Below are 57,671 nucleotides of genomic sequence, written 5' to 3'. Positions count from 1 at the left end.
ACCAAGCTTTTTCAGAAATCAAACATTAGTCCTATATTTAATATTAAAACTCTATAAGAATCGTATTTGATGTTTGAAATTATTTACGGGGGCAGGGAGTGGGAAGTAGGGAATAAGGAATTAGGCTTCTCGATCTGTACCGAGCTTTTTCATAAATCAAATATTAGTCTTATATTCCTTCAACTTTTAAAGCAATATTTATTACCCAGGCGTACAGAATTAATAGTAAATGGGGATCTGAGCATTTCATACTGCTAGCGTGAAACAAAAAATGATAATTAACTGTCTAGTATATACAAAGGTATGAATGGGTAAATCCACAAATAAGCTGGAAGTTAGTGTTATCCCTATTCCTGAACCTTTGTATAACTCAATACAGTTCAGTTAAGCATTTCTTTCTTCTCTCTGCGTCCTTGGCGTCCTTGGCGGTAGCCTGCGGCAAGCCGTTCGCGTAGCGTCTCGTAGAGAAGCGTCTACGTTAAAAAAATTGAGTTTGACAAAGAGTTTTAGCCTTAACTGAACCGTATTTTTGTATAACTAACTCTCAGTTAATTAGCTTAAATATTATATATTATGAAAATTTCTGCTACTGCAATTTTGACTTTAGCGACTTTGGCTGCTGCCAATGTTACTCAGCAAGCAACGGCTGCACCGACTAAAGCCGTCACTCCAACTACAAAAACCGATGACTTAGTAGTGCCAGTAATTGAAGATGCTCCCACCCGCATAGAAACAATTGCTTCGCCAGAAACTATAGTTGCACAACAATTTTCCCAAAATACTGCCCCAGTGCCAACAACTGTTAACAACAACTCCACAGTAGTTTTAAAACCAGTAGACAAGGCAACACTAAAACAATCAGTAATAATCCCCCTTATTTCCTCTGCTTCTCGTCCCCAAACCCCTGCTACAGATAACTATTTAGTAGTTACGGCTACAGATGTACAGGTAGTAGGAGCCAATCAGGAATTGCAGCAAATCATTCGCAAAGTAATTAAAACCCAGGTGGGTGGAGAAACCAGTCAAAGCCAGCTACAAAAAGATGTAACCGCAATTTTAGATACAGGTTTATTTAGCAATGTGAATGTGAATAGCTTTAGCACACAGGCTGGATTGAATGTAGTTTATCAAGTGCAACCAGTGATTGTGCGCTCGCTGCAATTATCTGGTGCTAAAGTACTCACCTACCAAGTAGCCCAACAACAGTTACAATCTCAAATTGGAACCACCATCAGTCCTGCTGGACTCCGGCAAGGAGTAGCACAAATTAACAAATGGTACGCCGACAATGGTTATAATTTGGCACGGGTGTTATCAATTAAACCCAGTTCTCAAGGTATTCTCACTGTAAATGTTGCTGAAGGTTTGGTGAGTAATATTAAATTCCGCTTTGTCAACGACGAGGGTAAAACTATTGATAGCAAGGGTAATCCCGTGGGAGGACGCACCAAAACAGATTTCCTGCAACAGCAACTCAAGCTAAAACCTGGTCAAATCTTCCAAGAAAATATAGTTAAACAAGACATACAACAGCTATATCGGACTGGTTTATTTGAGACTGTAAATGTTGCCTTAGAAGGAGATGCGACAAAACTAGATTTAGTCTACCAACTCAAAGAAACTGGGGCGCGTGGTGTTAACTTGGGTGGTAGTTACAATGCCGATCAGGGGTTAATAGGTACAATCAGCTATCAAGATCAGAATGTTGGTGGTGTTAATGATACTTTAGGTGTGAATATTGGTGTAAGTAGCCGAGACTTGCAGTTTAATAGCAAATTTATCAGTCCCTATCGGATAACTAACCCCGATCGCTTAGGGTACACTGTGAATGCTTTTCGTAGTCAAGAACTTTCGGAAACCTTTGACGACAAGATTAAGCTTGCTAACGGCGACAAAGTTCGAGAAGGTCAAATTGGTGGTGGTGTCAGCTTACAGCGACCAATTGATGACTGGAATACCTCATTAGGATTAAACTATACCCGAACTAGTATTCGCGATCGCCAAGGTAATATTACCCCAACCGATGCTCAAGGCAATCCCCTATCTGCGAGTGGAACTGGTGTTGACGACCTAACTACCGTATCCTTCACCGCCACCAAAGACCAACGAGATAATCCCCTCAATCCCACTAAAGGTTCCGTTCTGAGTTTGAGTACAGAACAATCTGTCCCCATCGGTCAAGGAAATATTTCCTTAAATCGCCTCAAAGCCAATTACAGCCAATATTTGCCAGTGCAGTTATTTAACACCAAACAACCACAAGTATTTGCTGTGAATCTGCAAGCTGGTACTGTCCTTGGTAATTTACCGCCCTACGAAAGCTTTAATTTGGGTGGTTCCAACTCAGTACGCGGTTACGATTCTGGAGATGTCGGGAGTGGTCGCAGTTATGTGTTAGCTTCTGCAGAATATCGCTTCCCCGTCTTACCAATCGTAGGGGGTGTATTATTTGCCGATTTTGCCTCAGACTTAGGCTCCGGTGATACTGTATTAGGAGATCCAGCAGGTGTGCGAGGCAAAGCAGGCTATGGTTTTGGTTATGGGGCTGGAGTGCGCTTAAATTCACCACTAGGCTTAATTCGGGCTGACTATGGCATTAATGACCAAGGAGAAAGCAAAGTGCATTTAGGTATAGGTCAGCGATTTTAAGAAAGTGAGCATTCAGCACATTATGCGGATTTCTTCCAAAAACCGCAAAAATAGGAGTCAAGTAGATGAAAGTTTCTCTAGCTTTAAGCGAAATTCTCGTTTTGACACGATAACTCTTTGGAAATTGAAGTCGTCAGTTGACTACTGCATGCAGTTGCAACGCACTACATCCAGCCGTGCATTAAATTTCGCTGCTAAACTGCTAACGACCTTGCTGTAAATAGTAGCTAGACACTAAGCACAATCAAGGTTTAAATAGAAAGGGTTATTTCTTGTTAGGGAAGTGATAAATATAGAATCAATAACACCCATTAGAAGTAACATTTTTCTGCAAGATATTTAAAGGTACTATTATGGCACAGGATTTGACCGGTCTAGGAGAAGCTTCAAAAGCAATTGTAGAGTTATATAAAGAATCGGGAATAAAAGAATTAATGAAAACGTTGTTTGGCCCAGCAGCTAAAGAATTAGGTTCAACTTTAGGAGATATTGTAAAAAGCTGGCGAGAAGAGAATGTTTATAGAGCTTTACAAAAAGCACAAAAACGGATGGAAGAAAAAAAAATTTCAGGAAGTAATGTTGACAAAAAATTTCTTCTCAAGTGGACAGAGGAAGCATCGTTTGAATCAAACGAAAGTATGCAGGAAAAATGGGCTAACCTATTGATGTCATCGCTTGCAGGAATTTCAATACATCCTAAATATGTAGAAACCCTAAGATTATTGGATGTTACAGATGCTAATGTGCTAGAGATTATACGTAATGAGCGTAGAAATAATAATAAAATAACAAATGATGAAATAATAACACAACTAAAACAAAAAGGAATAGATGTTACAGACGAAATATTACGGGATACTTTATCTAACTTAGTTACAAGAGATTTATGTGATGTAAGTAACCTACAAGGTAAACCAACATACAACGAAATGAATGTTGAAAATGTTCGTATTAGCTATTTTGGGAATAAATTTTTAAATATAGTCAACGGCGAAAGCTGATATGAGAACTTCAAAATAGCAGAGAAGGAAACTAAAATATTGATTAAAAAAGTAACAAAAATTACTAGCTAAAATTTCAGGTGCAACTATAAACAAAATTAAAAGTAGTGTATCTCCTAAATTTCTATATAATTTTAAAGATTACTGAATTGGTGTTTTTAAGTCGAGTCAGTGAATTAGTCTTTGGTATTGCAGCAACTAGCGGTGTCTAGTCATGCTTTCTCCCTGATATCACGGATATAGGAGACAGCTTTATCCTGTCTCCTACTTCAGGATTTCTTGACTCTCGCGTTATCCTATAAAGATAAAACTGTTGTGTTTATAGGGAGGTCTTTCTTACTTGGATTCCAACAACTAAATCATCCCGTAAGATAGACAGGCAAAAACCCTGCCCCATATCAAAAAATATGGGAAAATCTTTTAGGAATCCCTTAATACTCAGGACTCGCTACTTATCTGCTCACTCAGGACTCAGGATTTATGTTAGCAGGCACAATTTTGCAAGATGGAAAATATACCCTAATTCAAGAAATAGGGCGGGGTGGCTTTGGCATTACGTTTAAAGCTACGCATCACTACTTGGGCCAGGAGGTGGTGATGAAAACCATCAATGAACGGCTGCGACAACATCCTGATTTTGCAAAATTTGAGCGCCAATTCCAAGATGAAGCCAGACGATTAGCTACGTGTATTCACCCAAATATAGTCAGAGTTAGTGATTTTTTTGTCGAGGCTGGACTGCCTTACATGGTGATGGAATACATTCCTGGCGAAACCTTAGGAGACGCATTTGTATTACCAGGGATACCTTTACCAGAAGCCACAGCAATTCATTACATCCGGCAAATTGGTGCAGCCTTGCAGGTAGTACATAACAACGGTTTGTTACATCGAGATGTCAAACCAGATAATATTATCCTTCGTGAAGGAACCCAGGAAGTAGTACTGATTGATTTTGGCATTGCTAGGGAATTTAATGGCAGTGTCAGGCAGACTCACACAGGTATGGTTTCTGAAGGTTATTCTCCTATTGAGCAGTATTTAACGCAAGCGCCGCGCACACCCGCCACAGATGTTTATGGTTTAGCGGCAACCTTGTATGCACTGCTGACAGCTCAGGTTCCTATGCCAGCATTGTTGCGCGATCGCGAGCAAATGCCTTCCCCCCGCGAATTGCAACCACACTTAAGTGCTTCTGTCAACCAGACCGTAATGCGCGGTATGGCGGTGGAATCTCGTTTTCGGCCAGCGACAGTTGCTGAGTGGTTACAACTGCTACCTGGAAATGGGGCTAATATGACACCGCAAGCCTTAGCCACTTATGCAGTGCCAACTGTCAATTTATCTGCCCAGCAGGCAGTAACTTTAATTGGGAATGGGAAAACTTCTCAGAATGGCATTCATAAACCATCTGGTTTGGCGCAGCCCAACCCAGGCATGGCTAAAAAAAATGTACTGGCAAAAAAACTGGGATCATCTCAAATATTCATTGGTATAGGTGTAGCCCTGGTTGCTGCTACGGCGGGTTTTGGCATCACTAGCATCTTACCCAAATCTCAGCCACAGCCAACCGCAAAACCACTTTTTGAACAGCCAACTCAAGAACCACCTGCAAAAGTTCCTAGCTTAGAGAGTCGTGAAGAGACTAACACCACCTCAAGAAGCGAATCAGCACCTGTTTATAATTCCAAGCAGCGTCGGCGTAATCGTCGTTCTTTCCCACAAGAAACTCCTAACATTCCTACAAAATCACAACGCGGCGATTCTGAGCAATCCGCACCTTCACCTAAAGTTTCGCCTACCCCCTCGTTAGTCGAAAAACTACGGGCTATTCGTTCATCTCGTAGTGCTTCTCCTGCACCACTACCAAAAAATAACTCACCCGCTTCTAATCAGAATTCTGCTTCTCCTCAACCGATAGTTCCGTCAAATCCTGTGGTTATACCAACAGCGCCAGCGACAGAATCTAAACAGTCAGAATCCAAACAGTCAGATCCTTCTGCTGTAGTAGTACCGACACTGGACAAGCAAAATTCACCGACTGATAGTCAACCCCAGAACGATCAGAAATCTCAGGAAAAGCTACAAGATGACAATAATTAGTCAATTTTAAATTTTTATTCAATCTAAAATTTAAAATTCACAATCTAAAATTGAACGCCTCTTGCTAATACAAAAACATCTTTTTGTTTATTATTTTATCTTTAGGTAAATTTATTATTTACTCTTTTGACTATTCTCGTCATCTAAAAAACTTCTCTCTAAATCAATACTTTAGCCAAAATAAGAGGATGAAGAGAGGGCCGATGTAATAGAGTTATTGTCTTCGCATAAATTTCCCAGCTTGCGTGCGATCGTAAACTTTGAAGAGATAGGGCTGCGGTAGTAGAGTTATTGTCTCTGACAACGACAACTCAAAACCACGGCTTAAAACAACGCTAAATCAATGGTTTTAACTCTTTTATTTTACAAAACTCACAACTTGTTCCAATTTGTACGTATCTCGGCTGTACCCCATGTTGAGGGCGTTTTGACGGTGGACAAAAAAATGGCGCGATCGCCCCAACAATTAAGTTGATGAGACATCGCGCTTTGCAATTGCATTTTTTAACTTAGATAGTGACAAAATCGGCAGAGGTAATCAGATTGGAGTTAATTCCTGTCAGGGTGGCTAACGTTTCACTGCCTAACTGGATCGAGGTATTGCTGCCACTGGCACTGATGGTCAACTGCCCAAAGCTCAATCCGCCTGTCAAACCGATGAAGTCAGCCCCGTCTGTGTAGTCAGTGATGGTGTCGCCTCCAGCATTTTTTGCCAGCACAAACGTATCCCGTCCTGCACCTCCTGTGAGCACGTCTGGTCCATTGCCGCCGTTGAGCAAATCATCCCCAGCCCCGCCACTCAGCGTATCGGCTCCATTGAAACCGCTGATAATGTCATCACCTGCGGTGCCAGTCAGCGTTTGTTTGCCATTGCCGCCATTGATGGTTCTGCCCACTGCTAGTGTCACCGTTGCGTTATCCGTCAGGTTGCCATCGCTGAGAGTGTAGACAAACGATGCGCTGCCGCTGGTGTTGTTGGCATTGGCAGTAAAGACAATATTGCTGCCGTTGATGGCAACTGTGCCTGAGGAACTGGTGACATTGGTAATGCTCAAGTTGGAGTTGGCATCGGGGTCAGTGTCGTTGCCCAGCAAGCTGGCAATGGCGATCGATTTAGCAATGCCTGCACCGGCCGTAAAGCCACTATCATCATTGGCTATGGGCGCTTCGTTAACGTTGCTCAAGGTGAGGGTATAGTTGGTTGAGGCATCGGGAGTGTTGCCCACCGTGGAGTCATCCACGTTCACCGTGACGTTGTAAGCTGCTTTACCTTCATAGTTGAGGGTGGTGTTGGCTTTGAGGTAGAGGGCGTTGTTTTGAATGGCAAAGAAATTGGCATCAGCTCCACTCAGACTGAGGGTGTTACTGCCCAAACTATCGTCAGTGATGCTGATATCGGCCAGCTTAATTGCGGAGGGAGTGGGGGTATTTTCTGCCAGCGTGGTGGTAGGGTTGAGTAGATTGACGGCAGTGGGCGCTTCGTTAACGTTGCTCAAGGTGAGGGTATAGTTGGTTGAGGCATCGGGAGTGTTGCCCACCGTGGAGTCATCCACGTTCACCGTGACGTTGTAAGCTGCTTTACCTTCATAGTTGAGGGTGGTGTTGGCTTTGAGGTAGAGGGCGTTGTTTTGAATGGCAAAGAAATTGGCATCAGCTCCACTCAGACTGAGGGTGTTACTGCCCAAACTATCGTCAGTGATGCTGATATCGGCCAGCTTAATTGCGGAGGGAGTGGGGGTATTTTCTGCCAGCGTGGTGGTAGGGTTGAGTAGATTGACGGCAGTGGGAGCGGTATTGGGAACGGAATCAATGGAGCCATAGATATCGTTATTACTAGTCGAGGCAGTGTTGCCTGAAAAAGTAAAGTTGCTTCCTCTGACTACGGGAGCTGTCGTCACGCCTGCCTGAGTAGCAAGTTGAGGCGTCACAGCAAAGATCGCCCCGCCTAAGCCCTGTCCATTGCTCGCTCCGGTGCCACCTGTGGCGGAGTTGCTGGTGAAGCTGGTGTTGAAAAGGGTGAGGCTGCCTGACCGAATGAAGATAGCACCGCCTAACCCCGCACCGCCGCCGCCAGTACCGCCAGTACCGCCAGTACCGCCGCTGCCGCCGCTGCCGCCAGTACCGCCGCTGCCGTTACCACCGCTGCCGCCGCTGCCGCCGCTGCCGCCGCCGAAGCCGCCGCTGCCAGCGCTGCCACCACCACCAGCGCTGCCACCACCACCAGCGCTACCACCACCAGCGCTACCACCACCACCACCACCACCACCACCACCACCACCAGCGCCACCACCAGCGCCGAAGCCACCTAAGCCACCGGAGCCACCCAAGCCGCCGTTGCCACCCAAGCCGCCGTTAAAAGCACCACCATCGCTGCTGCCGTAGGCGCCGCCGCCGCCGCGGCCGCCCAAGCCGCCGCCGCCGCCGAAGCCGCCGCCGCCGAAGCCGCCAGTTCCGCCATCGCCACCAGGACTACCGTTGGCGCCATCCCCGCCGTTGAGGCCACCAGACTGCAATATAAATCCACTGACGGAGTTGCCGCCACCGCCGTTCAAACCGTTGTTGCCAGTGCCACCGTTACCGCCGATCGCCTGGTTGTTGGTGAAGTTGACGTTGTTGATGGTGACAGTGCCGTTGTTAATAAACAGGGCACCGCCAAACCCACCGTTACCCCCTGCACCATTGACACCATTGCTGCCTTGCGCCCTACCGTTTGCTAGTGTCAGGTTCGCAATAGACACAATACCTTGATTGACAGAAAATAATGACACATCGCCTGCGTTGTTAATGCCGTTGTTGTTGACATCGCCGCTGATGGTGAGATTACTGCCACTCGTGCCTTGAATGCTGATGTTGCTCGTAATGGTTGGTAAGGCACTAGTCAGGCGGAAGGTAGAATTGGCAGCCACATCGAAGATGATGATGTCATCGCCTGCCGTGTTGTTAGCGGCAATGATTGCCTCTCGCAGTGAATCAGTGTTGTTGCTGGTGTCGTTTTCGTCATTGATGGTGTTTACAGTGAACGTTGCCATGATTAAAATCTCTTAAGCTATCAACAAGTTAATCGGTCGAGATACTGGTCAAATGGAATCGTTGGGGTTGGGATGTTCCACCTCTGGTTTGGGAGGGGAACGATTGCCAGGAATGGCTTCAGGCAGCGTGAGAGTAAGAAGGATAAGAAGCCCTGTCGCTCTCCTCGTGGGGGATAGAATCGGACTGCTGCAATTGCTGCGAGGTAGCAGGTACAGCACCAGCATTGGTTGGCTTTTGATCGATAAAGAATCTTGCTTGCACTTCCACCCGCAGTTGATAGCGATCGCTCAAGCCGCGTCGAAATAACGCCTCGTTAATTGCAAGCTGCGACTTCAGCACTTGTTCAATCGTGCGAGTGCTGCTGACACTGGTCGGATGCAAACGGTAGTAGTAGAGCGGCTGATTCAAATGCCAAACCTCGGTCACTTCTGACAGGCGCAAACACAGGTCGTAATCCTCGACTGATTCAAACGCTTCCCGAAAGCCGCCAATCTGCTCATAGACCGAGCGACGCAACAGCCGGAAGTGAAACGTCATGAAGTCAATTAGCAGTCGGTCTGGGCTGTAGGGGATTTGGCAGCGATGCCCTAACCCTTGTACCTGTCCGCCTGCGTTTATTGTCCAATGATCGGTGTAGACCATGCCCACTTCTGGATGAGAGTTCAGCACCGCAATAGTGAGTTCCAGCGCTCGGAAATCTAAGGCATCATCGCTATCGACCTGACCAATGTAGGTGCCTTGAGCCGCAGCATAAGCCCCCTTGAGGGCATGAGCGGCACCTTGATGAGCGGCAGCGATGACGTGAACGCGAGCATCTTGTTGAGCATAGTGATTGGCAATATCTAGGGAGCGATCGGTTGAGCCATCGTCCCAAATCAACAGTTCAAAGTCTCGGTAGGTTTGGTTCAGCACGCTGCTGATTGCCACTTCTAAGTAGCGATCGCGGTTATACACTGGCATGACGATCGATACCAAAGGCGGTTTGGAATCAGTAGATGATGACAAGAGAGCGTCAGCGAAATTAGGAGAAACCGTTGCAATACTGTGATTTGAATAATTGCGATTTAGTTTAGAAGACATAGAAGCTAATGGCTATGGAAAGTTTAGATAGTAAAGAAGGCAGGAGGCAGAGGGCAGAAGGGAAGAATTTGAACGGGGCAATAAAGCCGCCCAATTCTTGGCCACCAAATCAGAGATTATGGTGGGGGACGTAAGAACATGTTCCCTCTGGTCACGGGCAGAAGGCGAAGACAGTATTCCTTCTGCCTCCTGCCTTCTGCCTTTCTTGTTGAGAAGATTAGGGGGTTATCTTGAGGCTGGCGCATCTGCTGCCCGATATTTCCATGCAAAAACAGCACGACAATAGCGAACACTGTCGAGAAAGGAAGCGTCTAAGCTGTAACGAAATCGGCTAAGATAATGAGACTAGACTTAACACCTGTTAGTGTCGCTAGTGTGGTGGTGCCTAACTGCACCAAGGTATCGCTGCCACTGGCACTGATAGCGATCGCTTCCAGCTCGGTTAGGTCTCGGATCTCACTCGACGGAGATTTGCACGGAACCGAAAGTATTAAAAATTACCTAATCGATAAAAATAATATTGCGCCTCCAAGCCTTCTAAGCGCTTTCCAACTTTGCCCCAGCCTTTTAGAGCAAGGGCAAGACCTTTGTCCAAAGCCAGCTAACTATTAATTGTGTAACGCGAATTGCGGTGACGGTGAGTCCTTGAGGAACTACAAATGAGAACTCATCAAGATTGTTTTGCAAAGATTCGGGTAATGCACCTGTGATGATATTCTCTCCTACACTCAGGGAGCTAAGTGCAGTGGGATTGCGTATATCATCTGAAAGATCGTCATTGACTGCTTCATTTCATAATTGAACTGCTGTCATTTTTCCCTAAATTACAGGTTTTGAGACGTGCGGATAAAAAAGTACCAGTCAGTCTCAGCCAATTGTGATATTCCACTTTTGATCCAGTAATGGTCACATCACACAAGCTAGATAAACAATAGAAGTAGTGATTTGTGAAAGTCAAGTTTTGGTATAAAAATTTAACTAATTTTCTGGCAGAGAAAATTAGAAAATGCCGACATGCTATCTGCCAGCATTTAACCCCATATTCTGTACCCCTACTTAATCTATCGGTAATTACTGAGGTAAAAATAAAACTTAGAATCAAAATAGACATTTAAATTCAGAAACTACAGTTATGCCGGATGGAAGAATTTCCAGTAATATCATGGTCGAATAAGCTGTTTAATAAGTCCGTTGTACACAGAGTATATAAGAGACTACCTTTGAGCGATGTCTGACGACAAGCCGCCCTTGAGCGTCTACGCTTCCATGATGTTTGGCAAAAATAGAGTCAAAAGCCTGAGCGTATTTTATTAGCGCAAATTTTTGCCAAGCTCACTTCTTTAGGGCGTATTCATCCCAGTTCTACGGGCATTGAACCCTCGTAGTTTGGCTAAGGTATTGTAAATCTCTCTCCTTTTAGGATAGATATTTTGGACTTTTGCCCTTAAAGGTCGGGAAGAGGTTAAGTTTTTCTTGGGCTTTTCTACATTAACTGAATTGTCAGATTTATTCTTCTGTACAACAACCTCACCCTTCTTATTAATCTTTACCGGATTTTTGGGAAAAGCTTGAGTATTCAAAGAACGCATAAGTTTCACAGTCCGAAAATACCGATCAATTTGAGGGATTCCCTGCCCATTCATCCGCACGGGAATAATTTTACTTGATACCAAATTTCCCGCCGAGTTAAGTTTAACTTCTAAAATCATCGAGTCACCCGTCTGGGCATTTGTAGATAAAGTTCGATATCCCAGAAAGTTGCCTAAAGAATAAGCGATAATTTTTCCCTTATAAATTTCCATCGCTCTCGGAACATGAGGCCCATGTCCTAATACTAAATCTGCTCCCGCATCAATCATGTTTCGAGCAAACTTAATCGAATTACCTCGGTTTTCTCCATAAAAAAACTCTGTCTCATTCTTAACATGTAGCGCCCCCGTTCCTTCGGCTCCAGCGTGCATCGATACTATTACAATGTTGGCCTTATTTTTAGCTTCTGTTACAAGTGCTTGGGCTGCTCCTAAATTATTGATGGAATTATACATTTCATAAGGAGAAAACCCGATCATTGCCACAGGAATATTGTTAGCTTGCAAATAAAGAATTTGATTTTTATGACCTAATGTTGCAATGCCCACAGCCTCAAGATTTTTCTTTGTATCTTTGAACCCTACCGGGCCGAAGTCCATTGCATGGTTATTAGCCATATTAAACACATTAAAACCAGCCTCAGCAAATAGCCGAGCATATCCAGGTGGAGAGCGAAAGGCAAAGACTTGTCCTCGACCAATATCTTTAGTAGTGTAGGGATAATTAGTTAAGCTACTTTCAAAATTACCAAACAAGATATCAGATCCTTGCAAGTGAATTCTCACCGACTTTGGTAATAATTGCTCTCGAAAACGGGGTAATCTATAGTTAGGAAAATTAGTGCCGGGAATAATATCTCCAACGGCTTTGATAGTAATAGTCTCTCGAAAGGTTTGTCCTTTTGTTGATGGCGTAACAGGAATAGCTAATGGGAATGATACAGGTTTAGTGGGTGTAGTAGCAGCGTTTAATCGCTGTGATTGCCCAAGCCGGATAACGATTCCTATACTAATACCTAGATATAAACAAACACTGATAACAATAAATGAGGGTACTTTCCCCATGCTGCGATTTACCATCGTTCACTCCTCACACGATGGCATTAGTGTATCCCAAAAAAATGTGTAGTCAGTGTATATTTTAATGTACTTTTGGCAATATTTAACTAAGTAAATACTGGTATATAATCCCGTTTCACACAAGTTCCCTTACATATCAATACTGCACGCTTTGTGCATTTTTAACTCGGAATTGGGTTTTGGGAAAAGGTTAAAGGTTTTTTCTTTCCCCTTTCCCCTTCCCCTTTTCCCCAAAACCTGACAAGTATTGCCTTACATATATATGCTTAGGGGCGTACATCTGTGTGCTCTTACTTGTAAATAGTCCTACATACCATCTATGAAGCTAAACATCATCTGTTTGTCTAGTTCTTCGGCAATTATTTTAAACGGAGAGGGGGGGATTCGAACCCCCGTTGGGTTTCCCCAAAACGCATTTCGAGTGCGTCACCATGAACCGCTCGGACACCTCTCCAGGTATATTATTCACACATTTGAATATTCAAATGCTGTGAAGTAAGGGAAATTTTAGCATATTTCCTATAGTACTATAACATTATCGCTCTATCTGCGTAACGGAATGGTTCGGGAACGCCGATGGCTAATTAAGGTGTGTAGATATGGAAAAAGACGTCGCAAATTTTATCTTATTACATCAGCATGACTTAAAAATAACAACCCTCTTATTATTCTATAAAATATTTTTTTAATCAGCATCCTCTGATCTCAACCACTCGCACAAAAGCGATCGCACTTGGGGAACCTAGCCTAATTACCTCAAAAATGCCCCTTTTTTTCTCTAAAATCCAATGTATTATATTTCACAGGCTGAAATTCAATTGCACTTCTGGAGGAGGATACTAACGAAAGTGCGATCGCTGGAGGACTAATTACGTTCTCAGGTGTGGGAATGCTGATAGGACATAGCTTTCAGTCTGAATCGGCAAAAGCGAAAAATCAGACAAAAATCGAAAAATCGGTCAAATAACCTAAAGCAAAATCAATAGCCAATAATTATTAGTCATTTTGTAGTTTTCAGTTTCCACTTTTTAATCAGTTCAACTGCGGGTGCTTTTTTATCACAATTGCTATGTATAAATCATTGCTAACAAAATTTCAACCGCAATCATAATCTCTTATTATTTGTATAATTACATAATTAGTTGATGTAATATAAACATATTTTTTATATTTACCCTTGTATTTTTTTATTACAATTCTTATTTACAACATTCCCTAAAATCTCTTATTAATATCTCTTGACATTGGATATCCTAGTGATTAATATGTCAATCAATCCGGATTTGATTAACTTCTTCGGAAAATCTCTGTAAATAAATCCAACACGCTCCTCACAGCACTGCATGAAAATACGCTCGCTCTTACTGAGCCTTACAAGTATTATTTTATTATCGTCCCCAGTAAAAGCAAATCCAAATCCAAATCAAATTGGCAACATAAATTACTGGAGTCCAAATCAATCTAATTTACAACTACCAAAACTTAAATTTATTCCTCCGGTTCCTTTAACCGATCCTGTCAACCCAATAAATACTACTAAATTTACTGGTGTAGTTCCTCTCGGGCGAGAGATATCAGAACTAAGAACTCCCATTAAAGCATTAATGGCTCACTATAGATTCCTTACTCCCGGAATCTTTTTTATGGACTTACAAACAGGGGATTATTTTAGTTTTAATGGTGATAAAGCTTTTTCTGCTGCTAGCACAATTAAGTATCCGATTTTGATTGCCTTATTTCAGGAAGTAGATGCAGGCAGAATCAAGCTAAACGAAACTTTAGTGATGCGACGAAAGCATGTCGCTGGCGGTTCTGGAGATATGCAGTATCAACGAGTGGGAACTAAGCTTAGTCTCTTGCAAACTGCAACCAAGATGATGACTATTAGCGATAACACTGCTACAAATATGATTATCGACCGTTTAGGCGGTGCATCTAAATTAAATCAAAAGTTTCGCAGTTGGGGATTACAAAGTACTGTGATTCACAATATGTTAGGAGACTTTAAAGGAACTAATAAAACTAGTGCAAAAGATTTGGTACGACTGTCAGCTTTGATTACAAATAATCAGTTAATTTCTGATACAAGTCAATCCCAAGTTTTAGGTATTATGATTCGTTGTCATAATAAAAGTTTGCTCCCATCTGGCTTAGGTTATGGTGCAAATATTGCCCATAAAACAGGTACTTTACGGTTTGTACTAGGCGATGCGGGTATTATTGAAACGCCATCCGGTAAGCGTTATTTAGCAGGTATTTTCGTGCGAAGACCGAATAATGATATTAGAGCCAGGGATTTTATTCGTCAAGTTTCTCGGGTGATGTATGGTTACTTCGAACAAGCAAAAGTCAGTCATCTACCTTGAAACAATCCTAAATTCTTTTGTGTTCAAAGCTGCCGAATAGCCCATCATAGACATTGCTTCTCTAACTGTCAAGGTATTATGTAGTCGAACATTGTGCAGTATAGAGTTTGAGGTTTTGTATGAAAGTAGCAGTCTTCAGTACAAAAGTCTACGATCGCAAGTTTTTGTCAGCTGCAAATTCTCGCACCCAACACGAATTAGTGTTTTTTGAACCTCGTTTAAATCGGGATACAGCTATCCTCGCCGCCGGATTTCCGGCGGTTTGCGTATTTGTCCACGATCAGGTTGACGCGCCAACTTTAGAACTTCTTGCTTCACGGGGAACTCGGCTAGTTGTCTTGCGCTGTGCAGGGTTTAACAATGTAGACTTACAAGCCGCAGCAAATTTAGGAATTACTGTTGTCCGTGTTCCCGCCTATTCACCCTATGGGGTAGCAGAACATGCTGTGGGATTGATTTTAAGCTTGAATCGGAAAATTCATCGAGCCTATAACCGTGTCCGAGAAGGCAATTTTTCTCTAGATGGACTGTTGGGATTTAATTTGCATGAGCGTACAGTGGGGATTGTCGGCACGGGCAAAATCGGTCTGATTTTAGGACAGATTATGAAGGGGTTTGGCTGTCATATACTCGCCTATGACGTTTATCGCAATCCCGAATTGGAGGCACTAGGTGGAAAGTATGTAGAGCTACCTGAGCTATTTGCCAACTCGGATATTATCTCCCTACATTGCCCTTTGACTCTGGAAACGCATCACTTGATTAACGCTGAGGCTATAAAACAGATTAAGCCAGGCGTGATGCTAATTAATACTAGCCGAGGAGCGTTGATTGATACCCAAGCAGTGATTGAGGGGTTGAAGTCTGGCAAGATTGGCTATCTCGGTGTGGATGTCTACGAACAAGAATCGGAATTGTTCTTTGAGGATTTGTCTGGTGCAATTATTCAAGATGATATTTTCCAGCGTCTGACGACGTTCCCCAATGTACTGATTACCGGACATCAAGCCTTTTTTACAGCAGAAGCTCTCCACAATATTGCAGAAACAACTTTTGCTAATATTGCTGATATTGAACAAGGTCGTTCTTGTCCAAATGAAATTCGCGCTCAAGTGCCAGCTTAGGTAATGGTTAGCGATCGCAATCACTTTGGACTAAAATCACTAGTCAATCCTGATCATCAGGCAAATTCTCCATTTCCTCAATAATTAGCGTCTGAAAATCTTCGTCACAATGATTATGCAGATGAACCGCAGCAGCTAAAAGTTCTGCGAGAATTTCAGCTTGTTGGTTAACAGTTAAACTAGGTAACTGTAACTGATTAATTAAGGTTTATATTTTTAGGCACTCTGTACCTAATTCAGCAATCAAAATACTGAGGGTTGAATTCGTGACTGCAAGAGGGCGATCGCTAATCTGTCTTTTCATTCTGAACGATAGGCAACGCGGAGACTTTGGACTAAAATCACCAGAGATGCGATCGCCATTAACCCGCCCCAAAACCAGTAAGGTAAAAGCAAATATCGCTGCATTTGCGCTGTATCAGAGAGTCCAAGGGGGCCAGCAGAACTACTAAATAGATAATCAAGTTGATGGTACGTACTCACACAAGCTTGTACACCTAGAAATTGAATCGCAAATCCTTGTGCCCAGCGAGGTGCTTTCAGGGCAATACCCAAGATTATGAAACCTAGTGAGGGAATTGCCACCAATCCAAAGGAGGAACGTACCCAAATTAACGCGGAAAATAGCAAACAACTCCCTAATATTTTTAAACAGAGGGTTGCTGCTGTAAAACTGCGGGAAGCCAGAATCAAACCTGCACCAGCAAGAGGCGGCCCCATTGGGCCTGCGGCTGCGACTATTGCCGGGCCAATTGGCCCAAATGCCGCCTGGATGCCATAGGTTGCGACACCAGAACCATTGCTAAAAATCTGCAATTTCTGAAACTGTCCCCCTAAGAGGAGTGCCATTAAGCCGTGACCCATTTCATGAAACCAAGTTGCCAAGATCGTAAATGGGTATAAGATATAATCCCCTGCTGGTATTTGCCACAGTAAAGCAGTTGCGATCGCAGCTGCAACTAGCCAGGTTAGGCCCATGCGTTCAACAACTGGTGGGGCTTCTTTGGTAAGCAAGGGTTCAGAATTTTTACTTGGTTCTTTCATAGGTCATTCAATTTTGAATTTTAGATTTTAGATTTTCTCTTCAATTCAAAATCTAAAATTGGCAGTGTATTTTCATCCATCGTAGTGTAATTATTATGGTAATGGAGTTGCTGATAAATGCAACAATTCACACATCAAAGCGACGGCTATGGGGCTATAAAGAACAACATAGTTATCCGTCGCTTGTTTGATGCGGTTAATTTATTTCTCCTCCAAAGGGATGCCGGAGGATAGCTAGAAAATGCCTAAACTGATGTCACAATTGATAGAGAATCAGTTAAGCAAGTTGAAAGAGGAATGTCATTAAGTCTCCTTTACCCAAACTGATGCGATCGCCTGGTCTTAGGCGATGACGATTTCCTGGTAAAAGTGGCAAATTATTAATGTAAGTGCCATTGGAACTTCCTACATCCTCTACATAATGAGCATCTCCCTCAACGCGAATATCTGCATGAATCCGCGAGACAATTTCTGAATTGGCAAATCCTGAAACATCTATATCAGGGGGAATTCGGTCATTGGGCTTGCCGATATGAATTACAGAGAGATTTTGCGGCAATTCAATCAAGCGATCGCTTTGAACGTGGATTAACCGCCCTGTAACCTGCTGCAATTGTGTTCTGGCAACTGTTGCAGTGGGTGCTGGCGCGGCTGGTTCCTGTACTTCGGCTTCAGGGGCTGGCGCTGGTTCCAACGGTGGTGGAGTAGGAATACTTTGTATAGATACTATCGGTTGAGCTGCGATCGTTGGCGCTGGTTCTGGAGGGCTGCTTTTAGCCACAGATTCCTCTGGTGGAGCTGCCACCTCTGTTGCTGGTAAAGATGATTCGGGAGGATGAGAGTTAGTAGAACCACTTATACCCAAGGCATCGGGTTGTAAAAGTTCTAGCAGGGGATCGGGTGGAACTAACGGCGGAACTTCCACAGGAACATCGGGAGTAACTGTAGTAGCTACTGCTGTATGAACGTGTGGAACTCCTGCGGAGTGAAGGTTATAGCCACACTGACCACAGAATGCAGCATCTGCCTGCACAGTTGCCCCACAACTGGGACAGTTAGTAGTCGCAGGTAACGGTGTATAGCAAGCTTCACACTGGACAGCGCCATCAGGGTTGGGATGATTGCAATTAGGGCAGACGATCATCGATATTTAGCCTTTGTTCAAGATCATCATAAATATAGGTAGGACTGGCAAGCAGAGGGCGGCCCTAGCTTTAGATTCTAGCAATTACTGCTGATGGAACGATGAATTGGACACTTCTTAGACAGGGGAAGGGGAGCAGAGGGGACAAGGGGACAAGGGGACAAGGTGACAAAAGTTTAGAGCTTCCAACAAGTCTTTCCCCTTGTCCCCAATTCTCAAGAGTCCCCAAGTCCTCTTTCCCATACCCAATTCCCAAGTTTAATGTTGAAGTTCCAAACCTGCTTCTGCATCCAGCAGCCACCAAAGTTCTCCTTGGGGCCGAATTAAGCGGGATGGATAAGTGAAGTCATCGGCTACAGGGGCAAACACTTGCGCCAAAGCTGGTCGTTTATTAGCACCAGCAACCAGAAAAATCACAGTTTTCGCAGCGTTGATGAAGGGGTATGTGAAACTTATCCTGGCGTTTCCGTCTTTGTTACCCACGGTAACTAGGCGATCACGTACTTTGAGAGCCTCTGTATGGGGAAACAAAGATGCGGTATGTGCATCATCACCCATTCCTAGTAATACTACATCCAACGAGGGAAACTCGACCCCAGAAGAATTAAAAAATTCTTTAAGCTGTTGTTCATACTTAGCAGCAGCCACTTCTGGATTAGCTTCTAAGGTTGGTACGGGGTGAATGTTAGCTGCTGGGATATCAACACTATCTAGCCACGCCCGACGCGTCATCAGTTCATTGCTGTCGGGGTGATCTGGTGGTACGTAACGCTCATCCCCCCAGAATATATGAATTTTATCCCAAGGCAGCTTTTGATTAGCAATCGCTTCGTATAACGGTTTAGGTGTACTGCCGCCAGATAAAGCAATGCTAAACCGCCCCTGTTGCTCAATGGCAGTTTCTAACTTCGACAGAATTAATTCTAGCGCTCGTGCAACCAGCGCTGGCTTATCCGGTAGAACTTCAACGGTTTTGTTCATGGCTTTATCATCATATTGCTGGCTTCTGGCAATACAATACCGAACTTATTACAATTCTCCTTTTTAACTTTTGAAACATTTAACATCATGAATTAGGCAGGGGGCAGGGGGAGCAAATCATGAGGAAATTCGACCCCGAATTATTTGGAGCCACTCTCATGATTATTTTATTTACACCCAGTTACTTGATACTTTGTTGATTAACGCCATAAAGTATACATTTATTAATTCTTATTAAAAATTAATAAAACTAATTAATTACAAGCAGCGTTTCCCAGTCTGCGATCGCTTCGCGTTGAGCAATTAACAATTCCTGAATTCCTTTTTGGGCGACATCTAGCAGTTGATTCAACTGAGTCCGGCTAAAACTGCCTTCTTCGGCTGTTCCCTGGACTTCAATAATTCCCAAATCTTGATTCATCACCACGTTAAAATCTACTGTTGCAGCCACATCTTCGATATAATCCAGATCCAAAAATGGCTCTCCCTCCAGTAATCCTACGGAAACGGCTGCTATTTGTCCACACAGAGGCGATCGCTCCAACACCTCCTCTTCCAACAATTTAGAAATTGCATGAGCCAACGCCACAAACGAGCCTGTGATGGCTGTTGTCCGAGTTCCAGCGTCTGCTTGCAACACATCAGCATCCACAGTCAGCGTATGTTCTCCCAATGCCTCAAAATCTACTGCTGCGCGTAAACTGCGGCCAATTAAACGTTGAATTTCTTGCGTCCGTCCAGATAATTTCAATAATTCCCTTTCTTGCCGTTTTTGGGTAGCAGATGGTAGCATCCGGTACTCGGCAGTTAGCCAGCCTTTACCAGTTCCTTCAAGAAACTTCGGAACTCCCTTATTAACGCTAACAGTACAAAGGACTTGAGTATCACCGCATCTTGCGAGAACAGAACCGGGGGCAAAGCGAGTGAAATTGGGGTGAAAGCTGATCGGACGTAGTTCGTAAGCAAGACGACCGTCAAGACGCTGCCAAGCCATTGGAGTTGCCTCAAGTTTTACAATACTGCCTTAAGATTACCTTAGTGTTGTTGGGCATTGGGCATTGGGCATTGCTTATTAATTCTTCTCCCCCTGCCTCCCCTGCTTCCCCTGCTCCCCCTGCTTTTTTATCTAAGGAACTGAAAGCAGAGTCAAAATATTTTGCTGCACCATATCTGGTGACTGGTCGCCGTTGATGGTCAACAAGCAGCGACGACGGTCGTAATATTCAAGTATTGGAATGGTGCGATCGTAGAATAATTCTATACGGCGTTGTACGATTTCTGGTTGGTCATCTGGTAGCGATCGCCCCAAGGATCGGCTAACCATAACAGCTTCTGAGACTTGGAGATAAATTGCCCAATCTAGTTTTTGCTCTAAATTATCCAATAAAAAATCTAATTCTTCAGCTTGGAAGGCGGTACGGGGATAGCCTTCCAACACCCAATCACAGTTAATATCTGGTTGTCTGAGGCGAATTCGGATCAATTCAATGATCATTTCATCTGGAACTAATTCCCCTTTTTGCATATAGGGTCGGGCGTGGTAACCTAGTTCACTTAGGCTAGCGTAAACCGAAAGAGAAGTCCGGGGGTCAGTTTCCGACCATTGCAACTCCGAAAGCAGGCTATCACCAGATATCGCTTCCCGTAAAATCTCACCAGTGGAAATCAAAGGAATATCAAAGTACCTACAAAGCCTTTGTGCTTGAGTGCTTTTACCCGATCCTGAACCTCCCAGAATTACCAATCTCACAACAATTTACTCCTCATCCTGTCAAATTCACTACTTGCTAAGTCTGTTTTGCCCAAACAACCGATAAATCTAAACATTCAGCGATTTTCAGACGTTATGCCTAGCTTTTTTAAATAATTGGAACTGTAATTCTAATGTTTTCATTTTGGCAACTAATTACCGACAAAATACGTAAATCTAAATCAACAGAACTCTTGACTTCAGCACAAACCTAGTGTTTGACTAAGAATGCAATTTGCCAAATTCACCAGAACTGTGAAAAACAGATAGATTATATAGGCAGATTTGTAATCAGTACCGCCAGCACAAAAATTTAATTTATTGTAATTTTTTGAACTTTATCCTATGGTTGCCCAGCTAGAAACTCCAAGTATAAATTCACCCCTTACCTTACCATATCCAGTGGAAGGACTAGTGCAAGTTTTCACTAGCTCCCATCGCAACTTTTTTACAAGCGTTATGGCGCAAGCACTGAGAATAGCTGGACAAGGAACGCCAGTATTAATAGTACAGTTCCTCAAAGGAGGTATTCGTCAAGGACAAGATCGACCTATACAACTAGGACAAAATTTAGATTGGATTAGGTGTGATTTACCTCGTTGTATTGATACACCACATTTAGACGATACTGAAAATCAAGCCTTACAAAAACTGTGGCAGTATACACAGCAAATAGTGTGTGAGAGTAAGTATTCTCTCGTTGTCTTAGATGAGTTAAGTCTAGCGATTAACTTTGGTTTAATTCCTGAAATAGAAGTTTTAGCCTTTCTGACAAAACGCCCTCCTCACGTCGATATCATTCTCACAGGGCCAGAGATGCCAAAATCTCTTCTCGATGTGGCAGATCAAATTACAGAAATCCGCCGGAGTTATCGACCTTAAATAAAATGCTCAATTCAGGATATCCTAGTAATTCGGTTTGAATTAGCTGTGAAGTTGTGATTAAAAACGATATCTGGATTACTGAAATGGCTCAAAAGGGTTTAATTTCGCCCTTTGAGCCAAGTTTAATCCGAAAAGTGCAAAAAGATGAGTCTGTAGCGGTTCAACCTGTAATTAGCTACGGTTTGTCTTCTTATGGCTATGATATACGCCTTTCTCCGGCTGAGTTCCGCATTTTTCGCCACATTCCCGGAACTGTAGTTGATCCCAAAAACTTTAATCCCCAGAATCTAGAGCCAACAGCACTGCACACAGATGCTAATGGCAGTTACTTTATTTTACCTGCTCATAGTTATGGACTTGGAGTTGCTCTAGAAAAACTAGAGGTTCCTGAGAATATTACTGTAATTTGTATTGGAAAATCTACCTACGCAAGGTGTGGAATCATTGCAAATCTAACACCTGCTGAAGCTGCATGGAGGGGTCATCTTACCTTAGAGTTTTCCAATTCTTCCAGCGCTGACTGTCGCATTTATGCCAATGAAGGTGTAGTGCAATTGCTATTTTTAGAAGGTGAACCATGCGCTATCAGTTATGAAGCCCGTCAAGGTAAATATCAGGATCAACTAGAGATTGTAACGTTGGCTCGTATTTAGACTAAGTGATATCTAAAACTTGCAACACCTGAGTTTGCAAATGTGGAAAATATTCTAAGAATTCGGTTAAAGCTGCTTCACCTTCTAGATCGTCGAAAAAGTCTGCAATGGAACTCGCCTTCCAACAAACACAGGAATACCACTTATAATATCTGAATCAGAGGAAATAATTAGGCGATCGCATAGAACTTTTTGAATATCCATTATCCTGTAAAAGTCTACATGAGATAGTCTAAACCTTCATCGCGCTTCTAGCCAAACCTGTAAATCGGCCAAACTAGTAAAATCTAACAGTGCTTCACTCAAATCTTCCAGAACAGGCAAAGATAAACTAGAAATGGAAGAGCGTATTTCCTCCGAAAGTTCTCCAAATCGCTTAGTCAATTGCCGAAGAATAAGATTAGCTGTTGCTTCTTCACGTCCTTTTTTTTATAAGAAGAATTCAGAACTCAGGAGCGGAGCTGGAGACGCTCCGCCGAGGCATCAGAATTCAGTATAAAATTGCCCCAAAATTCTGATTATGGTGCTAATCTTGCCTTACCTAGACGCTGCTTTTCATACCATTGTGCGATCGCAGGTGCCCAATCTTCAAAATGAGGCCACATCATTTCACACAACTTTTGAATTTCAAGTTGAGCATCTTTCTTATTTCTCAGGTCACAAAAATGCAAGAAAGACCTTAAATTGAAGCTAACTACAAAATGCTGGCGATAATCAAAAGGTACTTTACCTCTTGCGTGTTCTTCAGACATTCCACCCTCAAAATCAGCTTTATATCGTTTAGCTGCTTCTAGACACCACCGCAAATCTGCTGCTCGTTGCTCTGGTGAATAATGGTATTTTTTGCCTTGCCTATCAGTGTAATAACCAACGGGACGCAGATAAAAAACATCTTCTATGTCTTTCTTACCTTCTAATACATCAATAAATTGGTTGCCTGTGTATCTAAAAGACTGAACATCAAATGATACTCCTACACGATGAGTACGAGCCTGCTGCATCACACTGTGGGGAAAGTAGCCACAGTTAAAAACAATCTGGGGATGCTCTAGAGGCCCATAGTGTCCTCTCTCACCCGCTAAAAGTCGCTTAACAATAACTTCGCCGCTTTGTGACTCCGAGGGCCAAGAGTCGCGCTCATCGTACACGAACCCATCGGTATAGTCTTGGTGCATCGCGGCATAAATTACCTGCTGCGGGTTTGGTGTTTTGGCAATAACCTCTACTCGAAATCGATGCATTAGTTTCTGGGGAATGGATTAGTGAGGTAGTTCGGTCTTGGAGTTTCCCCCATGAGAAACTACCGTGACTGAGATTGCTTACGCAGAAGGAGTGGAGCCTGTTTGTTATGCATAGCTTTGGACTCGATCCATGATCATATCTCTGGCTGAGACTTCTACTTGAGCAGATTAAGATACTTTACAAAAATTAATAATTTTGTTACAGTTATTTACATAAAGAGAAAACAGGGAAAAATCCATGCGTACAAACACTGCTATAATTGACGACCAAGGCAAATTGAACAACTTTGCGATCGAGCCAAAGGTTTATATAGATGAGCAAGGCGATCGCACTGGTTTCACTCCCTATGCAGAAATGCTCAACGGTCGTCTAGCAATGATTGGTTTTGTCTCTCTAATAGCATTAGAAGTATTCACAGGACACGGTATCGTTGGTGTTTTGGCAAGTCTATAAAAACTAATTTCCATAACTTAATTCTCAACAAATTTAAGAGACGGGAAATTTCCCGTCTCTTAAATTATGGAAAACATTAGTGCTAGAGTAAAAAATATACTGATAGCAAAAGCCGCTATCAGCGTCAAAATATTGGGTGAACTATGGCTTTAACTGCTTCAACTATGTTGCCATTAGGCACAAAAGCACCAGATTTTAATCTACCGGAAGTAGTATCTGGAAAGGCAACTTCACTTTCCACCTTCGCAAGTAAAAAAGCGTTGTTGGTAATGTTTATTTGTCGGCATTGCCCATTTGTAAAGCACATTCAACAAGAATTAGTGCAGTTAGGAAAAGATTATTTTACAAGTGATTTAGCGATCGTTGCCATTAGTGCTAACGATGCACAAAATTACCCAGATGATGCGCCAGAGTCGTTACAAGCATTTGCCACAGAACAAGGATTTAATTTTACCTTATGCTACGACGAGAGCCAGGAAACGGCAAAGGCTTACACCGCAGCTTGCACACCTGATTTTTTTGTATTTGATGAGCAACGGCAACTTGTTTATCGGGGACAATTAGATGATAGCCGTCCTAGTAATGGTAAACCCGTAACAGGCGCAGATTTACGCGCAGCCATTGAAGCAGTGCTGGCGGGTAAACCGGTTACAAGCGATCAAAAGCCGAGTGTTGGTTGCAATATTAAATGGAAACCTGGAAACCAACCCAGTTATTTTGGTTGAAAAAGATTTGGAATTGAGCATGGGGCATGGGGTATTGAGTATTGGTAAAACTTTTCCCTACTCCCTACTCCCCATAACCATCAATGTTTAATTTCCAAATTCAGTATGTAGCATCCTAATTGAACTTTTTCTGCCCACAATTCATATTCCAGACGCAAATGTTCTGGCAAGGGATGTCCGTTGAGAATTAGGCTACTAGTAAAATTTCGTAAACGAATAGGATTGTTAGGTTGCAATGACTCTGTTGGCAACCAATAGCGACTAATCCCATAAACGCCCCGTTCCCAAAAGTGACGGTAACTCACTTGAGCGTTACCTTGCATAGTCATGATGACTCGGTAAGGGGAAATCTCCAGCCACAAAATTCTAGGACTATTAGGAGCGTAAGCTTTGCTCTTACTTTGAGAAAGTGTATCCTCTGGACTTACAACACTCTCTACTTCACAGCTAATTAGAGGCGGTGCGGTCAGCAGCAAATGGAATCTATCAGTATCTTTTTGATACAATGTCGCGGCAGTTTCCACAACAGACCAGATTGGTAGGTCAGTGGAAATAAGTGATAAGCACACGGGCTTGCGGTGATGGGTCAGCATGGGAGCGATAAGGGTTAAAAGCTATTGAACAAAGTTAAATAGAACACTAGGCAGTCTGATAGACCAGGGTAAGAACTAAATAGTAAAACAGGCTTAATATTAATGAATCCGCCGATTTGTTAAGCTACACAGATACCAATAGAAACAGGTAGAATGTCAGCTTAGACAGCAAAAAGAGGACTTTCTCTCTCTAGAGAGAGCTAATTCGTAAGTAAAGCTTGTAAATATTCTAAAGCTATAGTCTCAAAACAGTGGGAGTCTTTTTAGATGTTAAGAAACCTTCTTGAGGGAGACTTGCCGTAGATTTGAGTAAGTTTCATACAGCAAAAAGCAATAGGATACTAAGCAGAAATTCACCAGCAGCGATTTTGTTTGTTGCTGCTGAACTTCAGGTGTATTCAAAAGCCAGTGTATCGTAATGTCACCTTCTGTTATAACCGTAAAAACTCACGAAGACCTTTCTCACAGTTAAATTATTCACTGACCCCCCTTTAGCTGCCTTTACGGGGTGACATCCGGGTGGTTGGGGATTTATTACCATCGTCTAATGTTGGACACTCTAACCAAAATTTTGTAACTTCTTTTAAAAGAAGAACTCCACAGCACTGCTAGTTGTTTTCAAGCTCAACAAAAGGACTTTTCAAATATCCTCTAACCTTTATGGAATTACTGTCATTTTGAGTATTTGTACTCTATCACCTGGATTTTGCAAAAATTAACGCTTTGAAATTTTTTTACCCTAGATGAATCGTACTAAGTTCTGGGCTACATGTAATACTCATGAAGCGATGACACGAAAAGCGAACAAAACAATCAAGCAAATATTTTATCCCGATTATGGGGTGCATCAAAATCAATCAGTGGCCCTTTGGGTACGATGCGAGTTGGGTTAACTTGGGGATGGCTTCTATAATAATGCCGCTTAATGTGGTCAAGATTGCAAGTTTCTTTAACTCCCGGCAGTTGGTAAAGTTCTTTGAGATAATTCCACAGATTTGGATAATCTACAATTCTGCGTAAGTTGCATTTGAAATGCACATAATAAACTACATCGAAACGAAACAGAGTAGTGAACATACACCAGTCTGCCTCAGTAATTTGATTGCCGCAAAGATAGTGTTGATTTCCCAATACTTTTTCCCAGTAGTCGAGAGCAGTGAATAATTCCGTTACCGCTTCATCATAAGCCGCCTGAGTGGTAGCAAATCCCGCTCGGTAGACACCGTTATTTATTGGTTGATAAATTTTATCAATTGTCTCGTCGATTACTTTTTGTAAATGTTCTGGATAAAAGTTAATATTTTCTTTAGTGAAAGCATTGAATTCTGTATCAAACATCCGAATGATTTCGCGGGATTCATTATTGACTATTGTTCCATTTTGGATATCCCATAAAACTGGAACTGTTACCCGACCGCTATAATTAGGGTCAGCTTTTAGATAAAGTTGCCAAAGATATTGAGTGCCGTTGACTGTATCGGGAATGCACCCCGGTTCATCACCAAATTCCCAGCTATTTTGATCAATTTCTGCGGCAACAACTGATAACCCGATGACATCTTGGAGTCCTTTCAATTGGCGGAGAATGGCAGTGCGACACGCCCAAGGGCAAGCCCAAGAAATATACAAATGATAGCGCCCTGCTTCAGCTTTCAAGCCACTAGAACCATCAGCTGTAATATGGTTGCGGAAAGTAGTTGATGGACGGATAAATTTACCTTCTGAGTCTTCTTGATCCCTTTGAGATATCCACTGACCATCTTTAAGAATTCCTAAACCCATAATTATCTCCTTAGTTATTAGTTAACAGTCAAACAATTTTAAATTTTGGATTTTGGATTATTTCGCCCAGCCAATGGTTTGCTTAAGGCATCGCCAGGGGCGGGGCATGAACCGAAATAATTTTTAACGCTTTTAGTCTAAAATCGGCACGGTCAAGAATCTAAAAGTTTTGAGTTTTGGCTTTTGACTATTCAGCGTTGAGGATTTTTGGTACTTTAAAAAATTCCCCTTCTTGTTCAGGCGCACTGTTGAGGATGCTTTCTCGCTCAGGATAGGGTTGCAATTTATCCTCTCGTGTGATGTTGCTGACATCAATTGCTCGCGTTGTTGGAGGCACATTGCTAACATCAAGTTCATCTAACTGTTGAATATAATCCAGAATACTTCCTAACTGAGTAGTGAATTGTTCTTCTTCTTCGAGAGTTAATTCTAAACGAGCAAGATTAGCTACTTTATGAACTTGTTCTTGGTTAATCATAAATTGTCATTGGTCATTGATTATGGGTTCATTGCTCATTGGTCATTAGTCCTTAGCAAATGACAAAGCGCAAAGTCTGCTCGCCGGAAGCAGGCGAGCAGAACTTTGTAAGAGAGAACTAATGACTAATGACTAAAAGAATACGTCCATTTGCGATCGCCCGGTGGTTTTTAACCAGTTTTGAGCTTCGATGTAGTTATTGGGAGCCATGCGAATAGCTCGAATCCAATAGTCTGCGGCTTGGTCAAACAGTGCTTCGCCAGCCTCGTTATCTCCAGCTTCTTTCTCTTTTTCGCCTTGGTAGTGATAAATCACGGCGATGTTGTTCAAAGCTTGGGGCATCCGTGGGTTTAACTCAACTGCCTGGTGGTACAGTTCTAAAGCTTTCTTGTGGTCGCCGTTGCTGGCATAGATTAGCCCCATATTGTAGAGAATATAGCCGCGATCGTTGGTATCTTCCTCTAGTGTTAGAGCTTCTTCATAATATTCCAATGCTTCAGCATATTCCCCTTCTGCTTGGGCTGACATGCCATCTCGATAATAAACAAACGCTTCTTTAGCTTTTTTGTTGGTTGGCAGGATCTTCAGGATGATATCTGCCATCACTGTAAAGGATTTGTCAACAAAATTATCGTTCTTTTGTGTTCTTGGCATAGTAGTCTCTGGGGATTGGAGATTGGGGATTGGGGACTGGGTATTAGGTATTGGAAATCTTCTTCATTTAATTTCTAGTCCACTCAATAGCTAATTTAACTGATTTGTGGGTGCATTCTTCTCACTGAGTGGAATGATACACTCTGGACTATTATGCCGAGAGTTGTTTACCAAGGTGCTAACTGGATACGCAGTCATTGCTGGCGCTGGATAGGGACGCAATATCTGTTGTAGGGTTTGGGGCGTTTGCACTTGGGAATCTAGCCATAAATCGTAATCTTCTGGCTCTAGAATCACTGGCATCCGCTCGTGGATAGGTTGGAGTAATTCGTTAGCTGCGGTTGTCAAAATTGTACAAGAGATTATTTCTTCGTTAGCAGGCGAACGCCATTTCTCCCACAAACCTGCAAAAGCGAAAGGTTGCCCATCTTGAAGGCGAAAATAAAATGGCTGCTTTTTGCCTTGTTGCCGTTGCCACTCATAAAAGCCATCAGCTATTACTAAACAGCGTCGATGCTTAAAAGCTGAACGAAAAGAAGGTTTTTCGGCAACAGTTTCAGCCCTAGCGTTAATCAGCTTTGCCCCTATCCCCGCATCTTTCGCCCATGAGGGAATTAATCCCCAATACAACTGCTTAAATTCCCGCTTTTCGCTTTCGGGATTTTGTAACACCGTTGCCACCATTTGCGTCGGTGCGATGTTATATCCGGGTGCTAAATCCAGAACTGGCTCGACGACATGGAAAACTTGAGCTAAAGCTTCTGCTGACTGATTTAGAGTAAATCTTCCACACATATTTTTATTCTCGACCACTGACTAAATTAAATATCTCAATCTAGAAATGAATAATGTTTTTTATTTTTCCAGATAATTTTATTTATTACTTCTAAGCGAAATCTTCAAAAAAATCATCCGGTTTTGGGAAAATATTTTGGTAAGATATTGTATTTTGAACCTCTAATTCTCAACATATTCTTAACTGCATTTTAGCATGGAACTACTGCGTCTGTACGATTTTTTACCTTCTGGTAATGGTTATAAGATACGTCTTTTATTAACACAACTAGGTATGCCTTTTGAGAGGATAGAGCTTAACATTTTGAAAGGCGAGACTCGAACACCAGAATTTTTAAGTAAAAATCCCAATGGAAAGATACCTATTATTGAAATCGAGCCAGGAAAATACTTGGCAGAATCAAATGCCATATTGGTATATTTAAGTGAAGGTACAGAATTTTTACCCTATGACCGCTTTTTACGAGCGCAGGTGCTGCAATGGTTATGTTTTGAACAGTATAGCCATGAACCTTTTATTGCTACATCAAGATTTTGGATTTCTATTTTAGGTAAAACTGAAGAATATAGTGAAGCTATAAAGCAAAAACGTGAACCCGGTTATGCAGCACTTAGCCTGATGGAAAAACACTTAAGTTCTCACACTTTTTTTGTAGGAGAGCGTTACACAATTGCTGATATCGCCTTGTTCGCCTACACTCATGTAGCTGATGAAGGTGGGTTCGATTTAATAAAATTTCCTGCTATCCAAGCTTGGATAGAAAAAGTCAAAGCTCAACCAAGGTATATCAGTATTACACAAGCATAAAAACTCGATTTTGCTTTTTATTTGTGTCTCTCGTTTCTTGGCTTTGCTAGAGGATATATTGGGTGGGACATTGCCTCGCATTCAGCAGGAGGCATTTTTCAATAAGGTTACTATTAAGCAGCTACTACTAGTCTGTATCAATTTCTATCAGCTTTTGCCGAGAGGATAAACCTGATTTTATTCTGATATCAGATTTGGTTACATCAAATTTTTTTGCTAATAGTTTAATTAACTCTTCATTAGCCTTAGCATCGACTGGGGGCGATTTTAAATACACAGTTAAACTGCCATCAGGTTGTTCTTCAATTTTTTGCTGTTTTGAATTAGGTTTAACCTTGACTTTTTTTTGCATAACCTATTTTCTGTAATTGTTGCAGCCATAACCAACCTAAAACAGAACCCAATACGTAATGAGGAAAATCCCACCAAACAAAGGTAGTACCAAGTAACAACTTACCTATCAAAGTGGCGCGAATCTCTTCTAATAGCGGCGGATGCCAAAGTTGCAAGAATTCTAGTATACAGGTGATGACAAAAACCCATATAGGAATTTGGATGATCGCCGCCCGACTTCTGAAAAACCAAAATGCAAACAGACACCAAAATATTTCGTAAAATATCGCTGCTCCGTAGTCATTAAACCACTGATGAGCAGGGCCAGTGTAGTACTTAAACAAAAAGCCCATCGGTACAACGATGAGCAGAGAAAGAATAATAAATATTGTTTGGTTACGATGTTTGAGCATTTTATCAAGGCTAAAGACTAACGAAAATTTTAGCCTCTGCACTCCTATTTCTTAATAATTCGTAATTTCGGATTTTAATTACGAATTACTTCACGATGAATAAATACCTTTGGGTTGAGCGATAGCGAAACCCAACAAAGCCTTGATAATATTGGGTTGAGGAACGAAACCCAACCTACACTAGTTTTAGTTTTTAGCCTGTAACCCAAGCGTATTACGCTATGGATATCTTCTGCTACCAGCGCCCACTACACCGATTTTGTGGCGATAGGAAAGTTCAGCACCAAACCAGCCAGAAGCGCTAGTCAGTGTACCAACAACAAGCGATATTAACAGTCCCCAAGGTAATATTTGGGACTCAGCGTCGCCCAAACGCAGGAGAAAGTTGACGAGTGATAAAACCAGGATAGAAACGTTAAGTATCAAATGCACCCAACCGGCGGTGCGCTTGCGAACTCGTTCAATTTTCAAAAAGTCACTCAGACCGATCGCAGCAGCGAGTAAGCCTCCAGCTAATCCGAGTCCGATTAACCATAGCGAAGCCCTAGCCCAAAAGAAATCATGAGTTAACCAGTAGCCGATGTCACTTCCCAAGGCGGCGGCTAAAAAGGCGATGGGAAAAATCACACTCAAGGGATGTAAAGGATGTCCTGCGATCGCAACTGTGCTTGGTACGCCGCTATCGACATACTCACTATCGTTACTTTCAATAACTGGTGGAATATTGGGAAAGGGTGTTGAACCTGTTTGCGTTGTGTCTGTAGTTTCCATTTTAGTATCCTGAATTTATTAACGTGCTATTTATTTTTAAGCTGAAGGAATTTTTTCAACATAAGCTTCAGCTTGTAGGGTTAGTTTGCCTACTTCTACTTTTAGTTGGTTAACTTGCAGACTCATTCCATCTAAATCGAAGTTACTCAAATTTAGAATTTCGCTAGTTTGATCTATCAAAGCTTTTGTCAACTCTGGCGATATTTCTTCACTTTCGCCATACTCGACATTTTCCAGAGTAACAGTTTTTCCATTGCCGCTAATCTTGGGAACTGCGGAAAAAGCAACTTGCTGATTTTCGCCAGTTTCTACTAATTTCATGCTGGCGTTTAGTGCTACTTTCCCATCGCCAGGTAGTCGAAAGTCTACATTTTGAGGCTCAATAGTGGTGAGTTGCCCGTTAACGTGGATTTTTTGACTTTGTAGTTGCGATCGCACATATTCTGAGTTGAAGGCGCGATTAATATCAGCTTCGGTTAATACAACCTGTGCCTTAGCTTCAGTAGGTTTAGTGAGTTCAATTTTACCAAAAGCCACACTCAGAGGATTGATGGCAACATTAGTCATTTGCATTTCCAATTCCTCCATACGGAGGTCTTTCTGCATAACCAAACCTTCGCCTTCAATCGTGACTTCATCAACTTCACCCTGAACTAGTTTCAGAGGATCTGTTTTGATGTCTACATCTAAATTTTCTACTTCATCTAATTGGCTAGATAATCCTATTTCTGCCGCTTTATTCAGCGCCTGCTCTCCTAACCCAGGACTGTCTGCCATTATTAAATTAACTCCTATAAATAGCATATACTTGACTTAATCTAAATAAATCTTTATCAAAATCTTATCTATCTGACGATGTAATTTAGATTTAAATATTGTCTATCTAAAAGTATAATTACATATTTTATCTACTAACATTTTTTGCTTTTCTACTCAGAACTTTTCAGGTATAAACGTAGAGTAGTTTATCGTAAAATATCGCTCAAAAGAAAGATGATATCTTGAGAATTTAGCCGTTATACTAATTATTTTAATTAAATGCTTCACCAAAATCTGTATAAGGATAAAGCTTGTAGTCTAGTTTTAAATAATAAATTTTTGGGTTGGCGCATTCTTGTATCGAATTGATATAGAATATGGTCGATTTTATAATAATTTTCTTAATGACAAGGTAAAACCAGGTACAACATCTTCACCGCTTAATACTGCCGTAGCTGGATATTGAGTAATTGAACCATCCCGGCGATAAACTAAAGCTTGCTGATTTTTACTATCAATTAACCATCCTAATTTAACACCATTACTAATATATTCTTCCATCTTGGCTTTGAGTTTTGTCAAGCTATCGTTTTTAGAACGAATTTCAATTACAAAGTCCGGTGCTAAATTAATAAATTTGTCTTCTTGTTGATCCCAACCTTCTGGCAAACGCCCTTTAGCTACAAAAGCAGCATCGGGGGAGCGCACTGCCGTATTTGCTAATCTAAAACCTGTGCTTGAACTAAATACTTCACCTAAATCCTGACTTTCTACCCAAGTCAATAAATAAGCTCCTACTTTTATTTCTCGATTCCCAGAAATTCCACCAGTTGGGGGCATAGTTTCTAACGTTCCATTAGCATTGCGTTCAAACCGCAGTTCTGGGTTTTGCGAACTCATCAGCATTAATTCTTCATCAGTGACAGTATACAAAGACTGCACCGTTATTTTTTCGCTGGTCATGATAATCCCATCGCAAGCTTGATAGATATCTCAATTTTAGGTTGATATTCAATTACTTCTATATCCGTCTTCTGCTCTGTTTTCTCTGTGTCTGGAGCAGTTTGTTATAAAATTGACATTAAAACCAAGGCAATATCTAACTATAGGCTGTTTTATTATTTCAAAGCAATGCTCTCAGAACGTTTTACCACAGCTCTTACCTACGCCACCCAACTGCACGCGAAGCAAGTTCGTAAAGGTTCAGGTGTTCCTTACGTTGCCCATTTATTAGGTGTTGCCAGTATTGCCTTAGAATATGGGGCAAATGAAGATGAAGCGATCGCAGCTCTCTTACACGATGCGATCGAAGATCAAGGTGGCGCTGCAACACGAGAAGAAATTCGCCGTCGCTTTGGTGACAATGTAACAGCAATTGTAGATGGTTGTACTGATGCTGATACAATTCCAAAACCACCTTGGCTACAGCGCAAGGAGGCATACATTGCTCATATTCCTACCGCTTCCCCATCAGTACTGCTCGTGTCATTAGCAGATAAACTTTACAATGCCCAATCTATTCTCAAAGATTATCGCGTTTTGGGCGAATCACTTTGGGAACGTTTTCATGGGGGAAAAGAAGGAACTCTTTGGTATTATCGGGCGCTTGTAGATGCCTTCAGAAAGACTGGAACCATTATAATTATTGACGAATTAGAACGGGTTGTTGCACAAATTGACGTATTAACATCTAAATAAAAAATAAAGATATGTTTTTCAAAACGGTAAGAATACAGGAGTCAGAATAGTTAAAGAATCAGACGGAGATTTGATAAATGAATATCCCAATCATACTGAACTCCTGATAAATTCTGACTTCTGACTGCTGTTAGCGGTGGCGGGGCGTTTAGCCCGTGCTGAATTCTTACTCAAAACCAATGCTTCCATTGAATCTAAGAGCTTCCACTTCTTAGTTCTAGTTCAATTACTCAGAAATAGATAAAAATTTTAAAGAAACTAGACAAATAACCCTTTTACAGACACCATATAATCATGTATCTCACGAAAAAAATTTGGCTTTTAGGTTCTTTCTCTAGATAAAAAATCTTTCTCCCGGTAGACAGGTGTACTTAAATTATTAAGACTGCTATGTTACTAACATGACAATAGTAAGACGAAACGCCCTAAATACAACTGTAAGTTCTTCAGTAAGTTCTCCAGAAACCTTGACAGAAAAAGTTATTGAAGCAGAGCGTATGCACGATGTTCTGCTTTTACTGCAAAACTTAATCAACAGTGAAGAAGCCACTGTGAAACTAATTCTGGATTGTCTCTATGATGTTGGCTCAGTCAATCTGATCAACCAAAAGCTTCGCGTGAAACCCATAAACAGGGTGATGAAATTAATTGCGCGAATGTCCAAACCAGTTTTTAGAACTTTGGCTTTAAATTGGTTTAAGAAAAACTGTCCTCAACTAATTACTAATTGGCTACATACGCAGGTGACTTTTGAAAGTGTCCAAAAGAAACCCCCAGAAGTAGCTGTCGAAGTTGCAGAACTTCAACCATATCCCATACCACAGAGAGAAAATTTGAGCCAAGAGATTAGAAATCTACGCTATCAGGTGAGATGGCTAGTTGGAATTTCAATAATAGCGATCGCTGCTTTAGGAATAACAGCCACTAGGTGAAACTAAACCTCATAAGTAACATCGTTATCAAAGTCTAATAGACTCAGCAAGCTATTTTCTGCGTAAAATTCACTTTGGTTATAAAAATATTACCACTTAAAATGTGAATAATGTTTTCTCAATCAGGTGTTTTGGAAAATATTGGTTTGGCTAACTCCAAGCAGCTTAACTCGTTGTATTGCCAGCACATTTAAATAACCGAAACTGGCTCAATATAATATGCTAATTCGTACTATGACTTTGCCCAAGCCAACCTTGGAGGATATAGAAATACATCTGCTTTTGGAAGGTGTGTATCAATACTATGGTTATGACTTTCGCAATTATGCTCTTTCCTCTCTCAAGCGCCGAATTCAGGGCTTCATGGAATTAGAGGGGTTAGCAAATGTTTCTGCATTGCAAGAAAGGTTACTCCACAACCGTGCCTATTTGGAACGATTTTTGCTTGCTCTGACGGTGAATGTCACATCAATGTTTCGCGATCCTAGCTTTTATCACGCCTTCAGAAATCAAGTTATTCCCTTCTTGCAAACTTATCCCTTTATTCGTATCTGGCACGCTGGATGCTCGACTGGTGAAGAAGTCTATTCAATGGCAATATTACTACAAGAAGAAGGTCTTTACCACCGTTGCCGTATATATGCAACTGATACTAATGAGAAAGTATTACAAAATGCCAAAAGTGGGATTTTTTCTTTGAAGCTGATGCAAGAATATACCCAACTTTATCTGAAAGCAGGCGGTAAAAAGTCTTTTTCAGAATATTATACAGCAGCTTATGATAACGCAATTTTTCGAGCATCTCTAAGAGAAAATGTTGTTTTCGCCCAGCATAATTTAGCAACTGACAGTTCTTTTAATGAGTTTAATGTTATTCTTTGTCGTAATGTCCTAATATATTTCAATCAGGTACTTCAAAAACGGGTACACGAACTGTTTTATAATAGCCTTAGTAACTTTGGCATCTTGGGTTTAGGAAGGCAAGAATCTATTAGGTTTACCCCTTATGAACAGTACTATGAAGAAATAGTTAAAGGGGAAAAACTATATAAGAAAATAGCTGGTGGTTAAAATCTAGACCGTTTGGACTACCAGATGAACGCGATGTATGTGGATTTAACCGTAAAAATAGAGAGAATATAATTAAAAGTGTATTCTAATTAGCACTAAGTATTTTCTAAAAAAAATATTATGAGTAAAGTTACGTAGGCGTAGCCCGTCGTAGACATCGCTTAAGGTAAATTACACATTAAAGTCTTAAAGGAGATTGTCGATGCAACTTCTCGAATGTCCTCCTGTTGCAGTCATTGCTGGAGAAAATGCGGTTCACCTTTCTCAACTACCTTCTATATGGCAAGAGATTGCTAGAGGAACCACGAGTATCGGAGTTTCCCATCCCCAGAGCTATGTTGAGATGGCACAGTTGTTCTTATATAAATTAGAGCATGGGGATGTTGACTTGTTTAGCGATCGCCCCCAAATAGCTCACTTGATACCGTCATTCTCCCAGCTATTTACACAATTGGCATGGGAAACCCTAGAGTTTTTTGGGCAAGACTTTCTTAAAGACAGCTATCCAAACTTTGCAGAAATTCTCCGTGATGTGGAGTCAAAAGGGACAGAGTATGCTAATGAAGTAAAAGTCGCTCGCATTGGTATAGATTTATTCAACGAGTTTGGTTATGAATTACCTGCTAGCTTTTATCATGTGCATCTAGCACCAATTTACCGCGATCATGTTTTTGAAGAACGCGCCTTAAGATTTGATCAGCGCGATATCGAACACAAACGGGCTTGGGATGCCATACTCCATGCAGGTAAGGTGTTTGCGATTCAAATGAAGGTACAAAGTATTGCTTCTAAATACGGTTTTACTTATCAACACGGTTGCGGTTGTAACTCTCACTTATCTTCCATTGATGTATCTCGTGGCGCATTTGAATATGAATTGACTCCCGAAAAGCGCCAGCGATGGATTCGCAGTTTCTTATGGACTGCTTGGTATGAGTATGCCTTTTTTGCGATCGTGCCAAATACGAGTTATTTAGTCTAATACCAATCTAAAAAAATAATACAACACACCATTTGTAGAGACGCGATTCATCGCGTCTTCACTTCACCCATCATGAATTGAATTAGTCTAAAGAGAAACAAGCAGAGGGAGAAATTACTCCCTCATTCTCATTTACTGCCAAACGTAGATGAGGATAAACAAAATAATCCAGATAACATCGACGAAGTGCCAGAACAACGAAGTCGCATTCACGCCGAAGTGGCCTGTGTCGTAATTGCCAGGGATGAAAGAACGTACCAAGATTATTGACTGCAACAGAATACCTGTGAAAACGTGCAAACCGTGGAAACCTGTTAGCAGGTAAAACGTTCCACCAAATACCCCTGAAGTGAAGCCAAAATCGAGGCCGTTCCATTCAATCGCTTGCCCAACCAAAAAGTAAGTACCCATCGCCATTGTTGTCAAGAGAAACAGGCGAAATTTCACTAAGTCATGGCGTTGAAGGGCGCGTTCTGCTAAGTAAATTACAAAGCTACTAGCGACAAGAATTACTGTGTTGATTGTCGGTTCTTTTACTTCTAGCCCCGAAACACCAGCTGGTAGCCAGTTAGGGGTTGTTGTTTTGTAGATGGCATATCCGGCAAAAAAACTCAAGAAAATGACACTTTCAGATAGTAGGAAGACAATGAAGCCAAACATCTTGTTGCCTTCTTCGTCGTGGGTATGTTCTGCGGCTGTGTGGTGCAATTCGTGGGAATCGATATAACTGTCCATTTTGCTTTTGGTTTGAGGGGAATTTGAAACGCAAAGGAACGCGGAGGGAAGCGCAGAGGTACGCGGAGGGTTTTTGCGTCTTCCCGATGTTTGGCGTTATTCTGGGAGGTTGGATGTCAAGGGTTCTGATTTGCCGTAGCCGTAGGGTTCGGAGATGATGATGGGAATTTCTTCAAAGTTTTCTACTGGGGGGGGTGAAGAAACTAACCACTCTAGTCCGATTGCCCGCCAAGGGTTAGCAGGTGCTTTCTCGCCTTGCATCCAAGAAATCACCATGTTGAAGATGAAAGGCAAGGTGGACATTCCTAACAGGAATCCGCCCAGACTAGCGATGATATTCCAGAATTGATACTCTGGGGCGTAGGAAGCAACTCGGCGTAACATGCCTTGCAATCCTAATGGGTGCATGGGCAAAAAGTTGAGGTTGGTGCCGATAAAGGCTAACCAGAAGTGGATTTTACCCCAGCTTTCGGAGTACATCCGCCCAGTCATTTTGGGGAACCAGTGATAGATGGCTGCATACAAGCCCATCGTCACAGTGCCGTAGAGGACATAGTGGAAGTGTCCCACTACAAAGTAGGTATTGTTAACGTGGACATCAACGGGCACAGAGGAAAGCATGATGCCTGTGATGCCGGCGAAGACAAACATGATTAATCCACCCAAGGCAAACAGCATGGGGGTAGTTAGCCGCAGTTTACCGCCCCAAATAGTTGCTACCCAAGCAAATACTTTAATTCCTGTGGGTACAGACACACACATTGTCGTCAGCATGAAAAGCAACCGCATCCAGCCTGATGTACCACTGACGTACATGTGGTGTACCCAAACAATGCCGCTTACTCCTGCAATCAAGATGGATGAAATAGCGACTACTTTGTAACCAAATAAAGGTTTACGCGAATAAACTGGGAAGATTTCTGAGAAAATCGCAAAGACAGGCAGAATAATCACGTAAACGGCGGGGTGGGAGTAGAACCAGAAGTAATGCTGGAACATAACTGGATTCCCACCCTTGCTAGGGTCAAAAAAGCTCGTGCCAACTGTGAGGTCGAGTAGCAACATCACCGCACCTGCTGTTAGTGCAGGTAGTCCAAATAGTTGGATAATCTGGGCGCTAAACACTCCCCAGACAAACAAGGGCATCCGAAAGAAGCCCATTCCTGGGGCCCGCATCTTCACGATTGTAGTGACAAAGTTCACTGCCCCCATAATTGAGGATACGCCGGATATTGCCACCGCTAAGAGCCAGAGAACTTGACCATTAATCAAGTTACCTGTGGGATTCTGGAGACTGACTGGTGGGTAAGACCACCAACCGGCTTGGGCTGGGCCACCAGGGACAAAGAAGCTAGCCATCATGATAATTCCGACTACTGGCACCATCCAAAAGGCGACGGCGTTAAGGCGGGGGAATGCCATATCTCGCGCCCCAATCATCAGGGGTACTAAATAGTTAGCAAAACCAACCAGTGAGGGAAATGTCCACAAAAACAGCATCACAGTGCCGTGCATGGTGAACATACCGTTGTATATGGTGCGATCGACTAAATCTGATTCGGGTGTCATCAGTTCTCCCCGCATCACCATCGCAAAGATACCGCCAACGAGAAAGAAGAAAAATGAGGTAACGAGATACTGAATACCAATTACCTTGTGGTCAGTACTAAAGCTGAAGTATTCTTTCCAATTACTTGGAGATTCGTGGTTATGCTTCTCATCAGGGAAAAGAATACCTTCAATAGGAACATTAGTCATGGTTACTTTCCTTTCAACCAGGTGAATTGACTAGAGTCGGTGCAGCAGGTGGAACTGTAACCCAACCAGTTTGGACTGATTGATTGGATGTTTGGGCATACTCAGAAGCTGCCTGATTTTTTGCAACGGATGGCTTTTGAGTTGCAGCTTGTGCTAGCCACTGCTGATAATCTTCAGGAGATTCGACAACTACATTCGCCTGCATCGTCGCAAAGTATGTACCGCTATATTGGGAATCGGTCAATCTGTAATTGCCGGCGCGGATGGGAGTAAATTCAAAGTCGATCGCATGGTTGGGAATAATATCCTGCTTGAGGCGAAATGCAGGTATATAGAAGCCGTGCAAAACGTCTTGTGATTTCAGCGCTAAACGTATCCGGCGATCGCTTGGTAAATGCAATTCGGTACTAGTAATATCTTTTTCGGGATAATGGAAAACCCACGCCCACTGTTTAGCTAGTACGTCGATTTTTTCTACAGGTTCCGCTAAAGCGTTAGCTGGTGCATCTTTTGGTTCTGCATGAGCCGATTGCATTGCTAGCGGATTATGCAAATGAACTAATTCCGATGGGCCTTGAATCCCCATTTGTTCGTAAACTTGGTAGCTGTAGCCTGCAATCCAAAACACCAACAGAATTGGGATTGCTGTCCAGACAACTTCTAAGGTGATATTACCTTCAATTGGAGGGCCGTCGGTGAAGTCATCTTTGATTGCCCGATGGAAGATCACAGAATACATTAAAGTACTTGTGACTCCCAAGAAGATGAAGGCTCCGAGGGTTACTAAGAAGCTAATCAAATCATCAATTAGTAGGGATTCGGCTGCTGCTTGGGGGGGAAGCCAGGAGTAAGCCTGCTTCCCGATCCAGAGACTCGTAACAGTCACTGCGATCGCGCCTGTCAGCAGCGTCAAAATATTTAAAATCTTCTGGATTTTCATGGTCATTAGTCATTAGTCATTGGTCATTAGTCATTAGTCATTGGTCATTAGTCATTAGTCATTGGTCATTAGTCATTGGTCATTGGTCATTGGTTAGTAACTTGAAACAAATGACAAAGGACAATTGACAAATGACTATTTGAGAGTTGTGTTGAGGTCTTGGTGCGATCGCAGCAAATTATCTGCTGTATTGTGTACGCCAAACTCGGCAGCCATTTGCGCCCCTAGTGTCCCGTGGACGTACAGAATGAACATGATTGCTATGCCTGCCAACAGATAGATCCATTGCACTTCTCTATCTGTGTGTTTATATTCTTGTTTGGCCCAAACGAAGCGCTGCCATCCTCTCCAGATGGTCAGGACAACAATCAGCGCTAATAAGAACACACCACCTACACCATGCCAAAGCATAGTTTCCATTGCCTGCAATCCCCAGGCACTTTTCATATCAGCTGGTGGTGTTGCCAACAGCATTTCATAAAAGCCTGCTGCTACTGTGAAAAATGTGATGATGCTGGCAGCTAGCATGTTGTACCAGCCAACATCAAATAAGTTCTGACGTTCCACAGTAATTGCTAAATATTTGAAGACCCATTTTTCAAAGGGGAACAGAACACCGACAATATCAAAGGTCATTCCAATGATGAACAAACCGATTGTCAGATGGACTAAATTGGGATGAATGGGAATTGTGTAAGGTAATCCGTTTGCGCCTAGAGAGCCGCTCAATTGATCAATTAATTCTGAGTTCATCGCAACAGACCATCCTTTACTGCTTCCACAACTGGCACTGTATGCAATCCATACACCCAAACAAGTTCATCTCCGAGATATACTTGCAAGCCAACTATCAAAGTTAAAACTAGTCCGGCTCCCAAATAATAAATTGATATTTTTTGCGGGTTGCGGGCACGAATTACATAGCGCCAAGCTGTAATTGCCGTGATGATTCCCGAAAGTGACCAACCAATCAACGTATGCAAGTTCAGCACCGATTTAGCTAGGCTGTAAGGCTGTGCTAAACCCGCTTCAAACTGACCAAAAATAATCGCGACGAAGATGGCGATCGTGGCAACTAACATGTTCCACCAACTCACCTCAAAAAGACTGGATTTACCAGTAAAATAGCCAACTAAATCACAGAAAAAGGAAAACAACACCATCGCAATTACGAAGTGGACAACGATGGGATGAATCGTATCTGGATAGGGCAAATTGTGGTCGTTCAATGATGTAAAATACTCAAGCATTGGATTCTCCTGGACATATCTACCGCATTTTGGTCAATCAATTTTGGATTGGCAATTTTGGATTCTAGATTTATTCCGTCCCTGACGAGATATAAACCAGAAGACCTTAATCCAAAATGGCTAATTAAACTTCAATGATTGATGGATACTCACTAACACCACTACAAGTATCTATCTATAATTGACCGGAATCTGTTCAATATGTGCGCGGCGCAATACGCTTAATCATGTCTTAGCTTTTGGTAGACAAATTTAGTAAACTTGCCTTTGGGGAATGATTTGTGTTGCGATTAATTTCCTCATGCCAATAGTCTGCAACAGCAATTTTTGATGTAGCTAAACCGAATCGCTGTCATTTGTTGATTTGCTTAACCTATCCTTTAGCTTAAGTAAATTTTTATGAATTGTCAAAACAATAATAATTAAACTTTTAAAAGTTAGTTATTTAACAAAAAATATATTTCTATAATGTATCGGTTCTAGCATTAACTAAAGTTTAAAAAAACCAGAAAAATCATATTTTTTATGTAAAGTATTTCACAATAATAAGATTTCTAATTGTAATGTAAATGACAAAAATATATAATTTTGGTTAATGGGTATAAAAGCCAGTCAAGGTAAGTTAGTAGCTGTGGTGGAACTGGAGAATGCTGAAAGGGTTTAATGAGCCGTCAAGTCACACTAACGGGTGTGAGGAAAAAACAAGTGGCATTTGAAATTGTGGTCATTGGTACTTCTTTGGGTGGATTATCAGCCTTAAAAATTCTCTTGGGTAATTTACCAGCAGATTTTCTAGTGCCGATCGCGATCGTGCAACACCGTCACAAGGAGTCTAACAACACACTTCAGGAGTTATTACAAGAATATACTTCGTTGCCGATTCGAGAAGTGGAAGACAAAGACGAAATACTACCAGGACATATCTACATAGCTCCAGCAGATTATCACTTATTGGTTGAACCTGGCCATTTTGCTCTTTCGACTGATGAGCCTGTTTCTTATGCCAGACCATCTATCGATGTGCTATTTGAGTCAGCAGCCGATGTCTATAATGAGCGAGTTATTGGTGTAATATTGACAGGAGCAAACCAAGATGGTATGCAAGGTCTTAAGAAAATAAAAGCGCGGGGAGGGCTTACTATCGTACAAGAACCTGCCACAGCTGAGAGTGATGTTATGCCAGAAGCAGCAATTTCTGCTGTTGCAGTAGACTGGATTTTAACACTTTCAAACATTGCTTCCCAAATGGTTAAGCTTTGTCATTAATCACGGAAAAAAAACCCATGCAGATGGAACCCAAAGTAAACATCCTCCTAGTGGATGATAAACTAGAAAATTTGCTAGCACTAGAGGCAATCCTGGAAAAACTGGGAGAGAATTTGGTGAGAGCTACTTCTGGAGAAGAAGCTTTGAGGTGTCTGCTACATCAAGACTTTGCAGTGATTTTGCTAGATGTGCAAATGCCAGGGATGGATGGCTTTGAAACTGCAACCTTGATTCGCAATCGGGGGCGATCGCGTCACACTCCAATTATCTTTCTCACTGCCTTTAGCACCAGCGACCAAATGTTGTTTAAAGGCTATGCCTTGGGTGCAGTTGATTATTTGCTCAAACCATTAGACCCCAATATTTTGACTTCTAAAGTCACAGTATTCGTAGAACTATTTAAGAAAACAGAAGCCGTTAAGCAACAAGCAGCGCAACTGGTAGCTGTGAATGCAGAACTCAGGCAAAGTGAAGAACGATTGCGATCGCTGAGTACTTGTTCACCCGTTGGCATTTTTGAAATTGATACTGAAGGAGGATGTAGATATACAAATCCTCGCTATCAAATAATTTGTGGCTTGAAAGCGGCAGAGAGTTTACAAAAAAAATGGCTAGAATCTGTTCATCCAGAAGATAGAGAACGAGCAGTTGCTACTTGGTCTAACTACATTCGTGAAGGTCGTGATTACTCTGAAGAGTTTCGCTTTCAAACTGCTCATGGCATTGTCCGTTGGGTTCAAGTTCGCTCATCACCCATGCTTTCTGGTCAAGGGGAATTGCTGGGATATGTAGGCACTCTCGAAGATATTACTGAACGCAAACAAGCAGAAGAAGTCCGCGCTCAAGTGATTCGAGAACAGACAGCAAGAGCCGAAGCAGAAGCAGCAAATCGCATGAAAGATGAGTTTCTCGCCGTTCTTTCTCACGAACTCCGCACACCCTTAACCTCAATGCTGGGCTGGTCAAAGATCCTCCGCTCAAAGAAACTTGATGAAAAAGCCACTTCCCGCGCCCTCGAAGCGATTGAACGCAACGCCATATCTCAGATGCAACTAATTGAGGATATCTTAGATGTATCCCGAATTATCCGTGGTCAGTTGCGGTTAAATGTATCTGCGGTGAATCTGCTCACGGTAACGGAGGCAGCCCTAGAGGCAGTGCGTCCCCTAGCAGAACCAAAAGAGATTAAGTTAAATACTGTTTTGGATAGTTCAGTCGGGTCAGTTTATGGCGATCCAGCCCGGTTACAGCAAGTTGTCTGGAATCTACTAACTAATGCTATTAAGTTTACCCCTAAAGGTGGCAGGGTAGATGTGAATTTGTCAGTAGTCTATTGTCAAGAACAAGACACAACTTACAAATACGCCCAAATTCAAGTTATTGATACAGGGATTGGTATCAGCTCTGAGTTTTTGCCCAAAGTATTTGAGCGTTTCCGGCAAGCAGACAGCACCACAACGCGATCGCACAATGGATTAGGGCTAGGACTAGCGATCGTCCGTCATCTAGTAGAACTGCACAAAGGTAAAATCTTTGCCGAAAGTCCAGGCACAGGAGAAGGAGCAACCTTTACTGTGAGATTACCACTGCTACAAGACAATAGGGCTAGTAGAGCCAGTAGAGAAGCCACAGGAGAAAGTTCTTCCCCTGTGGCATCGACGCCTCTTACTGGATTAAGAGTTTTAGTTGTAGATGATGAAGCAGATACCCGTAACTTTCTTAGTTTTATGTTTGAGGAATATGGGGCGTTTGCTACTGCGGTAGCATCTGTTGATGAAGCGTTGGCAGTGGTTGAACAAGCAAAACCAGATATTTTGATTAGCGACATCGGCATGTCAGAGCAAGATGGTTATACGCTGATTCGCAAACTGCGCTCTTTAGAACCAGAAAAAGGTGGACGCATCCCAGCGATCGCTTTAACAGCGTATACGCGAGAAGAAGACCGCCTAGAAGCGCTTTCAGCAGGGTTTCAGCAGCATTTATCTAAGCCAATTGACCCCACTAAATTGATTGCTATGGTTGCCGATGTATTAAAGCTACCTGTGGAAGTTCCAGTGGGTTGATTTTGAATTAGGGAGTGGGGGAGGCAGGGGAAGAAGCAAGGGAGCAGGTAGCAGGGGAGGCAGAGGAAGAAGCAAGGGAGCAGGGGAGAAGAATTTTCCCCTTTGCACCCTGCACCCTGCACCCTGCCCCTCTTCATATCATGTCCGGTTAATTAGTTATAATTCCCGTAATCTATGCAGAAACCGGAAAACCCTCTTTCCCCCTGCTCCCTGCCCCCTGCCCCCTGCCCCCTGCGGTCTTAATGATAAGTCTTTCACCGGATACGATATCATTCCCCTCTGCCCCCTGCCCCTCTGCCTCTTTTCAATGCCCAATTTCAAATCAAGACGAAGTTAAGGCATGTTTTTTCAATTCGTCTAGGGAAACCGTTTCCAAAGCTCTAGCATGGGTTGCAGAGAGGACGACGGGTGGAGCAACGCCAGCATCGAGAGCTTCTTGCCAGCGAGAAGCACACAAACACCAGCGATCGCCAGGCTTCAGTCCAGGAAAATTAAAATCAGGAACAGGTGTACTTAAATCGTTTCCGTGGGATTTAGTGAACTCCAGGAATTCTGAAGTAACTTCGGCACATACGACGTGCGACCCGAAATCCTGACCACCTGTGCGACAAAAACCGTCGCGGTAAAACCCAGTCATCGGAGAAGTGCAGCAGGCTTCTAGGTTTCCACCGATTACGTTTTTAGCTTCTGTCATTGTTAATTAGTTGCACTTAATTTTTTTACTTTGATATAAACCTATATTGACACTTCCCTAGTTGAATTAAAATCGCTATCTCTTATTAATTTGGAAAAGTAGTGAATTTTAGAATCACTACTTATATCAAATTGTCAACTTTACAGTTATTCAGAATGGTGTAATATCTCAGTAGAATTTCTGATAAAAACCCCTGGTAGTTAGCCAGGGGTAATGCAAGTCAGTACTTTTCGCATGGAATGTATCCTACTTAAACACCATAGCAATCGTCTAATTTAGAGATATGCCATTTTGCCAAACAAAAAAGCCCTCAGTGATCAGCCGAGGGTTAATTTTTTTGTAATAGCGGTAATCTACAAAGCTATTATTCCCAGTCCAGTAGAAATTTTGAGCGATCGCTTTTATCCGGGTAAGCCTACAACAGATAATTCAATAGAATAAAAACAATGTTTAAAACGGGTTACGCTTAAGTAATGAGAAAAGGCTGCAACACGATTGTTAGCTAGAATTCCTCACCTATTTGATTCGCCCAGTTTCCACGGCTGCTGTCTCCAACCTAATCTTCGTCTTGCTTTGGAAGTATCCACTCTTTGCATATTAACCTCCACAAGCTCTACGGTTTCTCGAACCAATGCTTCAAGTTCATTGACAGTTACAGGAGCTTTATGACGAAACAAACCTTCGAGACGAGAGGCAAGATTTTCAGGGGCAATCTCCATTTTGTCAATAAATCTGCTCATTCGCTTGAATTGAAATGTTGAGTAATACAAGTGGTTCAATCCAGACAATACACCGAGAATATTTTGGGCTGATTCAACCAGGATTTGGTAGTACCAGAGTGTTGTATCCCGTTTCGCAAGCTTGGACTGCATTCCCCAAATGGGGACAAATTTGAGATAATGCTCTACCATCGTTTGCGCAAGTCCATCGGGATAATTTGCAATTTTAGCTTTCCACTGCCCAATCAGCGTTTCCCCATACAACGGAATTCCGACTAGTGTTCCTGACATTGCTTTCATTATCGGAGATTGAACATCAAACTGCTCCAAGATGGTTGAAATTTCCTTTTCCCATTGTGCGATTGTCGCATGAGCAAACTGACATTCAACCCCGTTTACAAGGAAACTTTCACCAATCGCACCCTCTTGGCGATCGCCCAAAATCTCAATCAATGAACCCTGATTCTGCTGACGCGCAAGGTGCAACTCTTCTCCAGAAGGCAATTCATCATAATAAAGCATCACGTCGCAATCTGAGTATTCATCACACAGCCCTTCTGCGACTGAGCCTGTAACCATTACAGCTTTCGTTTTCGGGTTGGTAATATACGCTTTAACATTGCGTTTTACTAATTGCAACAAGTATTGAGTTTTGTCACTCATGGCTTGAAGAGTGCTAAGTAACTCTTGAGAAAAACGGAGGGATCAAAGTAAGGATGAGAAAGTAGCAAAATTCGTTAACTTGATAATACTCCATCAAAGTATTGATCAATTTCTGCTGTAAGTATTTCAAAGTCCACAGGCTTGGTCAAGTGACATTTAAAACCAGACTTAAGCGCAAGCTCTCTATCTTCCTGGCCACCGTACCCGGTAAGCGCAATCAGAATTGAGCGAGTAAATTTGGAGTCTTTACTCAGTTCCCGTGCAACGGCAAATCCATCCATTTCGGGAAGTCCAATGTCACAAATAATCACTTGAGGCTCAAGCTTCCTTGCAGTTTCTACCCCTGAAATTCCATTGTTAGCAATGGAAACTTCATGCCCAAAGTACTCAAGCACTGCTTTTAATGTTACGGCTGAATCTTCGTTATCTTCAATGACTAAAATCTTCAACGATTTTTTAGCCGCTTCTATAATTTCCGGGTCGTTATGCCAAGCTGTAATCTCTTCGCATACTGGGAGAGTAACTTTAAATTCTGCTCCCAAATTGATCCCTCTACTTGAGGCTTCAACATGACCACCATGAAGTTCCACAAGACTTTTTACTACCGAGAGTCCCAAACCTAACCCGCCCCTCGAACGGTCTAAACTGCGATCGGCTTGGGTAAACGGCTCAAATAGTTCTGGTAAGATTGTCGGATCTATGCCTATGCCTGAGTCTCTTACAGATAAAACTCCTACACTGCCTGAGCCATTTTCACCTGGAATAAATGAGAGATCCACCCAGATCGTTCCATCTGGCTGGGAAAACTTTAAGGCGTTATCAAGAAGATTGCCAAAGACTTGGAAGAAACGGGTCGGGTCAACGTAAGCCCACAGAGGCTTGTTTGGTAGGTCTTGCACGACATTAAGGTTCAATCTCTTTATTGCTTGTGCATGGTCATTGAGACTCTGGTGAACCAATTCCACTAAATTAACCTTCTCCAGGTTTAATGAAATCTTTCCATAAGTGATGGAAGATACATCAAGTAACTCATCGATCAATTTCGAGAGGTGCTTAATCTGGTGTTGCATCATTAAAACTGTTTGTCCGACTGCGCCAGTCTCGCCTAACTTCAACTTGAGAAGTTGAACCCCGTTGGAGATAGGAGCAACGGGATTTCTCAACTCGTGAGCTAGCATCGCAATAAATTTGTCTTTAAGCGCGTTTTGGTTCGTCAATTTCTGGAAAAGTTGAACGTTTGCGATCGCAACTGCTGTGGTGTCGGTCAAAATCTCAAGCAGTTCTATCTCTTCGGACGTGGCTCGGTGGTGTTTACTCCAGTAAGCTCCGATCGCACCCAGTGGTTCAGAAATCCGTATGGGAACCATCACTAAACTCTTGACAAAAGTTACTTTGTAAGCCTCAATAGGAATTCGAGCATCCTGGTAAATGTCTTCAATCACGGCTGCTTGTTTATTGAGCATCGCCCAACCGGAGATGCAAGATTTGAGCGGAAAACGCATACCTTTCCAAAGTGGGCCAATGGCGTTTTCATCAACATAATGGCAGCATTCACCATCCCGCAGTACAAAAGTTACCCCATCAGCATTAGTCAGATCGCGAGCAGCTAAACGCACAATCTCAATAATTTCTTCAATAGTCCGTACACAAGCCAAATCCTTCACAACCAAAAGCAGTCTATTGTAAGACGAAATACTATAACTCTGATGTGAATTCTGTTTTTGTGAGATGGAGATGTCTAATATATTTTTCATAAATAACTCCGAATAAAAGGGATGTCTGAGTAAAAACTCAGGTAAGGCGGGTAGGTTTCAGCAGACACCTACTATTAATCGTAATCTGAACTTTGATGTTGAGAGTATGACCCATTACCGCATTTTTGGTTTTTTGTACTTATGGTATAAATATACTTAACTCTGACAAATCTTGCTTCGTAGATATACTTAAATAGCTAATAGTGAGGATGAAATATGCATAAGTGTACCCCGTTATAGACATTGCTTATGGACATTAATTATTCAATGCAGACAAATTATTTGGCAATCGACAAATAATACTCAAATCGCTCCCGGAGTTGTTCAACCGTCAAATTTTGAGTCCAGTATTCCACTAGGGCGTGACCAAATGCCCAGGCGTTGCGATCGGGTGAAGCGGAGTTTTCTAGCAATAGCGGCCAAAGGGATAGCAATTCAAAGTTGAGCGGGTTAGGGTTATTTGTATTCAAGAGCGAGAAAAGCTCATATCCCATTTGGAGTTTGCCAATCACAATCGGCAACTGTTCCACGGGAATTTGCTGTGCCAGCATATATGCTAGAGCTGGAGATCCGGTTGAGAGCGTAGAAACAAACTGGAGGACGGGACTTTTGAGCAATGCTGTTAGTCCCTGTGTTGTCGCCATTTGGAAGGTATAGTGGCCGATAATTTTAGCAGCAGCGAGGGTGCGAACTTCAAGGTTACGCAAAAAGCGGGCGAGACGGAGTTGCTTGGTAGGTGCGATCGCATCTATTAATCCTAACGATAGCGCCTCTACTCCCCAAGCGATTCGATTTGTTTTGCCCTCACCTGTAACCACGGGCACAACTAGATTACAAAAGTTTTCCAGCAGTTTTGCACGATACTCAGTAGCTTCTCGAATGGCAATTTCTTTTGGGCGATCGCCCCATTCCCAATCATAAGGGGGTTGCCATTCGCGGATGGGACGCAGACGATCTACTTGAGTGACGATTGCGATCGCAGGTAAATCTGCAACTTCTGCTTTGATGTCTTGCAAAAAGTCTACATCCATTTGCAAGGCAGGATCGAGGGCAGGGGTGACTAACAGAAGTAAGTCTGCGTTGATGGCATAATCAAGCACCAGATTTCGGAGATCGGCACGGTTGACTTGTTCATAACCAGGTGTGTCCCAAAGCGTTAGGGTTTCCCCCGTTTCAGTCTGCCATTGGTAATTTTGAATGCGATCGGTACTAGGTAAAACATCAACGGCTGCAAGATCCGCCTGAAATAGCGTGTTAATCAGGCTACTTTTACCTGACCCCGTGCGCCCTACTAGCAGAATATTCACGGGTTTTTGCTCAACTACCTCGGCTGGTTCGGCTTGAGTCAGGATTTCTCGGAGGGTTTGGGTTTTTGCCTTGGGTAGAGTTGGTGTAGAAACTACGGTTGCTGAAACTGGTAATGTGGTACGTCCGTAAAGTGCGATCGCCTGCTGACATAAGTTTCTCAGGGCAGCTTCTCGAAATAACTGGCTCAAATTCCCCAACAATTGCTGAGTTGCTTGGTTACTAGAACCCTTACTGACTTGTTTGGCCACCGCCGCCACCGGATTTAAAAGCCACTGTGCCCAGTTCCAAGCTTTCCAGAATTTCCGAGCCGATGGCTCCAACTTCCGATAGACTTCGTATCCTTGGTATGCTTGCCCAACCGTCACCTGATTGAGGACGGGGGATAACTTTTGCATCCATCGATCCATATCATCCACCGTTCCTCGAATCAGCCCGTAAGCTTGGGGGACGTAAATGTTCAGTAGCGGATATTGAATTTGAGGATTGTAGATATGAGCGATCGCTACAACCAAATCCTGGCATCGCGTCCAAAAAGTTTGCCAGTCTTCCCAAATCGGGCGATCGCTTTGTGCTGCTTGCAGAACCTCTTGAAGGGCAGCTTCTGCAAGCTTTGTAACATCACTTCCGGCTGGTAGCCCGACTGTATCCTCTGCCGTCGATTCGAGTTCTTCTTGGACTTGGGCTAATACAGCTTCTACTTGGTTAACAGCAGGTTGAGTCCATTTCACTAATAGCCAACGCCAACCAACGAATAAAAGGGTGAATACACCCCAAATCCAATTAATGCCCCACGCATGAATTTGCAAACCGGCGGATACCAGTAGGAAAATAATGATAAACGCGATCGGGATTGCTAAGACGACCCACTGCCAAGGTTTTAATCGCACCATTGCCCCATACCTGCTTTGGTTAGACTGCTTATATTGCTATTGTCGATCTAAATCTGTGGTGAGTTTTGGATTACTGCGTGTATTAAAGTGTAATCATAGCTCACCCTGACTGCTAGTTCAGATGATGTGTTGTGGTAAAAGTGGAGATTTGCCTACCTTTAAGATAATATTTACGTGAATAAATCACAAAAAACTGCCTTGTGCGCGTTGAATTATGCTTGTAGATTTTACAGTCGAAAACTACCGCTCAATTAAAGAACCTGTAACCCTAAGCGCGGTTGCTCAAAAACAAAGCGATCGTCAGACAAGCCAAAGCAGCAAACGCAAACGAGTAAAGTCAGATCATGATATTGCACCTGGATATCATGTTGTAGGGTGGGACATTGAGCTTTTACCTGTTCTGGCAATTTTTGGAGCTAACGCATCAGTCAAGAGTAATGCTATCCAAGCTTTGGATTATTTATTGCTTATGATGGCACATGGCACACAGGAAGCAGTGGCATTGTAGAGAATCTTTAAATATGCAAAACTAGACCCTTTTAAATTAGATAGTATCTATGCTCAAAAACCTATAAAATTTGAGTTAAAAACTATATTTAATAATACTATTTATACTTATTCACTAGTACTTAATCAGAATCATATACTCTTAGAAAAATTGGACTATACTTTAAATACAACTAAGCGTATGCGCCGTTTATTTCATCGTCAATGTGCTTGTATCCCAAACCATTGAAATTGTTAACCGGACAAGCAATTCAGCGTGCTGAAAAGATGGCAAAGCAAATAGAACGCATTGAATTATATGAGCATTCAAATCCATGCTGTAGTGGCTTGCCTAAACTGATCAGTAGTTTATTAAGTTTAAAGAATAGTTAAAGAAATTTTTTTAATTAGCTTTATATAATTATTGCTTGTCATAAAAATTTAAAATACTCATTTCCAGCCACTGGCTGGAAACGATGTTTTACAGTTTAATCAATCGTCTATACGTAGTAGTTTGCGATAAAACGGTTGTGAAAAATCGGTTGCACGATGACGTTTATAATTGTCCATAACTTCAATTAAAAAATTAATAAACTCAAAACTAGCCATCATTAGTTCGTAACTCAGGTCAGCATTGCCATCAAACTGGATTCGGCAACGGGTTAAGTCTGAGGGTAAAGTCGCAACATTCCAAGAGGCGACAAAGGGAACATGTTCACTGCCTTCTATCTTCCTCTGTCCCTCCAAGACTCCTTTTTGATAAAGGCTAATGGCAAGAGGTAAAAAATTGCGTTTAGTGCCCTGAATATAAGGTAAATAAACACTGGCTTGTTGTTGAGTGGCAGGCTGGAGTTGGAGTTGGTCAATAGACATTGTTAAATATGCCAACTGGGGATATTAGTGGATGTTAGTAGTATTCCCAAAAGATGTATCTAAAGCACATAGTGGGGAATGGGGATGAGGGAGCAGCAGGGGAGAAGAATTTTCGCCTCTGCCCCCCGCACCCTGCCCCTCTGCCTCTTTCCCATGCCCAAAAATGAAGTTACTGCTAAGAAATATTAAAATTTCGGTTAGAATAATGCTGCATTAACTTTTATCGAAGCTGGGAAAAATAACACTAAAAATCCCCACTGTAAAGTGGTGGATGTTATTATGGCTGTTTCTCCCAACGACGAGCTGCTGCTACCTTGTTATTACTTTGCCTAAATCGGAGTTCTTATTGAAGAAATTCCCACTCTACAAGCTTCCTGCCTAAATGGCTATCAAAGGAATCAAGCCTCTGTCTAAGAGTAGCAAAGGTGGTTAATGCGAGGTAATTACGCAAAATAGCGGTAACAACAAAGTTAGTCCCATCGGCTTTTGGCTTAGGGATAGCGGGTATTGCAGTTTGCCCATTCCGATTAATATCGGGAAAAGTAGCTTAGGGATATTTGTCCGTAAAATTACTAACTGTAGACAAATACTGGTTTTTGAATCAAGCAACCTAACCTATGCCAGCGAATTCCTGGCCCGAAGAAGATTCTTATCAAGAGCTTGATCCGCTCAACTCCTTGTTGTCTGACCTATCAGCAAATGAGGAGTCGGTGTTAGAGACTGATCCTGTGTCTCTAACACCCCGGTTTCAAGGTCGTAGACGCAAAGCGGCTCTAGTCTTGACTATCGTTTGGAGTAGCACGATCGCTCTACATTTAGTTTCTTGGGCTTCTATATTTATTCTAGGACTGACCACCATTCTAGGATTTCATGCCTTGGTGGTAGTGTTTACTAAATCCCGTCGTTATCCAAAAGAAATACAAGGCGATTTGCCCTCTGTATCTGTATTAGTGGCTGCGAAAAATGAGGAAGCGGTAATTGCTAAATTAGTTAAAAATCTTTGTAATCTGGAATATCCAGGTGGGCAATACGAAGTATGGATAATTGACGATCACAGCAGTGATAGCACACCACGTTTATTAGCAGAACTTCAACAGAAACATGACCAACTGAAAGTACTAAGGCGTTCAGCAGAAGCTACTGGTGGCAAATCGGGGGCGTTAAATCAGGTACTACCTCTGACAAAGGGCGATATTATAGCAGTATTTGATGCTGATGCCCAGGTAACACCAGATTTACTGCAACAGGTAATACCTTTATTTCAGAGAGAAAAGGTGGGGGCGGTGCAGGTGCGAAAAGCGATCGCCAACGCTAAAACAAACTTTTGGACTAAGGGTCAAATGGCCGAAATGGCACTTGATACCTGGTTTCAGCAACAGCGAACCGCCCTTGGTGGCATTGGCGAACTGCGCGGCAATGGTCAATTTGTCCGGCGTTCAGCCTTGGAAAGCTGTGGTGGCTGGAATGAGGAAACCATTACCGATGATTTGGATTTGACAATCCGCTTACATCTGGATAAGTGGGATATTGAGTGTGTTTTCCATCCAGCAGTGCAAGAAGAAGGAGTCACAAGTGCGATCGCACTTTGGCATCAGCGCAACCGTTGGGCAGAAGGCGGTTATCAACGCTATTTGGATTATTGGGATTTAATTCTCAAAAACCGGATGGGATGGCGCAAAAGCTGGGATTTGCTGATTTTTATGCTGATTATGTATATCTTACCCACAGCAACAGTCCCAGATTTATTAATGGCGATCGCTCGTCATCGCCCACCCATGTTAAGCCCCATTACAGGCTTGTCCATTTCTATGTCGATGGTAGGGATGTTTACAGGTTTAAGGCGCATACGTCAAGATCAGAAATTCCAACCTTCTACATATTTTCTGATGCTGGTGCAAACGCTGCGTGGCAGTTTATATATGTTGCACTGGTTAGTCGTCATGAGCAGTACTACTGCCCGGATGTCGGTAAGACCAAAGCGCCTAAAATGGGTGAAAACTTTACATACAGGGCATGGGGAATAGCCCCTTTGGGGAATTAAAAATTAAAAATTAAAAATGCAAAATTACCAAAAATAATTTTGCATTTTTTTATTCATCATCAACTTCTGCTTCCTCTACCCATTCAGGTGTAGTCATGGAGTCGGAGAATTCTGGGAAATCATCAGCAAAACGGATAATTTGTCCGTTGAAAAATTCTGCCAGACGTTGAGCTGCGATCGCTACTTCATCAGGTTCCCAATCAGATACGGGTGTTGGTTTTGGAGTTGGAGGCAAAGCTTGTACCCCATTTCCATTTTGGCCATTTCGATTTATGCCATTTCCATTTGCCCCATTTCTATTTACACCATTTCCATTTTGTGCTGATGGTGGAGTGGTTGGCTGTGGTGCTGGCGCTGGAGACGGAATTTGCTGGTTATAACTGGGAGTTGGTGGTTGCTGAGGGCGAGTAGAGTCTTTCGGGGGTGGATTTTTTTTGGCTGAGGTAGGAGTTGCAGAACTGACTTGTTCCAGATTTACCTGAACTTCACGTTGAAAAGTCTTCTGGAAAGCTGCTTTCATCATCGGAAGATCAGATTTAAGTGTTTCATACCATTTAGCCCCTTTAACAGCAATACGCGCCACAGTACCGTTAAACTCTATTAGCTGGCACATTTGCCCTAGTAAAGCTTGCCTGGAAGGCATTGGAAAATTAGCACGTACTTGTTGCCAAACCTGAGTTAAGTCATATTCTGCTTCTGCTTCACCAACAACCTCTGAAGTTACTGGTTCAACGTTCGTAGGTGACACGGGTACAGATACAGGTTCTGGAGTTGGTGGTGAAACTGAGTTAGCAGGAGAATTGTGATTTGTTTGATGTTCAACTGAAACAGATGAAGTCACGGGCTGATTTTGGGCAGCCGCTACATGATTGTTTGCAGAATTATGATTTTTTTGCGGTTCAGCTACCGATAAAGAAGAGACTGCATGATTTTGGGTAACTGCTGGAGAATAGCTTGGAGATACAACAGGTGTGTTAACTCGCTGCGTAACAGTTGGAGCTTGTGGCTGAATTGTCGCACTGGGTAACAATCCTAGTAATGTTACTTCCAACCATAAACGCGGCTGGGTGGTATTTTTAATTTGTACTTCAGCTTCTCGCAAGTGTTTTTGTCCTGCCAAAATCACGCTCATATCGAAGTATTGAGCAAACTCAACCAACGCTGTCCAAGTTTGCTGAGTACAAGCAACCAAATCGTGGCGATTGGGTGCAGTTTTAGCAATGAGTAAATCGCGGTAGAAGGCGGCGAGATTTTGCAGAAGAGTTAGCGGTTCTCGACCACGATCTAGAATGTAGTGAGTACAGTCTAGAACTGCTTCGGGTTTATCTTGAGCGATCGCATTTAACAGCGCCACCAAATCCTGTTCGCTTACTGTCCCCACTAAATCCCAAACTCGATCCGGTGTCACTTCACCTGCTAATAAACCCAATTGATCGAGTAGACTTTCGGCATCTCGTAACCCTCCCTGAGCAAGTTGGGCTACTAGGGTTAGTGCGTCGGGTGAAATATGAATGTTTTCAAAAGAAGCGATCGCACTTAAATGCTTTACCATCGCCTCTAACTGAATGCGTCTAAAATCAAACCTTTGACAGCGCGAAATAATTGTTGGTAACACCCGTTGCGGGTCTGTTGTCGCCAACACAAAAACTACGTGTTTCGGTGGTTCTTCTAATGTCTTTAGTAGCGCGTTAAATGCCTGGGTACTGAGCATGTGGCATTCATCGATTACATAAACCTTATAGCGACACTGCACAGGAGCAAACTGGGCTTTTTCAATCAACTCGCGGATATTATCCACACCAGTGTTACTAGCGGCGTCAATTTCAATTATGTCTAAGGCGTAGCCCTTGGTGATCCCCTGACAAACTTCACACACACCGCAGGGTTGGGCAGTGGGCTTGTCACTTTTGAGACAATTAAGAGATTTAGCCAGAATCCGCGCACTAGAAGTTTTCCCCGTACCTCTAGGCCCAGTGAATAAATAGGCGGGGGCGATTTTTGATGTGCCGATCGCATTCGTGAGGGTGGTAGCGATCGCCTCTTGGCCCACTAGTTCAGCAAAACTTTTGGGGCGATATTTGTGGTGCAGGGGTTCGTAAGACATGGAAATATAGACTTCAATGCCTTTCAAAGGTAATTACTAGCACCGAGTCGAGTTTAGGATTCAATTATTTTAGACTCTTGTACCTGCTTTGTTTGTACAAATTGCCATAGCCTTGCACTCAACTAATGCCGTAAATTTTGGCACTCAGGAAAGCAAGCAACTAGAGCATATCCTTTACTATGATTTCAAGATCAATCGTATTGGAATTATAGCATACCATTTAGTACATCTGTTCTATGAATTGGGAAGATTAAAGAAATAGACCTCTTCTTACCAAGGCTATGGTGCACGCATAAGTTATTGAATCACTACCAGTCCTCGAATTACCCCACCCTAACCCTCACGCCACTTGCTCCACTTGGGGAAACCCCAAGACCGCAGTGGCTCCCCTTATAAAGGGGAGCCACTGCGTTGGGCGGGCAATGCCCGACTTGTTCGCTCTTAGCATTCCCGCAGGGTAGCATGTGGCGTGAGGGAACTGGATCTATTTTTCCCCCCAATATATCGGGAGGATTAAGGGGGGTAATTCAACTTGTGTGTACACCGTAGCCTTTCCAAGGGGAAGGGACTAGATAGTATTTGACTGAGTTATTGCATCAAAATCTGACGGCTTAAAATACTCATGACTTCATGTGGATTACCTGTTGATAGTAAGGCACTCCAATCACCAACGTTGGCATAGCCGAGAACTTGCAACAAGTGAATTGTGTTGGTGACGGCTTTTGGTGAACCAATCAATAAATGTTTAATCGGTTCTCTTTTTGGCAATGGCTTTTGATCAGATAGATTCAAAAGAGGTGCGTTGTTGCCTTGAGTAGGTAAATACTGCTTTTGTTGCGATTTGGCGAACTTTTTTGATTGTGTCATCATCGTAGTTGACTCCAATTGTAGGGGTTAAATGAAAGGCGATCGCCCTCGGCCAAGAGTCCGCGATCGCCTTTCTTATTGGAATACATGATATATTTTATACCCGCCAATAACTTGATAAGTAATTTTACATAGATTTGGGTGTGAAGATGTCATTAGTCATTTGTAATCACAACTGACCAACGACGACTATAACAAAAATTTTCACAACTCAAATAAGATTGTTATAAGTTCCTATATTGAATTCGGGCAGTCGTTTATTGAATTCGGGCAGTCGTTTATTGAATTCGGG

At 42.4% G+C, this 57,671-nt stretch carries 51 protein-coding genes, 1 tRNA gene and 2 pseudogenes; 21 read left to right on the top strand and 33 right to left on the bottom strand.

Features of this window, described 5'->3' with window-relative positions; all coding sequences use genetic code 11:
• Positions 1 to 573: 573 nt before the first annotated feature.
• The 4 genes from RMY00_RS12780 (at position 574) to RMY00_RS12765 (ending at position 6,228) form a co-directional block, all read left to right on the top strand.
• Positions 574 to 2,649 carry an outer membrane protein assembly factor gene (locus tag RMY00_RS12780; protein ID WP_322647904.1) on the top strand — a complete coding sequence of 692 codons (2,076 nt, stop codon included), beginning with the start codon at positions 574 to 576 and terminating at the stop codon, positions 2,647 to 2,649.
• 353 nt (positions 2,650 to 3,002) lie between these two features.
• Positions 3,003 to 3,650 carry an Abi-alpha family protein gene (locus RMY00_RS12775; protein WP_322647903.1) on the top strand — a complete coding sequence of 216 codons (648 nt, stop codon included), beginning with the start codon at positions 3,003 to 3,005 and terminating at the stop codon, positions 3,648 to 3,650.
• 480 nt (positions 3,651 to 4,130) lie between these two features.
• A complete protein-coding gene (locus RMY00_RS12770) occupies positions 4,131 to 5,753 on the top strand; it encodes a serine/threonine-protein kinase (RefSeq protein ID WP_322647902.1) in 1,623 nt (540 codons plus the stop codon).
• A gap of 343 nt (positions 5,754 to 6,096) precedes the next feature.
• On the top strand, positions 6,097 to 6,228 hold the full coding sequence (locus RMY00_RS12765; RefSeq protein ID WP_322647901.1) for a hypothetical protein: 132 nt from the start codon (positions 6,097 to 6,099) through the stop codon (positions 6,226 to 6,228).
• Positions 6,229 to 6,262: 34 nt separating this feature from the next.
• Here RMY00_RS12765 and RMY00_RS12760 read toward each other — a convergent pair whose 3' ends face one another.
• Together RMY00_RS12760 and RMY00_RS12755 are read right to left on the bottom strand one after the other, a co-directional pair.
• Positions 6,263 to 8,782, bottom strand: a complete 2,520-nt coding sequence (locus tag RMY00_RS12760; protein WP_322647900.1) for an Ig-like domain-containing protein — start codon at positions 8,780 to 8,782, stop codon at positions 6,263 to 6,265.
• Between the two features lie 118 nt (positions 8,783 to 8,900).
• Complete coding sequence (locus tag RMY00_RS12755) at positions 8,901 to 9,863, bottom strand: glycosyltransferase (protein ID WP_322647899.1); 963 nt, start codon at positions 9,861 to 9,863, stop codon at positions 8,901 to 8,903.
• Positions 9,864 to 10,202: 339 nt separating this feature from the next.
• Between RMY00_RS12755 and RMY00_RS12750 the strand changes: the two genes are divergently transcribed.
• Positions 10,203 to 10,475, top strand: a complete 273-nt coding sequence (locus RMY00_RS12750) for a hypothetical protein (protein WP_322647898.1) — start codon at positions 10,203 to 10,205, stop codon at positions 10,473 to 10,475.
• Between the two features lie 893 nt (positions 10,476 to 11,368).
• Here RMY00_RS12750 and RMY00_RS12745 read toward each other — a convergent pair.
• Positions 11,369 to 12,532: pseudogene (locus RMY00_RS12745) on the bottom strand (CapA family protein); the annotation flags it as partial.
• A gap of 369 nt (positions 12,533 to 12,901) precedes the next feature.
• Positions 12,902 to 12,986 (bottom strand) — tRNA-Ser (locus RMY00_RS12740).
• 889 nt (positions 12,987 to 13,875) lie between these two features.
• Between RMY00_RS12740 and RMY00_RS12735 the strand changes: the two genes are divergently transcribed.
• The gene (locus tag RMY00_RS12735) at positions 13,876 to 14,898 is read left to right on the top strand and encodes a serine hydrolase (RefSeq protein WP_322647896.1); all 1,023 of its coding nucleotides are present in this window, start codon (positions 13,876 to 13,878) and stop codon (positions 14,896 to 14,898) included.
• A 119-nt stretch (positions 14,899 to 15,017) separates the two neighbouring features.
• Positions 15,018 to 16,022: a 2-hydroxyacid dehydrogenase gene (locus RMY00_RS12730; RefSeq protein ID WP_322647895.1), complete on the top strand. Its 1,005-nt coding sequence runs from the start codon at positions 15,018 to 15,020 to the stop codon at positions 16,020 to 16,022.
• Positions 16,023 to 16,322: 300 nt separating this feature from the next.
• Here RMY00_RS12730 and RMY00_RS12725 read toward each other — a convergent pair whose 3' ends face one another.
• The 5 genes from RMY00_RS12725 to RMY00_RS12705 all read right to left on the bottom strand — a co-directional run bounded on the left by RMY00_RS12725 (position 16,323) and on the right by RMY00_RS12705 (position 20,941).
• Positions 16,323 to 17,066, bottom strand: a complete 744-nt coding sequence (locus RMY00_RS12725) for a M50 family metallopeptidase (protein ID WP_322647894.1) — start codon at positions 17,064 to 17,066, stop codon at positions 16,323 to 16,325.
• Between the two features lie 277 nt (positions 17,067 to 17,343).
• Positions 17,344 to 18,210, bottom strand: a complete 867-nt coding sequence (locus RMY00_RS12720; protein WP_322647893.1) for an FHA domain-containing protein — start codon at positions 18,208 to 18,210, stop codon at positions 17,344 to 17,346.
• Positions 18,211 to 18,468: 258 nt separating this feature from the next.
• The gene (gene pgl / locus RMY00_RS12715; protein ID WP_322647892.1) at positions 18,469 to 19,191 is read right to left on the bottom strand and encodes a 6-phosphogluconolactonase; all 723 of its coding nucleotides are present in this window, start codon (positions 19,189 to 19,191) and stop codon (positions 18,469 to 18,471) included.
• Between the two features lie 250 nt (positions 19,192 to 19,441).
• The gene (gene rph / locus RMY00_RS12710) at positions 19,442 to 20,185 is read right to left on the bottom strand and encodes a ribonuclease PH (protein ID WP_322647891.1); all 744 of its coding nucleotides are present in this window, start codon (positions 20,183 to 20,185) and stop codon (positions 19,442 to 19,444) included.
• A gap of 132 nt (positions 20,186 to 20,317) precedes the next feature.
• Positions 20,318 to 20,941 (bottom strand): nucleoside monophosphate kinase, encoded by a 624-nt coding sequence (locus RMY00_RS12705; RefSeq protein WP_322647890.1) that lies wholly within the window; start codon positions 20,939 to 20,941, stop codon positions 20,318 to 20,320.
• Positions 20,942 to 21,286: 345 nt separating this feature from the next.
• On the opposite strand from RMY00_RS12705, the gene RMY00_RS12700 reads away from it, so the two are divergent.
• Positions 21,287 to 21,823 (top strand): P-loop NTPase family protein, encoded by a 537-nt coding sequence (locus RMY00_RS12700; protein ID WP_322647889.1) that lies wholly within the window; start codon positions 21,287 to 21,289, stop codon positions 21,821 to 21,823.
• Between the two features lie 86 nt (positions 21,824 to 21,909).
• Positions 21,910 to 22,479, top strand: coding sequence for a dCTP deaminase (gene dcd, locus RMY00_RS12695; protein ID WP_322648102.1), 570 nt, complete (start codon positions 21,910 to 21,912; stop codon positions 22,477 to 22,479).
• Between the two features lie 240 nt (positions 22,480 to 22,719).
• Here dcd and RMY00_RS12690 read toward each other — a convergent pair.
• Both RMY00_RS12690 and thyX read right to left on the bottom strand, forming a co-directional pair.
• Positions 22,720 to 22,908: pseudogene (locus tag RMY00_RS12690) on the bottom strand (DUF4351 domain-containing protein); the annotation flags it as partial.
• Positions 22,909 to 22,997: 89 nt separating this feature from the next.
• Entirely contained in the window at positions 22,998 to 23,720 is a 723-nt protein-coding gene (gene thyX / locus RMY00_RS12685) for an FAD-dependent thymidylate synthase (RefSeq protein ID WP_322647888.1), read from the bottom strand.
• A gap of 238 nt (positions 23,721 to 23,958) precedes the next feature.
• Between thyX and RMY00_RS12680 the strand changes: the two genes are divergently transcribed.
• Together RMY00_RS12680 and RMY00_RS12675 are read left to right on the top strand one after the other, a co-directional pair.
• Positions 23,959 to 24,174, top strand: a complete 216-nt coding sequence (locus tag RMY00_RS12680) for a chlorophyll a/b-binding protein (protein WP_099101899.1) — start codon at positions 23,959 to 23,961, stop codon at positions 24,172 to 24,174.
• A 143-nt stretch (positions 24,175 to 24,317) separates the two neighbouring features.
• The gene (locus tag RMY00_RS12675) at positions 24,318 to 24,899 is read left to right on the top strand and encodes a thioredoxin family protein (RefSeq protein WP_322647887.1); all 582 of its coding nucleotides are present in this window, start codon (positions 24,318 to 24,320) and stop codon (positions 24,897 to 24,899) included.
• Positions 24,900 to 24,979: 80 nt separating this feature from the next.
• Here the strand turns inward: RMY00_RS12675 and RMY00_RS12670 are convergent, their stop codons facing one another.
• The 5 genes from RMY00_RS12670 to RMY00_RS12650 all read right to left on the bottom strand — a co-directional run bounded on the left by RMY00_RS12670 (position 24,980) and on the right by RMY00_RS12650 (position 29,201).
• Positions 24,980 to 25,492, bottom strand: coding sequence for a hypothetical protein (locus tag RMY00_RS12670; protein ID WP_322647886.1), 513 nt, complete (start codon positions 25,490 to 25,492; stop codon positions 24,980 to 24,982).
• Positions 25,493 to 26,305: 813 nt separating this feature from the next.
• Positions 26,306 to 27,274 (bottom strand): glutathione S-transferase family protein, encoded by a 969-nt coding sequence (locus RMY00_RS12665; protein WP_322647885.1) that lies wholly within the window; start codon positions 27,272 to 27,274, stop codon positions 26,306 to 26,308.
• A gap of 187 nt (positions 27,275 to 27,461) precedes the next feature.
• The gene (gene gatC, locus RMY00_RS12660) at positions 27,462 to 27,752 is read right to left on the bottom strand and encodes an Asp-tRNA(Asn)/Glu-tRNA(Gln) amidotransferase subunit GatC (protein WP_322647884.1); all 291 of its coding nucleotides are present in this window, start codon (positions 27,750 to 27,752) and stop codon (positions 27,462 to 27,464) included.
• Between the two features lie 132 nt (positions 27,753 to 27,884).
• On the bottom strand, positions 27,885 to 28,406 hold the full coding sequence (locus RMY00_RS12655; RefSeq protein ID WP_322647883.1) for a photosystem I assembly protein Ycf3: 522 nt from the start codon (positions 28,404 to 28,406) through the stop codon (positions 27,885 to 27,887).
• Positions 28,407 to 28,496: 90 nt separating this feature from the next.
• Positions 28,497 to 29,201 carry an SOS response-associated peptidase gene (locus RMY00_RS12650; protein WP_322647882.1) on the bottom strand — a complete coding sequence of 235 codons (705 nt, stop codon included), beginning with the start codon at positions 29,199 to 29,201 and terminating at the stop codon, positions 28,497 to 28,499.
• Positions 29,202 to 29,397: 196 nt separating this feature from the next.
• Between RMY00_RS12650 and RMY00_RS12645 the strand changes: the two genes are divergently transcribed.
• A complete protein-coding gene (locus RMY00_RS12645) occupies positions 29,398 to 30,009 on the top strand; it encodes a glutathione S-transferase family protein (protein ID WP_322647881.1) in 612 nt (203 codons plus the stop codon).
• A 127-nt stretch (positions 30,010 to 30,136) separates the two neighbouring features.
• Here RMY00_RS12645 and RMY00_RS12640 read toward each other — a convergent pair whose 3' ends face one another.
• The 5 genes from RMY00_RS12640 to RMY00_RS12620 all read right to left on the bottom strand — a co-directional run bounded on the left by RMY00_RS12640 (position 30,137) and on the right by RMY00_RS12620 (position 33,248).
• On the bottom strand, positions 30,137 to 30,361 hold the full coding sequence (locus RMY00_RS12640) for a DUF167 domain-containing protein (protein WP_322647880.1): 225 nt from the start codon (positions 30,359 to 30,361) through the stop codon (positions 30,137 to 30,139).
• Positions 30,339 to 30,755 (bottom strand): DUF2809 domain-containing protein, encoded by a 417-nt coding sequence (locus tag RMY00_RS12635; protein WP_322647879.1) that lies wholly within the window; start codon positions 30,753 to 30,755, stop codon positions 30,339 to 30,341. The genes RMY00_RS12640 and RMY00_RS12635 overlap by 23 nt, the downstream gene beginning before the upstream one ends.
• A 219-nt stretch (positions 30,756 to 30,974) precedes the next feature.
• Positions 30,975 to 31,526, bottom strand: a complete 552-nt coding sequence (locus RMY00_RS12630; RefSeq protein WP_322647878.1) for a DUF2231 domain-containing protein — start codon at positions 31,524 to 31,526, stop codon at positions 30,975 to 30,977.
• Between the two features lie 36 nt (positions 31,527 to 31,562).
• Positions 31,563 to 32,303: a DUF2993 domain-containing protein gene (locus RMY00_RS12625; protein ID WP_322647877.1), complete on the bottom strand. Its 741-nt coding sequence runs from the start codon at positions 32,301 to 32,303 to the stop codon at positions 31,563 to 31,565.
• Positions 32,304 to 32,672: 369 nt separating this feature from the next.
• Positions 32,673 to 33,248 (bottom strand): Uma2 family endonuclease, encoded by a 576-nt coding sequence (locus tag RMY00_RS12620; RefSeq protein WP_322647876.1) that lies wholly within the window; start codon positions 33,246 to 33,248, stop codon positions 32,673 to 32,675.
• Positions 33,249 to 33,416: 168 nt separating this feature from the next.
• Between RMY00_RS12620 and RMY00_RS12615 the strand changes: the two genes are divergently transcribed.
• From RMY00_RS12615 to RMY00_RS12600, 4 genes are all read left to right on the top strand, one after another.
• Positions 33,417 to 33,983, top strand: coding sequence for an HD domain-containing protein (locus tag RMY00_RS12615; protein ID WP_322647875.1), 567 nt, complete (start codon positions 33,417 to 33,419; stop codon positions 33,981 to 33,983).
• A gap of 401 nt (positions 33,984 to 34,384) precedes the next feature.
• Positions 34,385 to 34,915 carry a hypothetical protein gene (locus RMY00_RS12610; RefSeq protein ID WP_322647874.1) on the top strand — a complete coding sequence of 177 codons (531 nt, stop codon included), beginning with the start codon at positions 34,385 to 34,387 and terminating at the stop codon, positions 34,913 to 34,915.
• Between the two features lie 234 nt (positions 34,916 to 35,149).
• Positions 35,150 to 35,986, top strand: coding sequence for a protein-glutamate O-methyltransferase CheR (locus tag RMY00_RS12605; protein WP_322647873.1), 837 nt, complete (start codon positions 35,150 to 35,152; stop codon positions 35,984 to 35,986).
• Between the two features lie 202 nt (positions 35,987 to 36,188).
• Positions 36,189 to 36,968, top strand: coding sequence for a hypothetical protein (locus RMY00_RS12600; protein ID WP_322647872.1), 780 nt, complete (start codon positions 36,189 to 36,191; stop codon positions 36,966 to 36,968).
• A gap of 132 nt (positions 36,969 to 37,100) precedes the next feature.
• Here RMY00_RS12600 and RMY00_RS12595 read toward each other — a convergent pair whose 3' ends face one another.
• The 5 genes from RMY00_RS12595 to RMY00_RS12575 all read right to left on the bottom strand — a co-directional run bounded on the left by RMY00_RS12595 (position 37,101) and on the right by RMY00_RS12575 (position 41,651).
• A complete protein-coding gene (locus RMY00_RS12595) occupies positions 37,101 to 37,703 on the bottom strand; it encodes a heme-copper oxidase subunit III (RefSeq protein WP_322647871.1) in 603 nt (200 codons plus the stop codon).
• A gap of 96 nt (positions 37,704 to 37,799) precedes the next feature.
• Positions 37,800 to 39,461: a cytochrome c oxidase subunit I gene (ctaD, locus tag RMY00_RS12590; RefSeq protein WP_322647870.1), complete on the bottom strand. Its 1,662-nt coding sequence runs from the start codon at positions 39,459 to 39,461 to the stop codon at positions 37,800 to 37,802.
• A gap of 13 nt (positions 39,462 to 39,474) precedes the next feature.
• The gene (locus tag RMY00_RS12585) at positions 39,475 to 40,401 is read right to left on the bottom strand and encodes a cytochrome c oxidase subunit II (protein WP_322648101.1); all 927 of its coding nucleotides are present in this window, start codon (positions 40,399 to 40,401) and stop codon (positions 39,475 to 39,477) included.
• 135 nt (positions 40,402 to 40,536) lie between these two features.
• Positions 40,537 to 41,154 carry a DUF2231 domain-containing protein gene (locus RMY00_RS12580; RefSeq protein WP_322647869.1) on the bottom strand — a complete coding sequence of 206 codons (618 nt, stop codon included), beginning with the start codon at positions 41,152 to 41,154 and terminating at the stop codon, positions 40,537 to 40,539.
• Positions 41,151 to 41,651, bottom strand: coding sequence for a DUF2231 domain-containing protein (locus tag RMY00_RS12575; protein WP_322647868.1), 501 nt, complete (start codon positions 41,649 to 41,651; stop codon positions 41,151 to 41,153). The genes RMY00_RS12580 and RMY00_RS12575 overlap by 4 nt, the downstream gene beginning before the upstream one ends.
• Positions 41,652 to 42,356: 705 nt before the next feature.
• Between RMY00_RS12575 and RMY00_RS12570 the strand changes: the two genes are divergently transcribed.
• A complete protein-coding gene (locus RMY00_RS12570; protein WP_322648100.1) occupies positions 42,357 to 42,917 on the top strand; it encodes a chemotaxis protein CheB in 561 nt (186 codons plus the stop codon).
• Between the two features lie 17 nt (positions 42,918 to 42,934).
• Positions 42,935 to 44,980 carry a response regulator gene (locus RMY00_RS12565; RefSeq protein ID WP_322647867.1) on the top strand — a complete coding sequence of 682 codons (2,046 nt, stop codon included), beginning with the start codon at positions 42,935 to 42,937 and terminating at the stop codon, positions 44,978 to 44,980.
• Positions 44,981 to 45,302: 322 nt separating this feature from the next.
• On the opposite strand, the gene RMY00_RS12560 is transcribed toward RMY00_RS12565, so the two are convergent.
• Complete coding sequence (locus RMY00_RS12560) at positions 45,303 to 45,674, bottom strand: DUF2237 domain-containing protein (protein ID WP_322647866.1); 372 nt, start codon at positions 45,672 to 45,674, stop codon at positions 45,303 to 45,305.
• A gap of 291 nt (positions 45,675 to 45,965) precedes the next feature.
• Here RMY00_RS12560 and RMY00_RS12555 point away from each other — a divergent pair, with 291 nt between their 5' ends.
• A complete protein-coding gene (locus tag RMY00_RS12555) occupies positions 45,966 to 46,115 on the top strand; it encodes a hypothetical protein (protein ID WP_322647865.1) in 150 nt (49 codons plus the stop codon).
• A 71-nt stretch (positions 46,116 to 46,186) separates the two neighbouring features.
• Here the strand turns inward: RMY00_RS12555 and RMY00_RS12550 are convergent, their stop codons facing one another.
• From RMY00_RS12550 to RMY00_RS12540, 3 genes are all read right to left on the bottom strand, one after another.
• Positions 46,187 to 47,056: a hypothetical protein gene (locus tag RMY00_RS12550; protein ID WP_322647864.1), complete on the bottom strand. Its 870-nt coding sequence runs from the start codon at positions 47,054 to 47,056 to the stop codon at positions 46,187 to 46,189.
• Positions 47,057 to 47,130: 74 nt separating this feature from the next.
• On the bottom strand, positions 47,131 to 48,810 hold the full coding sequence (locus RMY00_RS12545; protein ID WP_322647863.1) for an ATP-binding protein: 1,680 nt from the start codon (positions 48,808 to 48,810) through the stop codon (positions 47,131 to 47,133).
• A gap of 278 nt (positions 48,811 to 49,088) precedes the next feature.
• Entirely contained in the window at positions 49,089 to 51,008 is a 1,920-nt protein-coding gene (locus RMY00_RS12540) for a GTPase family protein (RefSeq protein ID WP_322647862.1), read from the bottom strand.
• A gap of 214 nt (positions 51,009 to 51,222) precedes the next feature.
• Here RMY00_RS12540 and RMY00_RS12535 point away from each other — a divergent pair, with 214 nt between their 5' ends.
• Positions 51,223 to 51,516 (top strand): hypothetical protein, encoded by a 294-nt coding sequence (locus RMY00_RS12535; RefSeq protein WP_322647861.1) that lies wholly within the window; start codon positions 51,223 to 51,225, stop codon positions 51,514 to 51,516.
• 470 nt (positions 51,517 to 51,986) lie between these two features.
• On the opposite strand, the gene ebsA is transcribed toward RMY00_RS12535, so the two are convergent.
• Positions 51,987 to 52,367 (bottom strand): type IV pilus biogenesis protein EbsA, encoded by a 381-nt coding sequence (gene ebsA / locus RMY00_RS12530; protein ID WP_322647860.1) that lies wholly within the window; start codon positions 52,365 to 52,367, stop codon positions 51,987 to 51,989.
• 617 nt (positions 52,368 to 52,984) lie between these two features.
• Here ebsA and RMY00_RS12525 point away from each other — a divergent pair.
• Positions 52,985 to 54,391 (top strand): glycosyltransferase family 2 protein, encoded by a 1,407-nt coding sequence (locus RMY00_RS12525; protein WP_322647859.1) that lies wholly within the window; start codon positions 52,985 to 52,987, stop codon positions 54,389 to 54,391.
• A gap of 66 nt (positions 54,392 to 54,457) precedes the next feature.
• Here the strand turns inward: RMY00_RS12525 and RMY00_RS12520 are convergent, their stop codons facing one another.
• Positions 54,458 to 56,512, bottom strand: a complete 2,055-nt coding sequence (locus tag RMY00_RS12520; RefSeq protein WP_322647858.1) for a DNA polymerase III subunit gamma/tau — start codon at positions 56,510 to 56,512, stop codon at positions 54,458 to 54,460.
• A gap of 588 nt (positions 56,513 to 57,100) precedes the next feature.
• Complete coding sequence (locus RMY00_RS12515) at positions 57,101 to 57,382, bottom strand: hypothetical protein (protein ID WP_322647857.1); 282 nt, start codon at positions 57,380 to 57,382, stop codon at positions 57,101 to 57,103.
• Between the last annotated feature and the right edge of the window lie 289 nt (positions 57,383 to 57,671).

The sequence above is a fragment of the Nostoc sp. ChiVER01 genome, from assembly GCF_034531155.1.
GTDB lineage: Bacteria > Cyanobacteriota > Cyanobacteriia > Cyanobacteriales > Nostocaceae > Nostoc.
This window is presented reverse-complemented; position numbering and strand designations above follow the sequence as displayed.

What these genes read in the sequence shown, in the direction of transcription:
- RMY00_RS12780 (WP_322647904.1), top strand. Translation starts at nt 574, where the DNA reads ATGAAAATTTCTGCTACTGCAATTTTGACTTTAGCGACTTTGGCTGCT.
- RMY00_RS12775 (WP_322647903.1), top strand. Translation starts at nt 3,003, where the DNA reads ATGGCACAGGATTTGACCGGTCTAGGAGAAGCTTCAAAAGCAATTGTA.
- RMY00_RS12770 (WP_322647902.1), top strand. Translation starts at nt 4,131, where the DNA reads ATGTTAGCAGGCACAATTTTGCAAGATGGAAAATATACCCTAATTCAA.
- RMY00_RS12765 (WP_322647901.1), top strand. Translation starts at nt 6,097, where the DNA reads ATGGTTTTAACTCTTTTATTTTACAAAACTCACAACTTGTTCCAATTT.
- RMY00_RS12760 (WP_322647900.1), bottom strand. Translation starts at nt 8,782, where the DNA reads ATGGCAACGTTCACTGTAAACACCATCAATGACGAAAACGACACCAGC.
- RMY00_RS12755 (WP_322647899.1), bottom strand. Translation starts at nt 9,863, where the DNA reads ATGTCTTCTAAACTAAATCGCAATTATTCAAATCACAGTATTGCAACG.
- RMY00_RS12750 (WP_322647898.1), top strand. Translation starts at nt 10,203, where the DNA reads ATGAGACTAGACTTAACACCTGTTAGTGTCGCTAGTGTGGTGGTGCCT.
- RMY00_RS12735 (WP_322647896.1), top strand. Translation starts at nt 13,876, where the DNA reads ATGAAAATACGCTCGCTCTTACTGAGCCTTACAAGTATTATTTTATTA.
- RMY00_RS12730 (WP_322647895.1), top strand. Translation starts at nt 15,018, where the DNA reads ATGAAAGTAGCAGTCTTCAGTACAAAAGTCTACGATCGCAAGTTTTTG.
- RMY00_RS12725 (WP_322647894.1), bottom strand. Translation starts at nt 17,066, where the DNA reads ATGAAAGAACCAAGTAAAAATTCTGAACCCTTGCTTACCAAAGAAGCC.
- RMY00_RS12720 (WP_322647893.1), bottom strand. Translation starts at nt 18,210, where the DNA reads ATGATCGTCTGCCCTAATTGCAATCATCCCAACCCTGATGGCGCTGTC.
- pgl (WP_322647892.1), bottom strand. Translation starts at nt 19,191, where the DNA reads ATGAACAAAACCGTTGAAGTTCTACCGGATAAGCCAGCGCTGGTTGCA.
- rph (WP_322647891.1), bottom strand. Translation starts at nt 20,185, where the DNA reads ATGGCTTGGCAGCGTCTTGACGGTCGTCTTGCTTACGAACTACGTCCG.
- RMY00_RS12700 (WP_322647889.1), top strand. Translation starts at nt 21,287, where the DNA reads ATGGTTGCCCAGCTAGAAACTCCAAGTATAAATTCACCCCTTACCTTA.
- dcd (WP_322648102.1), top strand. Translation starts at nt 21,910, where the DNA reads ATGGCTCAAAAGGGTTTAATTTCGCCCTTTGAGCCAAGTTTAATCCGA.
- thyX (WP_322647888.1), bottom strand. Translation starts at nt 23,720, where the DNA reads ATGCATCGATTTCGAGTAGAGGTTATTGCCAAAACACCAAACCCGCAG.
- RMY00_RS12680 (WP_099101899.1), top strand. Translation starts at nt 23,959, where the DNA reads ATGCGTACAAACACTGCTATAATTGACGACCAAGGCAAATTGAACAAC.
- RMY00_RS12675 (WP_322647887.1), top strand. Translation starts at nt 24,318, where the DNA reads ATGGCTTTAACTGCTTCAACTATGTTGCCATTAGGCACAAAAGCACCA.
- RMY00_RS12670 (WP_322647886.1), bottom strand. Translation starts at nt 25,492, where the DNA reads ATGCTGACCCATCACCGCAAGCCCGTGTGCTTATCACTTATTTCCACT.
- RMY00_RS12665 (WP_322647885.1), bottom strand. Translation starts at nt 27,274, where the DNA reads ATGGGTTTAGGAATTCTTAAAGATGGTCAGTGGATATCTCAAAGGGAT.
- gatC (WP_322647884.1), bottom strand. Translation starts at nt 27,752, where the DNA reads ATGATTAACCAAGAACAAGTTCATAAAGTAGCTAATCTTGCTCGTTTA.
- RMY00_RS12655 (WP_322647883.1), bottom strand. Translation starts at nt 28,406, where the DNA reads ATGCCAAGAACACAAAAGAACGATAATTTTGTTGACAAATCCTTTACA.
- RMY00_RS12650 (WP_322647882.1), bottom strand. Translation starts at nt 29,201, where the DNA reads ATGTGTGGAAGATTTACTCTAAATCAGTCAGCAGAAGCTTTAGCTCAA.
- RMY00_RS12645 (WP_322647881.1), top strand. Translation starts at nt 29,398, where the DNA reads ATGGAACTACTGCGTCTGTACGATTTTTTACCTTCTGGTAATGGTTAT.
- RMY00_RS12640 (WP_322647880.1), bottom strand. Translation starts at nt 30,361, where the DNA reads ATGCAAAAAAAAGTCAAGGTTAAACCTAATTCAAAACAGCAAAAAATT.
- RMY00_RS12635 (WP_322647879.1), bottom strand. Translation starts at nt 30,755, where the DNA reads ATGCTCAAACATCGTAACCAAACAATATTTATTATTCTTTCTCTGCTC.
- RMY00_RS12630 (WP_322647878.1), bottom strand. Translation starts at nt 31,526, where the DNA reads ATGGAAACTACAGACACAACGCAAACAGGTTCAACACCCTTTCCCAAT.
- RMY00_RS12625 (WP_322647877.1), bottom strand. Translation starts at nt 32,303, where the DNA reads ATGGCAGACAGTCCTGGGTTAGGAGAGCAGGCGCTGAATAAAGCGGCA.
- RMY00_RS12620 (WP_322647876.1), bottom strand. Translation starts at nt 33,248, where the DNA reads ATGACCAGCGAAAAAATAACGGTGCAGTCTTTGTATACTGTCACTGAT.
- RMY00_RS12615 (WP_322647875.1), top strand. Translation starts at nt 33,417, where the DNA reads ATGCTCTCAGAACGTTTTACCACAGCTCTTACCTACGCCACCCAACTG.
- RMY00_RS12610 (WP_322647874.1), top strand. Translation starts at nt 34,385, where the DNA reads ATGACAATAGTAAGACGAAACGCCCTAAATACAACTGTAAGTTCTTCA.
- RMY00_RS12605 (WP_322647873.1), top strand. Translation starts at nt 35,150, where the DNA reads ATGACTTTGCCCAAGCCAACCTTGGAGGATATAGAAATACATCTGCTT.
- RMY00_RS12600 (WP_322647872.1), top strand. Translation starts at nt 36,189, where the DNA reads ATGCAACTTCTCGAATGTCCTCCTGTTGCAGTCATTGCTGGAGAAAAT.
- RMY00_RS12595 (WP_322647871.1), bottom strand. Translation starts at nt 37,703, where the DNA reads ATGGACAGTTATATCGATTCCCACGAATTGCACCACACAGCCGCAGAA.
- ctaD (WP_322647870.1), bottom strand. Translation starts at nt 39,461, where the DNA reads ATGACTAATGTTCCTATTGAAGGTATTCTTTTCCCTGATGAGAAGCAT.
- RMY00_RS12585 (WP_322648101.1), bottom strand. Translation starts at nt 40,401, where the DNA reads ATGAAAATCCAGAAGATTTTAAATATTTTGACGCTGCTGACAGGCGCG.
- RMY00_RS12580 (WP_322647869.1), bottom strand. Translation starts at nt 41,154, where the DNA reads ATGAACTCAGAATTAATTGATCAATTGAGCGGCTCTCTAGGCGCAAAC.
- RMY00_RS12575 (WP_322647868.1), bottom strand. Translation starts at nt 41,651, where the DNA reads ATGCTTGAGTATTTTACATCATTGAACGACCACAATTTGCCCTATCCA.
- RMY00_RS12565 (WP_322647867.1), top strand. Translation starts at nt 42,935, where the DNA reads ATGCAGATGGAACCCAAAGTAAACATCCTCCTAGTGGATGATAAACTA.
- RMY00_RS12560 (WP_322647866.1), bottom strand. Translation starts at nt 45,674, where the DNA reads ATGACAGAAGCTAAAAACGTAATCGGTGGAAACCTAGAAGCCTGCTGC.
- RMY00_RS12550 (WP_322647864.1), bottom strand. Translation starts at nt 47,056, where the DNA reads ATGAGTGACAAAACTCAATACTTGTTGCAATTAGTAAAACGCAATGTT.
- RMY00_RS12545 (WP_322647863.1), bottom strand. Translation starts at nt 48,810, where the DNA reads ATGAAAAATATATTAGACATCTCCATCTCACAAAAACAGAATTCACAT.
- RMY00_RS12540 (WP_322647862.1), bottom strand. Translation starts at nt 51,008, where the DNA reads ATGGTGCGATTAAAACCTTGGCAGTGGGTCGTCTTAGCAATCCCGATC.
- RMY00_RS12535 (WP_322647861.1), top strand. Translation starts at nt 51,223, where the DNA reads ATGCTTGTAGATTTTACAGTCGAAAACTACCGCTCAATTAAAGAACCT.
- ebsA (WP_322647860.1), bottom strand. Translation starts at nt 52,367, where the DNA reads ATGTCTATTGACCAACTCCAACTCCAGCCTGCCACTCAACAACAAGCC.
- RMY00_RS12525 (WP_322647859.1), top strand. Translation starts at nt 52,985, where the DNA reads ATGCCAGCGAATTCCTGGCCCGAAGAAGATTCTTATCAAGAGCTTGAT.
- RMY00_RS12520 (WP_322647858.1), bottom strand. Translation starts at nt 56,512, where the DNA reads ATGTCTTACGAACCCCTGCACCACAAATATCGCCCCAAAAGTTTTGCT.
- RMY00_RS12515 (WP_322647857.1), bottom strand. Translation starts at nt 57,382, where the DNA reads ATGATGACACAATCAAAAAAGTTCGCCAAATCGCAACAAAAGCAGTAT.